We start from the raw sequence: 57,290 nt of genomic DNA on the forward strand, positions 1-57,290 counted from the left end.
CGATGACGCTGACCTTGACCGGCATCGGGCTCCTGGCCCCCTCTGTTCTTGCCGTGGTGCGGGCGCGTGGCCCGATGCTAACCCCGCGGAACGGGCCCCACCTGTTCTGTTCCGTGTCGGTCCCCGGACTTTGCCGAGCGTTCATGGTCGGGGGCCGCCGTACCCGTTCCGCCCGGCGGTCACGCCCGCCCGGCCGTCCGAATCGCCCGGTTCGCCCGGCCGGGCGAAGCACCGCGCGACGGGAGGCACGTACCCTGGCCGCGTGCGCCTGCTCCTCATGTCCGACACCCATCTTCCCCGGCGTGCCAAGGCCCTGCCGGCCCCGCTGCTCGACGAGATCCCGCACGCCGACGTCGTGTTCCACGCCGGGGACTGGGTCGACACCGCCACCCTCGACCTGCTGGAGAGCCGCAGCCGCAGGCTGGTCGCCGTGTACGGCAACAACGACGGCCCCGAGCTGCGCGCCCGGCTGCCCGAGGTCGCGTACGCCGACCTCGGCGGGGTGCGCTTCGCCGTCGTCCACGACACCGGGCCCGCCCGGGGCCGGGAGGCCCGCTGCGCGGCGGACTTCCCCGGCGGCGGCGTCGACGTAGTCGTCTTCGGCCACAGCCACATCCCCTGGGACACCACGGCCCCCGGCGGTCCGCGCCTGCTGAACCCGGGCTCCCCGACGGACCGCCGTCGCCAGCCGCACTGCACCTACCTGACGGCCACCGTCGCCGACGGCGCCCTCACGGACGTGGTCCTGCACCGGCTGCCGCCCCGGACCTGATCCGGCCGCCGTGCGGCGGTCACCGGGCCGCCGGCGGCCGGACCACGTCCGGGGCGGGGCGTCACCGGGCCGCCGGCGGCCGGCCGTGGATCGCCCCCGCAGTCGCCGTCAGCGGCTCGCCGCTGCCGCCCCAGCGCAGGGCGACGATCTCGGCGGCCACGGAGACGGCGACCTCCTCGGGCGTACGGGCGCCCAGGTCGAGGCCGACCGGTGAGCGCAGCCGGGCCAGTTCCCGTTCGGTGAGCCCGGCCTCGACGAGCCGGGCGCGCCGGTCGTCGTGGGTGCGGCGGCTGCCCATCGCGCCGATGTAGGCGGCCGGCCGGCGCAGCGCCTCCTCCAGCAGCGGCACATCGAATTTGGGGTCGTGGGTGAGGACGCAGATCACCGTCCGGTCGTCGGTGTCCGTGCCGCGCAGATAGCGGTGCGGCCAGTCGACGACGACCTCCACGCCGTCCGGGAAGCGGCGCGGCGTGGCGAAGACCGGGCGGGCGTCGCACACCGTGACCCGGTAGCCGAGGAAGGCGCCGATGCCGGCCACGGCGGCCGCGTAGTCGATCGCCCCGAACACCAGCATCCGCGGCGGCGGCGCGAAGGAGTGCAGGAACACCGCGACCGCGTCCTCCCGGCGCTGCCCGTGCGGCCCGTAGTGGCGCAGGCCGGTCGCGCCGAGGGCGAGTTCACCGCGCGCGTCGGCGGTGACCGCCGCGTCCAGGCCCTCCGCGCCCAGGGTGCCGCGGACCCGGTCCGGCCAGACGGCGAGCGTGGCGCCGCGCGGCGCGGGCCCGTCGGCCACCGTGGCCACGGTCACCGGCTCGTGCGCGGCGACGGCGTCGGCGACCGCCCCGAAGGCGGTGTCGTGCGCGGGGGAGACGGGCCGCACCAGGACGGTGATCTCGCCGCCGCAGGTCAGCCCGACCGCGAAGGCGTCCGTGTCGCTGTACCCGAAGGTCTCCAGCCGGGCCTGTCCGCTCGCCACGACCTGTCGGGCCAGCTCGAACACCGCGCCCTCCACACAGCCCCCGGACACACTGCCCACGACCTCGTCCCCCGGCCCCACGGCCATGGCCGCCCCCGGATCGCGCGGCGCGCTGCGACTCACGGCGACCACGGTCGCGAGCCCGAACGGCGCACCGGCCGCGTACCACCCGTTCAGGACCGGGAGGATCTCACGCACGCTCCGCTCCTCTCCTCGGCCTGCTCGCACGTTAATCCGTTGCCGCGCCGCTCGCCGTTCCGGTGCACCGCGGAGCCGGAGCCGGGCGCGCTGCCGTACGCGTTCTCCCGGAGAAGGTGAACAAGGTTCAACCTTACTCGTGAGTCAGATGGTATTGACGGTGTCCTGAAATCACCGGACTGTAGTGGACATGCCGAATATCCGGGCACGTCTGCTCGCTGTTCTGGTTGTCCTCTGCGGATTCCTGACGATGGCGGGGACCCCCACCGCCACCGCCGCCACCATCCCCGACTCCCTCTCCTTCGACGGCTCCGCCCTCACCGTGTCCGGCGGCCGTTTCGTCGACGCCGGCGGCCGCGAGGTCGTGCTGCGCGGCTACAACGTCTCCGGCGAGACCAAGCTGGACGAGAACAAGGGCCTGCCCTTCGCCTCGGTGGCCGACGCCAAGAAGTCGGCGACCGCCCTGCGCGCCCTCGGCGGCGGCAACTCCGTCCGCTTCCTGCTCTCCTGGGCCTACGCGGAACCCGTGCGCGGCCAGGTCGACACCACCTACCTGGCCGCCGCCACCGCCCAGATCCGCGCCTTCCTCGACGCCGGGATCCGGGTCTATCCCGACTTCCACCAGGACCTGTACTCCCGCCACCTCTTCAACACGGGCAGCTGGTACACCGGCGACGGGGCGCCCGCGTGGGCGGTGGACCTCGGCGACTACCCCACCGAGTCCTGCGGCATCTGCTTCCTGTGGGGGCAGAACATCACCCAGAACGGCGCGGTGAAGGCCGCCCAGTACGACTTCTGGCACAACGCCCACGGGCTCCAGGACTCCTTCCTGTCCATGGCCCAGCAGACCATGACGTACCTCAGGCAGAACCTCAGCACCGAGCAGTTCGCGGGCATCGTCGGCTTCGACCCGTACAACGAGCCCTACGCCGGCACCTACGACTCCGGCCAGGCCAGCCGCGCCTGGGAACGCGACCTGCTGTGGCCCTTCTACGTGAAGTTCCGGGCCCGGATGGACGCGGCGGGCTGGACCGACAAGCCCGCGTTCGTCGAGCCGAACCTCTTCTGGAACGGCAATGTCAGCAAGGAGGAGGGCGGCCTCCTCGACGCCGGCACGCTGGGCTCCCGCTATGTCTTCAACACCCACTTCTACGACCAGAAGGCCATCTCCGGCGTCCTGATGTGGGGCAACGCGGCGGACGGCCAGTACGTGACCGACTTCGGCACCGTCCGCGACCGCGCCTCGGCGCTCGGGACCACCGCGATCGTCAGCGAGTTCGGCCATCCCCTGAACGGCACGACGGCCGGCAAGGCCCCGACCGTCCTCAAGGCGATGTACCAGGCGCTCGACTCCCGGGTGAAGGGCGCCAATTGGTGGTCCACCCCCGTCAACTCCGGCCCGGTCCTGTCCGGTTCGCAGTGGCAGTGGGACATCTACAACGGCCGCCACCACGAGCTGATGAACGGCAACCCCGACAAGCTCCTCACCGCCGCCGACGCCTGGAACGACGAGGACCTGTCCGCCGTACGCCTCGACGACAGCGCCACGGTGACGCTCCGTCAGGACGCCCGGCTCGTCGACCGCGTCTACCCGAGCGCCACCTCCGGCACGAGCATCGCCTTCACCTACGAGGACCGCTCCCGCGACGGCTCCACCACCCTCACCTGGAACCCCGTGCCCAGCTCCCTGCCGAACGTGGCGTCACTGGTCGGCTCCGGCCAGTACGGGCTGCTGGTCTGGCGGTCGGGCGGCGGCGCGGCACCCACCGAGCTGCATCTGCCCGCGTCCTTCCCGACCGCGTCCACCACGGTCGTCTCCGACCTCGGCGCGGTGTACGGCCCGCCCGTGTACAGCTCCACCACCAAGATCGCCGCGGCGGCGGAGCCCGGCGGCACGGGCAGCCGGCGTCTGCTGCTCAGCACCACCGACTCGGGCACCGTGCACTACGCCCTCGTCACCAACGGGGCGGCCGCGCCGTCCGCGACCCTGCTGGCCGCGGCCCGCGGGGAGCTTTCGGCCTGGGTCGCTCAGAAGATCGGATAGTCCCGGCGCACGCACGGGGGTGGGTGGCGGGCGCCCGCCACCCACCCCCGTGGTTCGGTCAGCCGGTGGGTCCGGTCCAGCCCGGGGCGACATGGCCGAGGCGCACCCGCTGCGGATGGTCCCCGACCGGGACCGAGACGATCTTTCGGCCGGTGGCGAAGTCGATCGCCGTGACCTGGTCGGCGCCGCTCTCGGAGATCACACAGCTGAGGCCGTCGCCGCTGACCGTGGCCCAGTACGGCTTGGACGCGGTGATCAGCGGGCCTTCCTGGAGGGTGGCGCGGTCGACGACCGTCGCGTAGTCGTCCATGGTGCCCGCGACGCACAGCTTGGTGCCGTCCGGCTTCATCGAGATGCCGTGGTGGCGCGAGTCGTTGACGAAGGTGGTGCGGTCGTCGCTGGTCGCCGGGTTCTTCGGCAGGGTCTTCGTGCGGGTGATGCGGTCGGTGGCCAGGTCGTACTCGAAGAAGCCGTTGAAGAACGACACCTGGAAGTACAGCTTCGACTCGTCCGGCGAGAACACGGCCGGGCGCACCGCGTCCGAGTAGTCCGTGAGACCGATCGCGTCCAGCTTTGCCCGCATGTCGATGACCCTGACCTGCTGGTACGTGGTGGCGTCGACGACGGTGATGCGCCGGTCGCCCTTGGTGAAGTCCTGCCACGGGGCGTCCTGCGAGGTGTTCACGTCGCCGATCGACATGTTGTAGATGTACGCGCCGTCCTTGGTGAAGATGTTCTCGTGCGGCTTGTCGCCGGTCTTGAACGAGCCCAGCTGTCTGCCGGTGCCGATGTCCAGGACGTGCACGGTGTTCGAGATCGACGCGGAGACGGCGACCCGGGTGCCGTCGGGGGAGACGGCCATGTGGTCGGAGCGGTAACCGGACACCGGGAAGCGCCAGTTGATGTTCCCGGTGGCCAGGTCGATCGAGACGACATCGGCGAAGCTGGGCCGGGAGACGACCACCGAGGTGCCGTCCGGCGTGGTGTACATGTCGTCGACGAACTGGTCGTGGCCCTCGCCGACACCGTTGCGGATGGCCTGGAAGTAGATCCACTTGATCGGGTTGGCGTTGATCTCGGCCATCCGGGCGTTCTTGTCGGGGATCACATTGATCCGGCCGATCTTCGCGAAGTCACCGGTGGACCCGATGACGTCCGCGGTGCCCTCCCAGTTGTTGCCGACGAACATCACCTCGCGCAGCGCGGCGGCCGAGTCGGCCTCCGACGCGGTGGCGGTGGCGGCGGTCGCGGGAGCGGTGACGGTCAGGACGAGGGCGGCGGCTACGGAGCAAAGGTGCCTGGTTCTGAAGGCAGCCATGACTGCTCTTTCTCCTCGGGGGTGGCGGAAGGAGCGGGGCGCCCGAATCTGAACACGGCTGCGTTCAGAGTGGACTTACTGGAAAGTAAGGAAGGGGCGCCCTTCGCCACAAGACTCCGTACACGACAAAATCGACGGCGGGGGAGCACGGAGCGACGAGGGAGGGTCAGTGACGGGCAGGCTCAGGGCGCCGACGGGACGCTACGGCGGACGGTCCGCCGAGGAGCGGCAGGCCGAGCGGCGCGCGCGGTTCCTGGCCGCGGCACTGCGGCTGTTCGGCGAGACGCCCGGCTACCGCGGCACGACCGTGGCGGCGCTCAGCGAGGCGGCCGGCCTGTCGACCCGTCAGTTCTACGAGGAGTTCCGCACCCTGGAGGACGTCCTGGCGGTGCTGCACCTCCAGGTCAACGACTGGGCCGAGGAGGCGGTGGTGGCCGCGTTCGCCGCCGCGGAGGGCCTGCCGCTCGCCGAGCGGGTCACCGCGATCTTCCGCGCCTACGCCGGCGACGTCACCGCCGACCCGCGCCGGATCCGCATCACCTTCGTCGAGATCGTCGGCGTCAGCCCGCGGCTGGAGGAGCAGCGCCTGGAGCGCCGCGCCCGCTGGGTCGAGCTGATCTGCGCCGAGGCGACGGCCGCCGCCGACCGGGGGGAGGCCGTGCCCCGCGACTACCGGCTCGCCGCGACGGCCTTCATCGGCAGCGTCAACGGCCTGCTCCACGACTGGAGCGCGGGACGGGTGGCCGCGACCCTGGACGAGGTGGTCGACGAGCTGGTGCGGCAACTGCTGGGGATCCTGCGGCCGTCGGGGTGGGAGCCCGGGAGGCCTTAGGGGGCGGCGGTCTGGAGGGTCACCTCAGCCGGGCCACCGCCTCCACCACCCGCCGTGTCCCGTCCTCCTCGCGCACCCGGGCGCCCAGCTCCCTGGCCCGCTCGCCGAAGCCCGGCTCCCGGGTCGCCCGGACGAGGGCCGCGGCCAGGCGTTCGGCGGTGAGGCGGCGCAGCGGGAGCGCGGCCGGTGCCACCCCGAGCGTGACCAGCCGGCCGGCCCAGAAGCTCTCGTCGAACTGGACCGGCACCGGTACGGCGGGCACCCCCGCCCGCACCCCGGCGGCCGTCGTCCCCGCCCCGCAGTGGTGGACCACCGCCGCCGTCTCGGGGAACAGCAGGGAGTGCGGCACCTCGTCGACGGTCAGCATGTCGTCGCCGTCGGCCGCCAGCCCGCCCCAGCCGCGCTGGATCACCCCGCGCAGTCCGGCCCGCCGCAGCGCCCGGACGACCTGTGCGCTCAGCCTGGCCGGATCGGGCACGGTCGCGCTGCCCAGGCCCACGAAGACCGGCGGCGGCCCCGCGTCCAGGAAGTCCCGCACGGCCGCCGGAAGGCGCCGCTCACGGTCGTACGGCCACCAGTAGCCGGTGACGTCCAGCGCCGGGGGCCAGTCCCCGGGCCGGGGGACGACCAGGGGGCTGAAGCCGTGCAGCACCGGTGCGGCGGACGGCGGCCGGGTGCGGCCGGGCGGCAGTCCCAGCCGGGACCGGACCTCGGGCAGCACGGGAGCGAAGACGCGGTCGACGGCCCATTCCACCCCGTGGCCCGCGAGCCGGTTGCCGAGCCCGCCGAAGGACCCGCCGCCGAGGATGGGCGGCGCGAACTCCCGTGTGGGCGCGATCGGTTGGAGCGGGAGATCGAGGGCCGGCAGCCCCAGTCCCTCGGCGACCGTGTGGCCGAGCGGTGCCACGGACGCCGACAGCAGCAGGACATCGCTCCCGCGGGCCGCCGTCAGGACGTCGTCGGCCATCCGGCCGACCAGCGCCCGTGCCATCCGCACCACCCGCAGCAGCTTGCCGGCGCCGGTCGCGCTGCGGTGCAGCCCCCGGCCGCGCGCCGACTCCAGTTCGGCGCGCGGGTCGACCGGGAGCGGGTGGAAGCCCACCCCCGAGCCGTCCACCAGTGGCGCGAACCTCTCGTGCGTGACCAGGGTGACCTCGTGGCCCGCGCGCACGAGCGCGTGCCCCAGCCCGGTGAAGGGGGCGACATCGCCCCGGGAGCCCGCCGTCATGATCGCCACTCGCACGACGGACAGTATGGCGGCGACCGGCCTCCGTGGGGGCGAACGGCCGTGACATCACGGCCACTTCACTCGTCAGGCGCTGTCGCGCCACTTCTGTCGCAGCCGTTGACTTCGCCCCCGGCCGGCTCTACTTTCGGCGCGCAACCGTTCGGTTTGCCGACACTCGTTCGATATATCGAATTTCGGAGCCGCCGCATGTTTCCCCCACCGTGCCCGAGCCTCGTCCGGCGCCTGAGAACCGCCGCCGTGCGCGCCCTCGCCCTGGTGCTGACCGCGACCGCCGCCCTGCTCTTCGTCCAGCCCGGCACCGCCCAGGCCGCGACGAGCCGTCAGATACCGGTCCCCGAGGCGCCCATGGGCTGGGCGTCCTGGAACAGCTTCGCCGCCGTCATCGACTACGCCGTGATCAAGCAGCAGGTCGACGCGTTCGTCGCCGCCGGACTGCCGGAGGCGGGCTACGAGTACATCAACATCGACGAGGGCTGGTGGCAGGGCACCCGAGACGGTGACGGCAACATCACCGTCGACGAGTCCGAGTGGCCCGGCGGGATGAGCGCCATCGCCGACTACATCCACAGCAAGGGCCTCAAGGCCGGCATCTACACCGACGCCGGCAAGGACGGCTGCGGCTACTACTACCCGACCGGCCGTCCCGCCGCCCCGGGCAGCGGCAGCGAGGGCCACTACGAGCAGGACATGCTCCAGTTCTCGAAGTGGGGCTTCGACTTCGTCAAGGTCGACTGGTGCGGCGGTGACGCCGAGGGCCTCGACGCGCCGACGACGTACACCGCGATCAGCGCGGCGGTCGCCGAGGCGACGGCCGCCACCGGCCGCCCGCTGACGCTCTCCCTGTGCAACTGGGGCTACCAGAACACCTGGAACTGGGCCCCCGGCCTCGCCCCGATGTTCCGGACCAGCACCGACATCGTCTACTGGGGCAACAAGCCCTCGATGACGAACCTGCTGTCCAACTTCGACCAGGGCCTGCACCCGACCGCGCAGCACACCGGCTACTACAACGACCCCGACATGCTGATGGTCGGCATGGACGGCTTCACCGCCGCCCAGAACCGCACCCACATGAACCTGTGGGCCGTCTCCGGGGCGCCGCTCCTCGCCGGGAACAACCTCGCCACCATGACCACCGAGACCGCGAACATCCTCAAGAACCCCGAGGTCGTCGCCGTCGACCAGGACCCGCGCGGGCTCCAGGGCGTCAAGGTCGCCGAGGACACCACCGGGGCGCAGGTGTACGGCAAGGTCCTCGCCGGCACCGGCAAGCGCGCCGTCGTCCTGCTGAACCGCACCTCCGCCGCCAAGGACATCACCGTCCGCTGGTCCGACCTCGGTCTGACCGGCGCCTCCGCGACCGTCCGCGACCTGTGGGCCCGCGCCGACGTGGGCTCGTACGGCACGAGTTACACCGCGAACGTCCCGGCGGGCGGCTCGGTCATGCTCACCGTCACCGGCGGCACCGAGGCCTCGGGCAGCACCTACACCGGCACCTCGGGCTTCTCCGGCGTGGTGGCCGGCGCCACCGGCCTGAAGGTCGTCGACGTCGCCTACACCAACACCTCCGCCACGGCCCGCACCGCGACCCTCAAGGTCAACGGCCAGACCACCACCGCCGTCTCCTTCCCGCCGACGGGCTCCGGCCAGGGCACGATCACCCTCCAGGTCGCCCTGTCCAAGGGCTCCGCCAACAGCCTGACCTTCACGGGCGCCCCGACCCTCGCCGACATCACGGTCAGACCGCTGCCCGGCACGAACGGCACCCTGGTCGTCGGCAAGCAGTCCGGCCGCTGCCTGGACCTCTACAACAACACGATCACCAATGGCACCCAGGCCGAGATCTGGGACTGCAACGGCGGCTCCAACCAGGCCTGGACGTACACCTCCCGCAAGGAACTCGTGGTGTACGGCAACAAGTGCCTGGACGCCTACAACCTCGGCACGACCAACGGCACCAAGGTCGTGATCTGGGACTGCAACGGCCAGAACAACCAGAAGTGGAACGTCAACGCCGACGGCACCCTCACCAACGTCAACGCGGGTCTGTGCCTCGACGCCTCCGGGGCGGGCACGGCCAACCGCACCCCGATGGTGCTGTGGTCGTGCGGGACCGGCGACAACCAGAAGTGGACGCTGACCTGACGCACCGGGCGTCGTGCAACCGCCGTCCGGCGTACGGCGTGTGATCGTGCGGGGCAGGCTTTCCGCCCGCCCCGCACGGGACACGAGGGGGCCGGGCCATGACGGAGACGACCGGTGACACGACGACAGGGCGCGCACCGGACACGCGGCGGACGGCAGGCCCGCGCCGCCGGGCGGCACTCGTGGCCTTCCGGATCGCCATGGCCGCCCTGATCCTGCTGCTCTCCTGGCGCACCTACGAGGAGACGGGCATCGCGCTCGCCCGGTCGAACGGCACCCTGCGCACGGCCGGGGCCACCGTCACGGAGATGACCTCCCACACGGAGTCCGGGACCACCGGCGGCGGCCAGGACGGCGGCGGCGCCTCCTACCACTACACCGAGTACACGATCGAACTGCGCCTGGCCGACGGTACGAAGACGCTCCACGGCGTCCCCGAGGAGTCCGTGCACGGCCTCCGGGAAGGCCGGCGGGCCACCGTGGGCCTGTGGCACGGCCGGGTCGTGGAGATCGACGGGCGTGACGTGTGGCGGGGCTGGCACCCGCAGGCGACGGACATCACGCTGTTCGTGCTCTACCCGCTGATCATGGGCTATCTGATCGCCCTGGCCGTGTCCGCCGCCGCGTTCCTGGCGGGCCTGGGCGGCCGCGGCCGGGTGGCACCGGACGTGCGGGGTCCGGCCGGTGTGTTCGGGTTCTTCACCGGGGTCGCCGCGATCCTCGGCCTCGTCGTCCTCGGCGCCCTCGGCGAAGGCCCCGTGTTCTGGCCGCTGGTCCCCGTCGCCGCCGGAACGGCGGTCGCGCTGGCCCGGCTTCGCGCGGACGTCCGGCGGGCCCGGCGCGCCGCTGCGGCCGCCTGACGATCCGCGAGGGCGGGCGGTCACCGCCGCCGCAGGGGCCGTGGTGGCCGTGGCCGCCGTCGGCGAGCGCCCTGCGTCGGCGGGGCGAGCGGGCGGGGCCGCGCCGCCTCCAGCGCCGTCCGCAGCACCGCGACGGACACCCGTCGGCCCGCCGCGGAAACCGGCGCCGGCAGCAGGGTCCGGGCCGGACGTTCCCGCCCCAGCCCGGCCCGGACCGAGAAGCTCCAGGTCAGCCGGGAGGTGAACCGGACCCTGGCGAACCGCCTCCCTATTCGTCCCATGCCTGGATCATCGTCTGCTCGACGATCTTGCCGTCGCGCAGCGTGATCATCGACTCGGCGAGGACACGCACCCCGTCCGCGTAGAGGCAGGACTCGCTGAACGCGGCGCGGTCGCCCTGGATGATGCACTCCTCCAGCTTGTGCGACATGTCCCGGCTGTAGACGTCCTCGAGGAGGGCGCCGATCTCGTCCCGGCCCCGCAGCACCCGGGGGTTGCTGGGCTGGGCGGTGTGGTCGATGACGCGCAGTTCCGCGTTGTCCGCGTACAGCGACAACAGTGGGGCCGCGGACTGCCCCTCCACACCCCTGCGCAGGGTCTCCGTGTCGAAGGCGGAGCGTGATGCGGTGCCCATGGTGACCTCCCTGGAGAATCGCGAACCTGGGGAGCCGGGGCGCCCGGTATCCCATCTTCGAGACTCCTCCGCCGCACCGGGCTCGGCAAGCGCAGCCGGACCGTCGTCCTCACGGGTGAGCCGGACGCCGTACCCGTGTCCGCCGGGGCGCGGCGGCCGTTGCCGATGTCATGATCTCCCCTCGACGCATCGTCGCCGCCGCCGCGCTCGCCGCCGGGTTCACCGGCCTCGCAGCCCCCCTGGCGAACGCGGCCGAAGCCCCGGACGCCGGCAAGCTGAACCCGATCGCCGCCCTGGACGCGCTCGCCGCGAGCCAGCTTCCGCAGGAGAGCCGGGGCGAGCTGCCGAAGATCTCCCGGCAGCTGTCCGAAGTGAAGAACGTGCACCAGCTGAGCAAGCTGAACGAGCTGCACCAGCTCACCGACCTCGCCGCGCCCGTCACGGGGCTGCTGCCCGCCATCGAGACCTGATCGCCGGTCCGCCCCCGTGGGGCCGCCGCCCGGACCGTCGGGCGGCGGCCCCACGGGTGTGCCGGCCGGTGGCGCCCGGCAGCCTCACTCCTCCGTCGCGAGGAACTCCGCCGACGCGAGGAACTGGGTCGCCGCCAGCTCCGCGTAGAGCGGGTCGCCCGCCACCAGTTCACGGTGCGTGCCCACCGCGCGGACCCGGCCCCCGTCCATGACGACGATCCGGTCGGCCGTCGTCACCGTCGACAGCCGGTGCGCCACCACCAGCACGGTGGTGGTCCGGGCGACGTCCGCGACCGTGTCGCGCAGCGCCGCCTCGTTCACCGCGTCCAGCTGTGAGGTCGCCTCGTCGAGCAGCAGCAGCCGGGGCCGCCGCAGCAGGGCGCGGGCGATCGCCACCCGCTGGCGTTCACCGCCGGACAGCTTGGTCCCCCGGTGCCCGACGAGCGTCTCGAGACCCTGGGGCAGCCGGGCGGTCAGCCCGTCCAGCCGGGTCGTCTTCAGCACCCGCCGCACCGCGTCGTCGTCCGCCTCCGGATTGCCCAGCAGCAGGTTGTCGCGCAGCGAGCCCGACAGCACCGGAGCGTCCTGCTCCACGTACCCGATGGAGGACCGCAGCAGGGGCAGTTCCCACGCGCCGAGGTCGCGTCCGTCGAGGGTGATCGTGCCGGACTCGGGGTCGTAGAACCGCTCGATGAGCGAGAACACCGTGGTCTTGCCCGCGCCCGACGGTCCCACGAACGCCGTCATGCCCCGCGCCGGGACGTCGAACGTCACCCCGTGGTGCACGTACGGCAGATCGTCGGCGTACCGGAAGCGCACGTCGGTGAAGGCCAGCGCGGCCGGTTCCTCGGCGGGGGAGGGGAGCGGGGCGGGCCGGGCCGCGGGCTCCGCGGGCAGCCGCAGCGCCTCCTGGATCCGGCTCAGGGCCGCCGAACCCGTCTGGTACTGGGTGATCGCGCCGACGACCTGCTGGATCGGGGACATCAGATAGAAGACGTACAGCAGGAACGCCACCAGCGTGGCGACATCGATCGCGCCGGTCGCGACCCGGGCCCCGCCCACCGCCAGCACGGTGATGAACGCGGTCTGCATGGCCAGCCCGGCCGTGTTCCCGGCCGCCGCCGACCACTTCGCGGCCCGCACGCTCTGCCGCCAGGACTCCTCGGCCGCCGTGTGCAGCGTCTCCTCCTCGCGGTGCTCGGCACCCGAGGCCTTCACGGTGCGCAGCGCGCCCAGCACCCGCTCCAGCGACGCTCCCATGACGCCCACCGCGTCCTGCGCCCGCCGGCTCGCGCGGTTGATGCGGGGCACGATCACGCCCAGCACCGTGCCCGCGCCCACGACGACCGCGAGCGTCACGCCCAGCAGCACCGGATCCACCAGACCCATCATCACCACCGTCGCGAGGAGCGTGAGTCCGCCGGTGCCGAGGCCCACCAGCGAGTCGGTGGTCACCTCGCGCAGCAGGGTCGTGTCCGAGGTGATCCGGGCCATCAGATCGCCCGGCTCACTGCGGTCCACGGCCGTGATCCGCAGCCGCAGCAGGTACGACGAAAGCGCCCGCCGCGCACCGAGCACCACCGACTCCGCCGTGCGGCGCAGCACGTACGAACCCAGCGCCCCCACCGCCGCGTTGGTGACGACCAGACCGGACAGCGCCAGCAGCGCGCCGGTTATCGCCCGGTCGTGGGACAGGTCGTCGATCAGTCCCCTGGCCACGAGCGGCAGCAGCAGCCCGGTGGCGCCGGTGACCAGCGAGAGCACCGCGCCCAGGAGCAGGGACCAGCGATGCGGCCGGACGTAGTCGAGCAGGAGCCGCCACGGGGGCCGTTCGTCGGTCGTCTCTGCGATGCTCACGGCGCTCCTCGGCGGTCGGACGGAGCCTTCAGGCTACGGCGGCGGCCCCGTGACGTGGCCGGAAGGAGGGGTTCGGCGGCTGGTCGGCCACGTCCCTACCGATCAGTCACGCGTAGGGTCGGCAGTGGGACGGATGACCGCCGACGAAAGGGGCAGCACCATGCCGCAGGAAGTACGCGGAGTGATCGCACCGGGCAGGAACGAGCCGGTGCGGGTGGAGACGATCGTGATCCCCGATCCCGGCCCCGGCGAAGCCGTGGTGAAGATCCAGGCCTGCGGGGTCTGTCACACCGACCTGCACTACAAGCAGGGCGGGATCAACGACGAGTTCCCGTTCCTGCTCGGGCACGAGGCGGCGGGTGTCGTGGAGGCGGTCGGCGAGGGTGTCACCGATGTCGCCCCCGGTGACTTCGTGATCCTCAACTGGCGGGCCGTGTGCGGCCAGTGCCGTGCGTGTCTGCGGGGGCGGCCCTGGTACTGCTTCGACACGCACAACGCGAAGCAGAGGATGACCCTCCTCGACGGTACCGAGCTCTCCCCGGCCCTCGGTATCGGCGCCTTCGCCGAGAAGACGCTGGTGGCCGCCGGTCAGTGCACCAAGGTCGACCCGTCGGTGTCGGCGGCGGTGGCCGGGCTGCTGGGCTGTGGCGTGATGGCGGGCATCGGCGCCGCGATCAACACCGGCAACGTCGGGCGGGGCGACACGGTCGCGGTCATCGGCTGCGGCGGCGTGGGCGACGCGGCGATCGCCGGGTCGAACCTGGCCGGCGCGGCGAAGATCATCGCGGTCGACATCGACGACCGCAAGCTCGCCACCGCCAAGGCGATGGGCGCCACGCACACCGTCAACTCCAAGGAGACCGACCCGGTCGAGGCGATCCGCGAGCTGACCGGCGGCTTCGGCGCCGACGTCGTCATCGAGGCGGTCGGCCGCCCGGAGACGTACAAGCAGGCCTTCTACGCCCGTGACCTCGCCGGCACGGTCGTCCTGGTCGGCGTCCCCACCCCCGAGATGAAGCTCGAACTCCCCCTCCTCGACGTCTTCGGACGCGGCGGCGCGCTGAAGTCCTCCTGGTACGGAGACTGCCTGCCCTCCCGCGACTTCCCCATGCTGATCGACCTGCATCAGCAGGGCCGCCTGGATCTCGGCGCGTTCGTGACCGAGACCATCCAACTCGACGAGGTGGAGAAGGCGTTCGACCGGATGCACCACGGTGACGTCCTGCGTTCGGTGGTGGTGCTGTGATGGCCGCGCGCATCGAACGTCTCGTGACCTCCGGCCAGTTCAGCCTGGACGGCGGCACCTGGGACGTGGACAACAACGTGTGGATCGTCGGCGACGACCACGAGGCGATCGTCATCGACGCCGCCCACGACGCCGCGGCCATCGCCGAGGCCGTGGGCGACCGCCGGCTGACGGCCATCGTGTGCACCCACGCCCACAACGACCACGTCGGCGCGGCCCCCGCCCTGGCGGAGCTGACCGGCGCGACCATCTGGCTGCACCCCGACGACCTGCCGCTGTGGAAGCTCACCCACCCCGACCGCGAACCCGACGCCCATCTGGCCGACGGACAGGTCATCGAGGCCGCCGGCGCCGACCTGACCGTCCTGCACACCCCCGGGCACGCGCCCGGCGCGGTCTGCCTGTACGACCCGGGGCTCGGGGTGCTGTTCACCGGCGACACCCTGTTCCGGGGCGGGCCCGGCGCCACGGGCCGCTCCTACTCCCACTTCCCGACGATCATCACGTCCATCCGGGAGCGGCTGCTGTCCCTCCCGCCCGAGACGAAGGTGCTCACCGGCCACGGCGACGCCACGACCATCGGCGCCGAGGCACCGCACCTTCAGGAGTGGATCGCCCGGGGCCACTGACGGCGGCGCTCCGCACGAGCGGCACCGCGCCCGGCGCCGCCCGCCACCCGTCGCCGTAACCCGCCGCCCGCGGCCTGCGCCCGGCCGGGTGACCTGGCGGAGAAATCCGCGCCCCGCCCGCCAAAGCCGACAGAAGGTGTCCGGTTTTCCCGGGATCCTCTCGATGACACCACTCGCGAGGGAAAGGGAGGCCGGACATGCCGGGTCCGCTGGAAGGCAAGGTCGCACTGGTCGCGGGGGCGACCCGGGGCGCGGGACGGGGCATCGCCGTGGAACTCGGCGCGGCCGGCGCCACGGTCTACGTCACGGGACGCACCACCCGGGACCACCGCTCCGAGTACGACCGCCCCGAGACGATCGAGGACACCGCCGACCTGGTCACCGAGGCCGGCGGCCGGGGTGTCGCCGTCCCCACCGACCACCTCGACCCGGCGCAGGTGCGCACCCTGGTCGAGCGGATCGACGCCGAGCAGGGCCGCCTCGACGTCCTCGTCAACGACGTCTGGGGCGGCGAGCACCTCTTCGCCTGGGACACCCCGCTCTGGGAGCACGACCTCGACAACGGTCTGCGGCTGCTCCGCCTCGCCGTCGAGACCCATGCCGTCACCAGCCACCACGCCCTTCCGCTGCTGCTGCGCCGGCCGGGCGGACTGGTCGTCGAGATGACCGACGGAACCGCCGAGTACAACCGTGACACCTACCGAGTGAACTTCTTCTACGACCTCGCCAAGGCGTCCGTCCTGCGGATGGCCTTCGCCCTCGCCCATGAACTCGGCCCGCGCGGCGCCACCGCCGTCGCGCTCACCCCGGGCTGGCTGCGCTCGGAGATGATGCTCGACAACTTCGGCGTACGCGAGGAGAACTGGCGCGACGCCCTCGACCGCGTCCCGCACTTCGCCATCTCGGAGACCCCCCGCTATGTCGGCCGGGCCGTCGCCGCGCTGGCCGCCGACCCCGAGGTGGCCCGGCTCAACGGACAGTCCTTCTCCAGCGGCGGCCTCGCCCCGGTGTACGGCTTCACCGACCTCGACGGCAGCCGCCCGGACGCCTGGCGCTACATGGTCGAGGTCCAGGACCCGGGCAAGCCGGCGGACCCGACCGGCTACCGCTGAGCCCTCAGGCGTCGGCGACGGGCAGGGTCGGCCAGCGCGCCGGGTGCCCCGGCGGCAGCGCGAGATCCTCGCGTACGGCGGTGTAGTACCCCTCGCGGCCGGCTCGCTGCCGCTCCAGCAACGCCTGCCAGGCGGCGGGATCGCGGGTCCCCTCGCGCATGAACCGTTCCATGTCCATCACCGCCGTCACCCACACCCGCGCCCGCTCCACCACATCGCGGCTGCCCAGCATGATCAGGGCCTCGCCGGCCGGGTCGCGTCCGTCGGTCGCCGCCGCCAGCAGCGGCTCCGCCTCCTGTGGGGACAGGGGGTGCGGGTGCGGGTCGTTGCCCAGATGGGAGGCGACCCGGTAGGTCAGGTTCACCGACTTCTTCAGTGCCCGCGCGTACTCGCCGTACACCGTCAGCCGGCGCTCCTCCCATCGCGCCGCCGTCTCGCGCCGGAACCTCGCCCCGTCGCTGCGCACGATCGCCAGATACGAGCCGAGGGCACCGATCACGACCCCGATGAGCGCGGGAAGCTGCTGTATGAACGCCGACATGCCCGCACGATATCGGCCGAGTCGATCAGTCCCGGGCCGAGAGCGCCGCGAGCACGCGGGCCACATCCGCCTTTGACGTCCGCCAGTTGCTGAACGCCGCCCGCAGCCCCGGCACCCCGTCGTACACCGTCGGGGTCAGGAAGGCCTCCCCGGAGGCGGCGACCGCGTCCGCCAGCGCGGCCACCCGCTTCGGGGTGGGGTCCTCGGAGAGGGTGAAGCAGACCACGTTGAGGCGGACCGGGGCCAGCAGCCGCAGTCCGTCGAGCGCGGCCACCCCCTCGCCGAGGCGCGCGGCCAGGGCCACGTTGCGCTCGACGATCTCGCGGTGCCCGGACCGTCCGTACGCCACCAGGGAGAACCACGCGGGCAGGGCGCGCAGCCGGCGGGAGTTCTCCGGGGTCAGATGGAGGAAGTCGGGCTCGCCGGTGGGCAGGCCGAGGTAGGGCGAGGCGTTGTGGAAGACCCGCACCTGGAGGTCGCGGCGCCGGGTGAACTGGACGGCCGCGTCGTAGGGCACGTTCAGCCACTTGTGCAGGTCGACACAGACCGAGTCGGCCGCGTCGAGCCCGTCGACGAGGGCCGCGTACGCGGGGGAGAGGGCGGCGAAACCGCCGAAGGCTGCGTCCACGTGCAGCCAGAAGTCGTACCGCTCGCGCAGCGCCGCGATGCTCCGCAGGTCGTCGAAGTCGACCGTGTTCACCGTGCCCGCGTTGGCGACGACGATCGCGGGCCGGCCGTCCAGCGCGGCGAGGGCCCGCTCCAGCGCGTCGACGTCGACGGCCTCACGGTTCCCGGGCAGCACCGGTACCCGCCGCAGCCGGTCGCGGCCGATGCCGAGGACGGACAGTGCCTTGCCGACACTGGAGTGCGGGCTGCCGGAGAGCACGTCGACCGGGCCCAGCGCCGCGACGCCGTCCCGGGACACGTCCACCCCCAGCCGCTCGCCGAGCCACTCCCGTGCGACGGCGAGCCCCACCGTGTTCGACACGGTCGCGCCGGTCACGAACGCCCCGGAGTGCGCCTCGCCGAGTCCGAACAGCTCCCGCAGCCAGGCCACCGCCTCCCGCTCCAGCGCGGCCGCCCAGGAGCCGGCCGCTCCCGAGCCGTTCTGGTCGTACGCGCCGGTCAGCCAGTCCCCGGCGACCGAGGCGGGGGTTGCGCCGCCCGTGACGAAGCCGAGATAGCGCGGTCCGGCGGAGGCGGAGAAGCCCGGGGCCCAGCGCTCGGCGAACCGTGCCAGGGCGCCCTCGGCCCCGGCGCCCCCGTCCGGGAGGACGTCGGCGCCGGGTGCCCGGTCGAGGCGGGCCACCGGCCGGTCGTCGAGCCCGTCCAGCTCGCGGACGGCGAAGTCACGGGCGGACTGGAGGAGTTCGGGGAACCGGGCGAGGTCGTCGGCAAGCGTCGGATGCATACGAGGACCCTAGGGCGGGGGTGCCGGTCGATGCCCGGTCCACTTGAGGGAAACTGGACCGGACGGACGAGGGCCGTGTCCGCGGGAACGCCCGCCGGCGGTCCGTCGGAAGTTCACCGTTTCGTCACAGCCCGGGCGGGCCTACAACCGATGCGCGAGCACGGTGGTCTACCAGGGGGAGATCGCCACAATCGCGCCGGAAAGAGGGCAGGGCCATGGGGGACATACGCAGACGAGGAGCCGTCGTACTCGGGGTCACGGGGCTGCTGGCACCGCTGACGCTCGCCATGGGCGCCGCGCCGGCCCAGGCCGCGAGCTGCACCACCCAGGCCGGCCCCTATCAGAAGCAGGTCGAGAAGTTCCTCGGCCGGCCGGTGGACGGCAGGCAGTCGACCACCGACTGCAAGGCCATCCAGGCCTTCCAGACCAAGCACGGCATCACCCCGAACATCGGCTACGCCGGGTCCGTCACCTGGGGTGTGATGGATCTCATGAACAAGCAGAAGGCGGTGGGCAGCAATCCCAACCGGGACCGCAAGTGCCCGACCAACAAGGGCCGCATCGCCTGTGTGAACCTCACCCTCCAGATCAGCTGGATCCAGGACGGCAGCCGGCTCGTCTACGGGCCCGTCCCCGTCCGCACCGGCCGTGACGGGTACGAGACCCGCACCGGCCTGAAGAAGATCTACTGGCGGCACATCGACCATGTGTCGAGCATCTACAACGTGCCCATGCCGTACAGCCAGTTCTTCGACGGCGGGCAGGCCTTCCACTCGGTGGGCGTCAGCATGTGGAACCCGCCGGGCTCGCACGGCTGCGTCAACATGACCAAGACCACCGCCAAGAAGTACTGGTCCCTGCTGAAGACCGGCGACGACGTCTTCGTCTACGGCCGCAAGCCGGGTACCTGAGCGGCCCCGGGGGCACGTCGGGCGGCCGGTCGCCGAGGCGAATTCACCGGCCGCTCTTGACAGATGGACGTGATCAGTAACACGGTCCGTTATGTCCGCCTTGTTCCCGATTACTCACGGCGCCTTCACCTCCGACATCGTAAGATTCACACCATGTCCACCACTGTTGAACCCCTCTCCGAGCGATCGGCCGCGGAGGTCAACGAGGAGATCCGGGCCCTGTGGTTCCGGTCGGGCGGGACACTGAGCGTCGAGCAGCGTGCGGAGTATCAGCGGCTCGTCCTGGAGTGGGCCGCAGCGGCCCCCCAGAAGGCGAACGCGGCCTGACGCTCCCCGAGGACCGCCGTTCCTCTCCAGCCGAAGCGGGCACCCGGACCGGGTGCCCTTTTCGCTGTCCGGCTCATCCCCAGGTCGCCGAGTAGTAGTCCCGGTACGCCTTGCGGTCCTGCTCCGCCCGGATGTACCGGGTCGCGACCAGGGCGACCATGCTGCCGGCGATGACCAGCAGACCGGGGCCGATGTTCCGGGGGTCGGTGAGCCGGGACGCCAGGGTCGCGCCACCGCCGCCGGTCACGGGAGTGGTCGAGCCCGGCGAGGTGGTACCCGGGGCGCTCGCGGCCTGGGTGGGCGAGAGGGACGGCTCGGGGGCGCCGGAGGCCGCGGCCCCACCGCCCTGCCCGGCGTTGTCCGACGGCGCGGCCACGATCAGCTGCACGTTGAGCTGCGCCAGCGCGCGCGTCACCGGCTGGAAGAACGTCGTCCCGCCCGTCGTGCAGTCGCCGCTGCCGCCCGAGGTGATGCCCAGGGCGATGCCCTCGGAGAACATCGGGCCGCCGCTGTCGCCCGGTTCGGCGCACACGTTCGTCTCGATGAGCCCGCTGACCGTGCCCTCCGGGTAGTTGACCGTCGCGTCCAGTCCGGTGACCTCGCCGTCACGCAGTCCGCTGGTGCTGCCGCTGCGGAACACCCGCTGGCCGACGGCCGCGTCACCGGTGCCCGTGATGCGCACCCCGTTGCCGCCGCCGACGGCCACGATGTCGGCCCCGTCGCCGGCCTCGCCGTCGGCGTACTGGACGAGGGAGAAGTCACTGACCGGGAAGGTGGAGACGACCGTGGTGCCCACCTCCTGCTTGCCCTGGTTGTCGGCGAACCACGTCGACTCGTTGGGCCCGCAGTGTCCGGCGGTGAGGATGAAGTCGCTCGTCCCGTTGGTCACGTTGAAGCCGGCCGAGCAGCGCCCTGCGGTCGACAGGATCGGCAGCGCCCCGTTGAGACGGGTGGTGAACGTGCCCTCGGTGCGCTCCATCCGGACGAAGCTGCCGATGCCCGCCGCGGTCCGGGTCATCCCCGACCAGTCGGAGGCCGACACCGTGCTGTCGCCCTGCACGACGACCTGGTTGGTCTTGTAGTCCAGCACCCACGCCGTTCCCGGCACCTTCGGGGCGGATTTCAGTGTCTTCGTGGCGGTCCTCAACTCGTTCATGCTGTGCCCGACGACCTTCGCCGTCACGCCCGCCTCACGCACGGCGGCGGCCGTCTCCTCGTCGGTGACCGCGACGACCGGCTTCCCGTCGTCACCGATCCAGGTCCCGGCCGTGCGCGCGGTGCCGAGCTTCTCGACCAGGGCCGCCCCGGGGTTCGTCACCACCGCGTCGTCGGAGTCCGCACGTGTCGTCGCCCCCGCGGCGGGTGGTTCGCTCGCCATGGCGGCCTGCGTGACCATGACCCCTCCGAGGAGGAGTCCGCCGACGGCCGCCAGCCGTGTCACTCGCCTGACGATCCGTCGTCGTACATGCCTCATGTCATGGCTCCCGAACCCCGAACGCACGGCTCAACGCCGCAGGGCCCTCCGGTCGTCGAGTGCCCTCATCTCCATACGTGCCGGGACCCCGACGCGTTCAGTCCGGATGCGATCCCCTCGCCGCCCCCGCGGCCGGCTCAGCGCTTGCGCGCCACCGCGCCGAACATCGCGACCTCATCGGGCTCTTGGCCGGCCGGCGCCGGGCGCCAGCGCGAGCACGACACTACGCCGGGATCCAGCAGGTCCAGGCCGTCGAAGAAGCGGGCGACGTCCCCGGGAGCGCGCTGGGTCAGCTTCGGTGTGCCGTGCTCGTTCCAGAACCGCACGGCCTCGTCGACGTCCGGCATCGCCGGGCTGGTCACGGTGTGCGACAGCACCAGATGACTGCCCGACGGCAACCGCTCCATCAGCCGGCGCACCAGAGCGTAGGGGTCCTCGTCCTCGCCGATGAAGATGACCACGCCGAGCAGCATCAACGCCACCGGCTCGTCGAGGTCCAGCGTCTTCGCCGCGTGTTCGAGGATCGAGTCCACGTTGCGCAGATCCTCGTCGAGGTAGTCGGTACGGCCCTGCGGCGTGCTGCTGAGCAGGGCACGGGCGTGTGCCAGCACCAGCGGGTCGTTGTCGACGTACACGATCCGGGCGTCCGGGGCGAACCGCTGCGCCACCTCGTGCGTGTTGTCCGCGGTCGGCAGCCCGGTGCCGATGTCGAGGAACTGGCGTAACCCGGCCTCGGTCACCAGGTGTTCCACGGCGCGGCCCAGGAAGAGCCGGTCGGCGCGGGCGTACTCGCCGATGCCCGGGTGCAGTTGCCGGATCCGGTCGCCGGTCGCGCGGTCGACCTCGTAGTTGTCCTTGCCGCCCAGCCAGTAGTTCCAGATACGGGCGGTGTGCGGCTGGGTGGTGTCGATACGGCGGTTCGGATCCTGTGCGGCCGCGCGGACGGCCTGCGGGGTCTCGGTCACGGGTCGGCTCCTGAGGAAGGGGCGGAGGAAGGGGGCGGCCGGGAGGCTCGCTCAACGAGCAATCTAGAACGCCGAGTTGACCTCTGTGGAGCATCCCGCAGGGCCGGTGCCGACGTTGTCCGGTTCCGCCACCGCGCCGAGCCGAGCCCGGCTGCCCTCGTCGCCCCAGACGGCCGACTCGCCGGTGTACGGGCGCAGCAGCGCGGTCAGCGCCGGGTCGCCGCGGCCGTTCAGCTCGTCCGAGGCGAACCGGCGCGCGATCCCGGCGAGGAAGTCGGCGAGCTGCACCCGCGCGTCGGACCCCGCCACGACCAGCCGCAGCCCGGTGAGCCCGATGCCCCGCCGCCGTGCCGTGTCCTCGATCCAGGCGATCCGCTCCGGGGTGAGCATGTTCTGCCGGTCGTGCGCCAGCCGGACCGGACGTCCGCCGCCGCTCCAGTGCGCGGCCGTGCGCAGAATCGACGACGGCAAAGGATTGAGAACCGGAATGAGCGGAGCCCGGCCACCCAGGATGGCCGCCCGGTAGGAATGCGCCCGCTCCCGGCCCTGCGTGAATCGCTCCAGAAGGTCCGCCGCCGGCGTCCCGGAATACGCCCGCCGCAGCCTGTCGATGTGGTGGAAGAACGCCTCGACCGGTTCCCCCGCCGCCTCGTCGACGCGTATCCACAGCAGCCGGTTGGCCGCCGTGAGGAATTCCCGCCATTCCTCCGCCGAGAACGTCGCCCGTCTGCTGCGGTAGAGGGAAAGTGCCGTTCCCGGATCGTCGAGCAGCAGGTCGGCGGTCCGGTCCACCAAGAAGAACGCCTTCTCGACCAGATGCACATGAGCCTGCCCGTACAGCGGTCCGGACACGGAGAGCAGCCATTCCAGGACCGCCCGGTGTTTCTCCCGCAACAGATGGTTCGCCTTGTATTCCTCGGCGGGAGAACGGATCCGGTCGCGAATCTCCCGGATGTGCCCGGCCGCGGATTCCATCGGCAGCACCACACTGGCGTGCGCGAACACATCCGTGTTCCCGCGGGTGAGATTCTCGCCGTCCGATCCGGACTCGTCGCAGGCCGCTTCCACGGATGTCCCGTTCACGTGATCCCAGGTCACGCATCAGCCCCCTATCTTGTGCCCCATGACCAGGATCCCGCACGAGACGTCCGGTGAACCGAATCCGTTGCACGCCCTCACCCTCGACCGCCTCCGATGTCGTACGAGCATGAAATGGCGCACCTACCCGGACGACGTCCTTCCGCTGTGGGTCGCGGAGATGGACGTGCCGCTCGCCGAGCCCGTCGTCCGCGCGGTCACCGACGCGCTCGCGCTCGGCGACACCGGTTACCCGGCCGGAACCGGCTACGCGGAGGCACTGGCCGGGTTCGCCGCCAAGCGGTGGGGCCGGCACGGGATCGCGGTCGAGCGGACCGCGATCGTGCCCGATGTGATGCTGGGCGTCGTCGAGATGCTCAAGCTGGTGACCGGACCCGGGGACCCGGTGATCGTCAACCCGCCTGTGTACCCGCCGTTCTTCCCGTTCGTCACCCACCTGGACCGCCGGATCGCCGAGGCGCCGCTGGACACCGACGGGCGGCTCGACCTCGACGTGCTGGAGCGGGCCTACCGGCGTGCCGTCGCGGGCGGCGGACGCGCCGCGCATCTGCTGTGCAGCCCGCACAACCCGACCGGGACCGTGCACACCGCCGAGGAACTGTCGGCGGTCGCCGCGCTCGCGGAGCGGTACGGCGTCCGGGTCGTCGTCGACGAGATCCATGCCCCGCTCACCGCGGCCGGCGTTGACTTCGTGCCGTACCTGAGCGTGCCCGGCGCGGAGAACGGCCTGTCCCTGATGTCGGCGTCGAAGGCCTGGAACCTGGCCGGGCTCAAGGCCGCCCTGGCCGTCGCGGGCCCCGGGGCGGCCGCCGATCTGGCCCTGCTGCCGGAGGAGGTCTCGCACGGCCCGAGCCATGTCGGCGTCCTCGCCCACGCCGCCGCACTGCGCGACGGCACCGCCTGGCTGGACGCCCTGCTGGCCGGCCTCGACGCCAACCGCCGGCTGCTCGCCGACCTGCTGGCCGCGTCACTGCCCGAGGTCCGGTACCGGCCGGGCGGGGCCACGTATCTGGCCTGGCTGGACTGCCGTTCCCTCGGGCTCGGCGACGATCCGGCCGAGGTCTTCCTGGAGCGGGGGCGGGTGGCGCTCAGCTCGGGCCCGCTGTTCGGCACCGGCGGAGCCGGGCACGTACGGCTGAATCTGGCCACCTCGCCGGAGATCCTCACCGAGGGCGTGCGCAGGATGGCGGCCGCCCTGGACCGGCCGCCCCACGAGCCGGGTCCCCGCCCGGCCGCTGCCTAGACTGCGGACATGGATGAGAAGTCGCTCGACCGGCTGGCGGCAGGCAAGTACCTGCTGATCACGAGCTATCGGAAGAACGGAACGGGAGTCGCGACGCCCGTCTGGGTGGTGCGCGACGGGGACGCGCTCGGTGCCTGGTCGGCCGCCGACTCCTGGAAGGTGAAGCGGATCAGGGCCCGCGGGGACGTCCTCGTCGGACCCTGCGACGTCCGCGGCAACCCGACCGGCGAGCAGATCCCGGCCACCGCCGAGATCTGCGACGCGCAGACCACCGCCCGCTACCGCACGCTGATCGCCCGCAAGTACGGTCTCGTCGGCCGGCTCACCCTGCTGGGCAGCCGGATGCGCCGGGGCCTGGACGGGACCATCGGGATCCGCGTCACGCTGTGAGGACGCACAGGGGGCGTGGACCGGTCGGCCCACGCCCCCCTCGTGCCGTACGGACTACGGCGCGTCCACGACCGTCCCCGTCAGTACCGGGTGGTCCGGCAGCGGATCGCCGCTGTCGTCGGTGAGCGCGAGCCGCGTCGACTCGGCCGGCTCGGTCACCCGGTCCTTCACCGTCGGCACGGTGAAGTCGACGGTCGTGGCCCCGGCCGGGATGCTCATCCACACCCACAGGCTCGCCTCGGACAGCGGGCGCTCCGGGTCGGGCGAGACACCGGAGAGGTCCGCGAGCCACTGCGGATCCACGTCCTTGGTGGACAGCTCCGCGCCCTCGGCGGCCGGGAAGACCCTGACCGGCTGTGAGATCTCCACGTCGGCGGGCTCGGAGAGGGAGATCCGCCAGGTCAGCGACTCGCCCTCGGTCACCTTGTCGGCGACCGGCGTCAGGGCGACCTTCGGTGCCGGGTCGTCCTCCTCCGCCGTGACCCCGCCCTGGGCGGAGCCGACGACCGCGCCGCGCACGGCCTTCACCAGCAGGTCCTGCTGCTTGCCGTAGCCGAAGCGGGTGTCGCCCTTCACCTCGACCGGTACGTCGATCGGGGAGACGCCGGGCCGTACCCGGACCACTTTCTCCTTCGCCGTGCCGGTCTCCGGGTCGACGACGTAGAAGCGGACCGTGCCGCTGCCGTGCCCGGACACCGTGACCGGGACGTGGTAGGTGCGGGTGCCGGAGTCGCCCTCCTTGACCGTGAGCCGGCCGATGTCGACGCGCGGCAGCGTCGCGGCCCGCACCGCCGGGGTACCGGGGGACCAGCCCCAGGCGTCCATGAACCAGGCCCGCCCGGCCCCCGAACGCGGGGTCAGCTCAAGGGACTTCACGTGCCCGAGGTCGAGCCCGGCGCGGGTGGCGGCGGTCAGCGGGACGCGCAGCTCGCGGGCCCAGTAGGAGGCGGTGCGCTCCGAACCGGGCAGCCCGTCGGCCTCGACCCGGCCCAGCTTCGCGCGGCGGCCGGCGGAGTCGGTGACCGTCACGTCCAGCCCGGTGCCGGTGGTGTTCGGCGGCACGAACACGCGCAGTGCCAGGCTCTTGGCGCCGGACAGGGAGACGGGCGCGGTGGAAGTGATCTTCGTGGGGGTGCCGGGCGCGGACCACTGCATGGCGACCGCGCTGACGCCGGTGTCCCGCTCCAGGGCCCACCACCCGAAGTGCGGTGACCTTCCGCCGCTCTCGGTGTTCAGGCAGGCCTTCGCCGGGTCGGGGTCCGACCAGCACACCCGGCCGCCGGTCACCTTCACACCGCCGTCCGGCAGGAAGCCGCCCGTGCGGCGGGCGCCGACGGCGTGCGTCAGGACCCGGGCCGGGTCGGCGGAGCGGGCGCGCCTGCCGGTCCCGTCGAGCAGCGGGCGGACCCGGTCGTCACTGGCGACGAACAGCCGGGCCGCCGCGGCTATGTAGGTGGCGCCGGCCCTGTGCTGCTGATCGGCGGTCAGCCGGGTGGGGGCGCTCGTCGAGCACACCGGGTCCGGCCGGCTCTCGTCGTCCTCCCAGAAGTCGTCGAAGGAGGGGGCCACCGCCTTGCCGGGCGTCCACTCGGTGTTGAAGAAGTTGTGATTGGCGCCGACCACGTACACCGCGCTGTGCAGGGCGGTGCCCCGGCTGACACCGCGGGTGCCGTCGACGAACACCTCGCCCTCGAGGTCGGAGACGTCACCGTCGCAGCCCGGCAGGATCGCCGCGGACGGTACGTCGGCGACCGGATTGTGGCCGAAGATCGTCGGTCCGACGAGGACGGTGCCGCGGATCTTCCAGCGGACCGGTCCCCGGTAGCCGTCCTGCGCCGCGGGCGGCGGGTAGAGGCTGTCCAGGGCGGCGCGGTTGACGCCCTCGCCGCCGCGCGAGTGGCCCACGAGCAGGACCCGGGAGAGATCGGCCCTCGGCGCGTCGTGCACGACCGCCGGGGCCGTGGCCGGGTTCGCCGACCAGCCGGCCCACTGCGCGAGGTGCCGGCGCACCAGCGAGGAACGGGCCTGCGCGCCGCCGTCCTCGGCGGCCCAGTCCTGGCCGTTGATGCCGTTCGCGGAGATGGAGACCGTGACATAGCCCTGCGAGGCGAGGAGCTTCTGGTCCTGGAGGTAGCCGCGGTAGCTGGGGATCGACTTCATGTCGGCCGGGCAGGGCCAGTCGCCGGTGGCGTCGTCGGCGCCCGGCTTGTAGCAGGTGGTGTGCCGGCCGTGCAGGAACAGCGCGAGCGGCCGCTTGCCGGTGGCGCCCTCGGGCGCGACGACGACGGCCTGCATCTCGACCGGTGCGGGGAAGCCGGGCAGCTTCACCGGGTCGAGGTCGTACTCGCCGGTGACCGTGCGGTACGCGCCCGGCCTGCCGGGGTCCACGGGGTTCGCCGGGGGCCGGCCGGAAAGCGGGGCCGCGGTCAGCGCGTTCCGCGGTGCGCGGCCGGAGTCGACGGCGGGCGCGTCCAGCCGGCGTCCGCCCGCGAGGACCTGGAGGTCCGTCAGCGGTGCGGTCCGGTCCAGGGCGAGCCGGAACGTGCGACCGTCCGTGCCGGGCTCCGGCACACCGAGCAGCCGTCCCGCCGCGTGGAACTCGACCCGGGCGTCCCCCATGGGCACGGGGGTGTCCGACCGCCAGACCAGCTCACGCGCGGTGCCGTCGCCCGCCAGGCGCCAGCCCGGTGGCAGCCCGCTGTCGGAATCCGCCGCCGATACCGCTGCCGCGGGCGGCTGTTGGGCCTGAGCCGCTCCCGGTAATCCCACCAGTGCCGCGAGCACGGCCACGGCGGTGACACCTGTTCGCCGGGCATGGGTCAAGGGTCCCCTCCTCACGCTTGGAGCGCGGGGGTCCCGTCCGTACCGGGAGCCCCTCACTCCCCGGAGGAAGCGAAACGGCGGCTGTGGGTTGCCTGTGCCCGGGGACTCTGCCCGTTCGGGACAAGATTCCGGTCACCCGGGACGGCACCGCCGAACCGGGAGCGGAGTTCACCCCCGGCCCCTGGCCCACGGCTCTCCCGGTCTACGTGCCGGAGTGCCGATGCGCCGTCAGCGCCACGCCCGGTACGGCTCGTCGACCAGCTGGAAGACAGGCTCGCCCCGTACCGGGTCCTTGACCGTGGACAACCGGACGCGGTCGCCGCTGTGGATGCCGATGAGCGGGCCCATGACCCGGCCGCGCACCACGAACCCCTCGGCCATCTCGACCAGGGACACATTGCGCGCGGAGGGGGTGTTGCGGTGCACCACCGTGGCGTGCCGGACCGTGCCGGTGCCCTCGCTGCGCTCGGTGCGCAGATCGCTTCCCTGGCACACCGGACAGAGCAGCCGCTGGTACATGGCGGTGCCGCACCAGGTGCAGCGCTGGAAGACGATGGCGTCCGAGTCCGGGCCCTGGCGGTCGAGGACGCCCGCCAGGGAGCCGGCTGCCTGCACAACAGTGCTTCCTGAGTGGTGGTACACGCTGGTCAACTCCCTGCGCCGGGCCGGAATGCCACGTGCGCGGCTCACCCGTGCACGCACGTGCCCGGTTCGCCGTGCCACCGTGCACGCGCTCAGCGTATGGCACTCAGTGCCACGCGTAAAGGCACCGGGTACCCCTAAAAACTGGCGTGGGCTCAGATGTGCGGGTGCCCGCTCAGTCCTGCGCCAGGGTCGTCTCGATCTCCTGCACCACCCGCCACAGGGGCGCCCCCCGCCGGGCGACGACCACGACGACGTCCTCCGGCCGCTCGCCGATCGGCGCCGGTGCCGGCGCCGGCGGTTGCGCCGGCAGGGGCTGCGGGGCCGCCGGGGCCGAGTCGAACGCCGACCGCACATACCCGAGCGCGTGGTCCACCGCCACGCCCGCGTCGCCCTGCCCGTCGGACCGCAGCCAGGAGCGCAGGGCGTTGTTGTGCGCGGCGACCACGGCGGCGGCGATCACGTCGGCCCGGAGGTCGCCGTCGGGCCGGTCGGCGAAGCGGCCGCGCAGATACGCGGCGAGCGCCCGCTCGTAGCGCCACACCACCGACAGTTCGTACGCCCGCAGGCCCGGCACCTTCTTGGTGAGCCGGTAGCGCTGCACGGAGAAGGAGGGGTTCTCGGCGTACATCAGCAGCACGAGCCGGGCGGCGTCACAGACGCGCCGCACCGGCTCGTGGTCCTTCTCGCTCGCCGCCAGGAACGCGGTCATGTCGGCCAGGCACCGCTCGTGGTCGGGGAAGACCACGTCCTCCTTGGAGGGGAAGTAGCGGAAGAAGGAGCGCCGGCCGACGCCCGCGAGCGCCACGATGTCGTCGACCGTGGTCTGTTCGTATCCCCGCTCCAGGAACAGCTGGAAGGCCGCCGCGACCAGGGCGTCCCGCATCGGCGGTTTCGCGGCCTCGGGTCTGCTGCTGGAGCTGTTCATGGCAGCGAACGTAGCACGCACATGGCACTCAGTTCCCTGAGAGGGGAACTGAGTGCCCCCCGTGTCGGGCTCAGGCCAGGGTGACCTCGACGGGCAGCTTCTTGATGCCGTTGACGAAGTTGGAACGCACCCGCGGCACGTCCCCGACCAGGCGGATGTCCGCCAGCCGGGGGATCAGCTCCTCGAACATGATCCGGATCTCGGTACGGGCCAGCAGGTTGCCCAGGCACAGGTGCGGGCTGCCCTTGCCGAAGGTCACGTGGTCGTTGTGCTGCCGGGTGACGTCGAAGTCGTACGGGTTGCCGAAGACCTCCTCGTCGCGGTTGCCGGAGGCGTACCACATGACGACCTTGTCGCCCTCCCTGATCCGCTTGCCGCCCAGCTCCACGTCCCGGGTCGCGGTCCGGCGGAAGTGGTAGACGGGGGAGGCCCAGCGCAGGAACTCCTCCACCGCCGTCGGGATCAGGGTCGGGTCGTCCCTCAGCCGGGCGAGCTGCTCGGGGTGCTGGAGGAGGGCCAGCATGGAGTGGGTGATGGTGTGCCGGGTGGTCTCGTTGCCGGCCACCACCAGGAGCAGGAAGTAGTTGTCGAAGTCCTGCGCGGTGAGCGGCACCCCGTCGCGCGGGACGGTGTTGACGAGTGTCGACACCAGATCCGTGCCCGTGCCGCCGCGCCGCTTTCGGGCCAGGTCGCGGCCGTACTCGAAGACCTCCAGCGAGGCGGGGGAGCGGAAGGGCAGATCGCGGTACCGCTCGCTCTCCGCGCTGTGCAGCAGGACGTCGGCGTAGTCGGGGTCGGTGTTGCCGATGATCCGGTTGCCCCAGTCGATGAGCCGCTGGTTGTCCTCCGGCGGCACGTCCAGGAGCCGGGCCAGCACGTTGATGGGGAAGTCGGCGGAGACGTCGGCGACGAAGTCGAACCGTCCCTTGGCCAGTGCCGCGTCCAGGGTCTTGGCGGTCAGGCCGCGCAGGAAGTCGGTGTAGCTGTTGATGACACCGGCGCCGAACTGCCGCTGGATGACGCTGCGCAGGGCGCGGTGGCGGACGCCGTCCAGCTCCAGGATGGAGGCGCGCTTCTTGATCTGGTCGTCGTCGACCTCCTCCAGGTTGACGAACCGGGTGGAGGTGAAGGTCTCGGCGTCGCGGTCCACGCGGGCGATGTCGGCGTGCCGGGTCACCGCCCAGAAACCGGAGTTGGGCGCCTCCTCGGGCTGCCAGTGCACCGGGTCCTCGTGGCGCAGGGTGTGGAACATCCGCCAGGGGGTGACCCCGTCGGTGAAGCGGTCGAGGTCGGCGAGGTCGACGTCCGCGAGCGCCATCGGTTCGTTCGCCGCGGCGGCCTCGCCCACCGCGGGGGTCTCGGGTACGGCGGAGGTCTCGGGTGCGGCGGAGTTCACGGCGGGGTCGAGGATCTCGGTCATCGGGGGCTCCCGGGCATCAGGGGGAAACGGTCACAGGTGGTAGGCGTACTCGGTGAACTCCCAGTCGGTGACGTGCCGCCCGAAGCGTTCGAGCTCGTCCCGCTTGTAGGTCACGTAGGAGGTGATGAAGTCCTTGCCGAGCAGCTCGGCCAGGTCGGTGTCCGCCTCCAGGGCGTCCAGCGCGGCGGACAGGCCGGTCGGCAGGAGGGACGCCTTCGTGGTGTCGTAGCCGTAGCCCTCCAGCGGGGCCGGCGGTTCCTCGCCGGCCAGTACGCCGAGCAGGGCCGCGGCGGCGGTCGCGGCGATCGCCAGGTAGGGGTTGGCGCTCGCGTCCGCCAGCCGCAGTTCCAGCCGGGCGCCGGAGCCCCGCTCGGGCGGGATGCGGACCATGGCGCTGCGGTTGTCCAGCCCCCAGTCGATCAGCCAGGGGGCGAGGGTGTCCGGGCCGAAGCGTTTGTACGAGTTCACGGTCGGGTTGAGCAGCGCGGCGAGCGCCGGGGCGTGGGCGAGGACGCCGGCCACGGCGTGCCGGGCGGTCGCCGACAGGCCGTACGCGCCGCGGGGGTCGTCGAAGGCGTTGTGGACGCCCCGGTCGTCGGTGGTCTCGCACGACAGGTGCAGATGGAAGCCGGAGCCGCCCGCGTCGTTGAACGGCTTCGCCATGAAGGTGGCGAGCCGGCCCTCCTGCCGGGCCAGTTCCTTGATCGCGGACTTGAAGCGGAACGCCCGGTCGGCGGCCGGCAGCGCCGCGGAGTGCAGCAGGTTGATCTCGAACTGCCCGCCGTCGAACTCGTGGTTCCCGCTGAGCACGCCGATGTCAAGCCCGCGGACCTGCCGCAGGGTGCGCAGGAGGTGGTTGTCGGGGTCGGCGCGCAGCCCGGCGGTGTAGACGACGCCGGGGACCGCGCCGTAGCGGCGCCAGCCGCCGGCCGGGTCGGGCTCGCACAGGAAGTACTCCAGCTCCGGGCCGACGACCGGCCGCAGCCCGTGGTCGGCGCACCGGTCGAGGACGGACCGGAGCAGGTCGCGCGGCGACTCGGGGGCCGGTGCCCCGGTGGCCGGGTCGACGACCTCCGCGAGACAGGTGGCGACCCCGGGCTCCCAGGGCAGGGCGGCCAGCGTGCTCAGGTCCGGGCGGACGCAGATGTCGGGCAGGCCCGCGTCGAGGCCGCCGGCCACCGGCACCACGTCGCCCTGCGGGCTGGTGTGGTAGACGGCCCGGCAGAAGGCGAGCCCGTGCTCCACGGCCCGGGGGAGCTCCTCGAGCAGCACGTCACGGGCCCGCTCGGTGCCGATGAGGTCGGGGTACGTCACCCGGACGACGTCGATGCCGTCGGCGGCGAGTTGCTCCATGTGGCGGCGGACCTCTGCCGGGTCCTGCGCGGGGTTCTTGCCGGGATCTTGAGCGCTCACCGTTGTCTCCTCGGGGGACGGCGGGGCACCTCCGGGGCCGCCGGGGAGGGCGGCCGGGGAGGCGGGTGGCGTGAAGGTGTGAGAACGGCGGTGAGGCGGCCGGTGGGTCCGGGAGGGACGCGGCCGGGGCCGTTGTTTGACGCCAAACGGTAGGCAGGGGCAGTCCGGTCCGCAAGGGGTCCGGACCAATAATTTATCCATGTGGATAGCTATTGACCAGGGTCCGGTGCGTGCCTACGTTGTTTGAAGCCAAACGAGTTGGGTGTGCGGCCGCCGCGACACGGTCGCCGCACACCTTTGGCAGGGGCCCGGCCCTTTGCGGCCGGGCCCCGTTCCCCGCCCTTCTCCCTCATCCGCCCCTTCGCTCGCGTTCCCCCAGGAGGACCGGCCATGAAGGTCGTCGTCGACATGAACAAGTGCCAGGACCACGGCCAGTGCGTCTTCGCCGCCCCCGACGTCTTCTCGATGGACGACGCCGGCCGGCTGCTGTACGTCGCCGACCCCGACGACGCCCTGCGCGACGACGTCGAGGAAGCCGCCGACGTCTGCCCGCTCCAGGCCATCCGGATCGAGGACTGACCCCCATGACCGGACGCATCCTCGTGGCCGGCGCCTCCATGGCCGGTCTGCGCGCCGCCGAACAACTGCGCGCGGCGGGCTGGACCGGGGCGCTCACCCTCGTCGGGGACGAACCCCACATGCCCTACAACCGGCCACCCCTGTCCAAGGAGGTACTCGCCGGCCAGGCCCCCTTCGACTCGCTCGCCTTCCGGCCCCGCGCCAGTGTCCACGACGCGCAGTGGCTGCTCGGCCGCACGGCGGTCGCCGCCCGGCTCGCCGAACGCACCGTCGTCCTCGACGACGGCTCGGTCCTCGCCTACGACGGACTCGTCGTCGCCACCGGCATGCGTCCCCGCCGCCTGACCTGCCCCGGACCGCGGGCCGGCCGGCACACCGTCCGCACCCTCGACGACGCCCGGGGCCTGCGCGAGGCGCTCACCCGGCCCGGCGCCCGGGTGGTCGTGGTGGGCGCCGGCTTCATCGGCTGCGAGGTCGCCGCGACCGCCGTCGGACTCGGCGCCGGCGAGGTCACCGTCGTCGACCCGCTGCCGCTGCCCATGATCGGCCCCCTCGGCGAGCTCCTCGGCCGTGCGCTGCTGCGCCGCCACGAGGAACGCGGCGTGCGCTTCGCCCTCGGCACCGGGGTCGCCGGATTCACCGGCGAGGACCGGGTCACCGGCGTCGAGCTGTCCGACGGCCGGGTCCTGCGCGCCGACGTGGTCGTCGAGTCGGTCGGCTCCGTCGCCAACACCGAATGGCTCGACGGCAACGGCCTCGACCTCACCGACGGCGTCCGCACGGACGAGCTGCTCCGCGCCGGCGGGCGCCCCGAGGTCGTCGCGGTCGGCGACGTGGCCCGCTTCCCCAACGCCCGCTACGACGGCGTACCCCGCCGGGTCGAACACTGGTCGATCCCCGGTGACACCGCCAAACACGCGGCGCGGGCGCTCGTCGCCCATCTCCACGGAACGCGGGACGAACCGGCGCCGTTCGCGCCGCTGCCCACCTTCTGGAGCGACCAGCACGACTTCCGCCTGCAGTCCTTCGGCGCGCCGGCGCTCGGCAGGGACGACGTCCGGGTCCTGGACGGCGACCCCGACGGCGACGTCCTGGTCGGCTACCACACCGGCGACCGTCTGGTGGGTGTCGTCGCGCTCGGCGGTCAGGCGGCCGTCATGGGCGCCGCCCGCTACCGCAACCAGCTGCTGAAGCAGCCGGCCCTCACCGCGTAAGGAACCCGCCATGCCCCGTGGTTACTTCCACCCCAAGACGGCGAGCGGTGCCTCGTCGCTGATCCCGTCCCCTCCGTGGCGCTACTCGGGCGACCTGCTCACCGTCGAGTACCGCACCGACCCGGCCCGGGTGCGTGAACTGCTGCCCGAGCCCCTGCAACTGGCCGACGAAGACCCCGGCGCGGTGGCGCTGATCTGGGCCGACTGGCAGTCCTGCTCGGCGTCGGGGGACGAACTGCTCGACCCCGTGCTCTCCCAGTACAAGGAGGCCTTCGCGGTCGTCCGCTGCCAGTACCGGGGGCGGACGTACTCCCGCTGTGTGTACATCTGGGTCGACAAGGACTTCGCCATCGCCCGGGGCCTGCACCAGGGCTACCCGAAGAAGCTCGGCTCGATCCACCAGACCCGGCCGCACCCCTATGGTCCCGCCCCGCGCATCGAGGCGGGCGCCCGCTTCGGCGCGACGCTGGCCGCCGCCGACCGCCGGCTGGCCCAGGCCGTGGTCACCCTCCGGGAGCCGTCCGAGACCAACGGCTTCGTCAACGCCCACCCCATGGCCCACCACCGGTGGCTGCCGTCGATCGAGAAGGGCAAGGGCCTGGCGCTCGACGAGCTGATCGAGACCGGCGCCGCGTCCTTCGAGGCCGGCCGGGCGTGGGCCGGCGACGCCGAGCTGGAGCTGTTCGAGGCCCCCACCGAGGAACTGGCCCGCCTGGAGATCCGCGAGCCCATCGCCGCGTACCACCGGCAGGTCGGCGTCGTCTGGGACGGCGGCCGGCTGCTGGAGTCCGGTACGTCCGGCGCCGAGTGACGCCCGCACCGCTGAAAGGACTTGGAGACCGGACATGACCGACCACCTCACCACCGTCGCCGGGGTCGCCGTCGACACCCGGCACTGGATCGGCGGCCGACGCGTCGCATCCACCGACACCTTCACCGACGTCTCGCCGATCGACGGCAGCACCCTCGGTGAGATCTCCCGGGGCACCGGGACGGAGGCGGCGCAGGCGGTGGCCGCCGCGAAGGCCGCGTTTCCCGCCTGGGCCGCCACCTCCCGCGCCGAACGCGCCCGCATCCTGCACGCCATCGCCGACGGCGTCGAGAAGCGGCTCGAAGACCTCGCCGTCGTCGAGACCCACGACAACGGCGCGCTCCTGCGGTCCCATCGCCGGGGCGTGATGCCCCGCGTGGCGCACAACTTCCGGTTCTTCGCCGACCGGCTGCTGACGCTGGACCACGAGGACTTCGAGACGCGCGGCCACACCAACCGGGTCGGCTGGGACCCGGCGGGCCCCTGCGTGCTGATCACCCCGTGGAACGCGCCGCTGATGCTGGCCACCTGGAAAGTCGCCCCCGCCCTCGCCGCCGGCAACACGGTGGTGCTCAAGCCCGCCGAGTGGTCCCCGCTGACCGCCTCCCTGCTGGCCGACATCGCGGCCGCGGCCGGGCTGCCCGCCGGGGTGCTGAACGTCGTCCAGGGGTACGGTGCGGAGATCGGGGACGCCCTCACCTCGCACCCGGACGTGCGCCGGATCAGCTTCACCGGCTCCGTGCCGACGGCGAAGCGGATCGCGGCGTCGGCGGCCGCGAATCTGACCCCGCTCAGCCTGGAACTCGGCGGCAAGTCACCGCTGCTGGTCTTCGCGGACGCCGACCTCGATCTCGCCGTCGACCTGGCCGTGGAGCAGTACGACAACGCCGGGCAGGTGTGCCTCGCCGCCACCCGCCTCCTCGTCGAGGAGCCGATCGCCGAGGAGTTCACCCGCCGGTTCGTCGAGAAGGCCTCCGGACTGCGCCAGGGCGACCCGCGGGACGAGGCCACGGACATCGGGCCCACCATCCACCCCCGCCAGCTGGAGAAGATCGACGGCTTCGTGCGGCGGGCGATCGCGGCCGGTGCCCGCGCGGTCGTCGGCGGCCACCGCGAGGGCGACCGGTACTACGCGCCGACCCTGCTCACCGAGGTCGCCCAGGACTCGGAGATCGTGCAGGAGGAGGTCTTCGGGCCGGTCCTCACCCTCCAGACCTTCACCACCGAGGAGGAGGCCGTCCGGCTCGCCGACGACACCCGCTTCGGACTCGCCGCCACCCTCGCCACCGGCGACCGCGAGCGCGCCGAACGGGTCACCGCCCGGCTCGTCGCGGGGACCGTCTGGGTCAACTGCTTCTTCGTCCGCGACCTGCGGGCACCCTTCGGCGGCTCCCGCCACTCCGGTGTCGGCCGCGAGGGCGGGACCTGGAGCTTCGACTTCTACTGCGACCTGAAGAACACCGTCACCGCGCCGAAGGGATGGAAGGACCATGGGTGAGATCGTCGGGGCGGGCCTGCTCGCCCACGTCCCCACCATCGTGCTGCCCGAGGAGACACGCCGGGAGCTGAACGAGGGCAAGGAGATCACCCTCGTCACCGGCCTGCGCCAGCTGCGCGAGGAGGTCTTCGCGCGCGGTGCCGCCAACGAGTACGACACCGTCGTCGTCCTCGACTCCCACTGGGCGACCACCGTCGAGTTCGTCGTGGCCGCCCAGCACCGCCGGGCCGGTCTGTTCACCTCCGAGGAACTGCCCCGCGGCATGTGCCGGATGCCGTACGACTTCCCCGGCGACCCCGAACTCGCGCACAACGTGGCGCGGTTCGCCGACAAGCACGGCACCTGGATCACCGCGATCGAGGACGACTTCCTGCCGATCTACTACGCGACGGTCAACCTCTGGAAGTTCCTCGGCGAGGGGCTGCCCGACAAGCGGTGGGTGACCATCGGGGTCTGCCAGACCGGCGACATGGAGGACCATCTGCGCCTCGGGCGCGCCCTCGCGGACGGCATCGCCGCCACCCCCGGACGGCGGGTGCTGCTGATCGCCTCGGGCGCCCTGTCGCACAGCTTCTGGCCGCTGCGCGAGATCCGCGACCACGAGTCCAGCGACCCGGCGCACATCCGCACCCCCGAGGCCCGCGAGGCCGACCTGGAGCGGATCTCCTGGTTCAAGGAGGGCCGTCACGACAAGGTCCTCGACACGATGGACGCGTTCTGGAAGCACAAGCCCGAGGCGAAGTTCTTCCACTACCTGATGATGGCGGGCGCCCTCGGCGAACAGGCCTGCACCGCGCGGGCCCGCCAGTACGGGGAGTACGAGAACTCCGTCGGCACCGGCCAGGTCCACCTCTGGTTCGACCGGCCCGCCGACGGCTGGACCGGCGCCGGCCTGCCCGCACCCCACCACCCCCACCGCCGCTTCTAGGAAGGCCCGCCATGCCCGAAATCCGCCGCATCCTCCTCGACGGCGCGGTCGTCGAGACCGTCCGGGACGGCGAGGAACTCGTCGCCGGGGACGGCCGTCGCGTGAAGATCGAGGACGCGCACCACCTGCCGCCCGTGGTGCCCTCCAAGGTGATCGCGGTCCACCTCAACCACCGCAGCAGGGTGGACGAGTTCCGGATCGGTCTCCCGGACACCCCGACCTACTTCCACAAGCCGACCTCGTCCCTCAACTCCCACCGGGGCGCCGTCGTGCGGCCCGAGGGCTGCAAGTGGCTCAACTACGAGGGCGAGGTGGCCATCGTCATCGGCCGGACCGCGCGGAACATCTCCCCGGCCGAGGCGGGGGACCACATCGCCGGCTACACCGTCGCCAACGACTACGGCCTGCACGACTTCCGGGACACCGACGCCGGCTCCATGCTCCGCGTCAAGGGCTCCGACACCCTCTGCCCGCTCGGCCCCGGCCTGGTCACCGACTGGGACTTCCACGGCAAGCGGCTGCGGACGTACGTCAACGGGGAGGTCGTGCAGGACGGCTCCACCGACGAGATGACCTGGGACATGCACTACCTCGTCGCCGACATCGCCCGCACCATCACCCTGTACCCGGGCGACGTGCTGCTCTCCGGCACCCCGGCCAACTCCCGGCCCGTACGGCCCGGCGACGTCGTCGAGGTCGAGGTGGAGGGACTGGGCCGGCTCACCAACCACATCGTGACCGGCCCGACGGCGATCCGCGCGGACGTCGGCGCCCAGCCCACCGAGTCCGAGGAGGTGCTGTCCACCGCGCTCGGCGGCGACTGGGAGTTCCGTGGCGTCCGCCCGCCCCGCCGGGACTGACCTGGGACGGCGCCCCGCAGCGGTCCGGCCGGCGGCGGGTAGGGTCGCGGCCATGAGCGAACCCGCCGAGACCCCGCCGGCCCCGCGCCCCCGCGCCCGCAAGCGGCTGGGGTACGGGGAGGGCCGCGAGGCGCTGCTCCGGGCCGCCGTACGGGTGGTGGCGCGGCGCGGGCTGCGTCACCTCACCTACCGGGCCGTGGCGGAGGAGGCCGGGGTCACCCACGGCCTCGTCGTCCACCACTTCGGCTCCCGGGACGCGCTGATCGAGGAGTCGCTCGCATACGCGGTGCGCACCAGCCTCAGCAGCAGTCTCCTGGAGTCCGGCACCGGCCGGCCCGAGGACTTCGTGGCGGGCCTCGCGGACATGGTGGAGGACGACCCCGACGGCCAGGCCTACCAGTACGAACTGCTGCTGGAGGCGCGCCGCAGGCCCGAGCTGCTGGCGCAGGTGCGTGAGCTGTACGACGAGTACTTCGGCGCCGCCCAGCGGGAGCTGAACCGGATCCTGCCCCAGGGCGCGAGCCCGGCCTTCAACCGGCTCGTCTTCGCCGCGCTGGACGGGCTGGTCCTGCACCAGCTGACCGGCATCGGCGACCGCGCGGACACCGAGGCCGCCCTCGCCGAGCTGCACACCCTCCTGCGGGACCTGGGCGGACGCCCGCCCGGGGAGCGCGACTGAGCGTGCCCGATCCGCAGCCCCCCGTCGCGCCCGCGGCGGGGGGTTCTCCGTGACGCCCCGGGCCGGCGCCGTCCACGGTTTCCCGGGCGTAAATTCCCCGCCCCACCCCCTTGCCAGATGGATAGTTCCAGCCCACCATGAGGCAACTCGTTTGGCTCTAAACGAAAACCCTCCCTTCCCCTCAGCAGGTGATCCGAGTGGACAGTCAGACGGTCGGCACAGCTCCTCAGACCGGAGAGGCCCCCCGCTCCGCGGCGACCCTCAAACGCAACGCCCTGGGTGTCCTGGGCATCCTCTTCTTCGTCCTGTCCGCCCAGGCGCCGCTCACCGGCATCGCGGGCGCCGTCCCGATCGCGGTCGCCGTGGGCAACGGCCCCGGCGCCCCCGCCGCCTACGCCGTCGCCGGCGCGGTGATCCTGCTGTTCTCGGTGGGATTCGTGGCCATGGGCCGCCACGTCGTGAACGCGGGCGCCTTCTACACCTACATCGGCAAAGGCCTCGGCCGCACCACCGGCAGCGGCAGCGCCGCCGTCGCGCTCTTCGCCTACTGCACGGTCCAGGCCGCGATGTACGGCCTGTACGGCTTCACCGTCGCCGGCCTGGTCGAGCACTACGCCGGCGTCCACATCGCCTGGTGGGTGTGGTCCCTGGGCACCATGGTCGTCGTCCAGGTCCTCGGTGCCGCGGGCATCGAGCTGGGCGCCAAGGTGCTCGCGGTGTTCGTCCTCGCCGAGTTCAGCATCCTGCTCGTCTTCGCCCTGGTCACCCTGGTCAAGGGCGGCGGCCCCGAGGGCCTCGGCTTCACCCACACCTTCTCCCCGGGCGCCGTCCTCCAGGGCGCGCCGGGCGTGGCCCTGATGTTCGCCGTGGCGTCGATGTTCGGCTTCGAGGCCACCGCCATCTACGGCGAGGAGGCCCGCGACCCGCACCGGACCGTCCCACGCGCCACCTATCTCTCGGTCGCGGTCGTCACCGGCTTCTTCGCCTTCACCTCCTGGATGCTGATCTCCGCGTACGGCCCCTCGAAGGCCACCGCGGCGGCCGGTGAGGCGCTGGCCGGCGGGGACTCCACCGTCTTCGTCTTCGCACCGATCGCGGACCAGTTCGGCGGCTGGGTGAACGACGTGCTGCCGGTCCTGCTCGCCACCTCGCTCTTCGCCGGCATCCTCGCCTTCCACAACTCCGCCAACCGCTATCTGTTCTCCCTCAGCCGTGAGGGCCTGCTGCCCGCCCGGCTGCGCGCGGTCAACGACCACCACGCGCCCTGGGCGGCCGGGCTCGTCCAGACCGCGATCGCCGCCGTGCTGGTCGTGCCGTTCGCCCTGGCGGGCAAGGATCCGGTGCTCACCCTCTTCTCCTGGTTCAGCGGCGTCGGCGTCCTCGCCTGCATGCTGCTGTACTTCCTGACCTCGGTCTCCGTGATCGTCTTCTTCCGGCGCGAGCGCCTCGACACCCGGGCGTGGAACACCCTGGTCGCCCCCGCCCTGGGCGCCCTCGGCATCGCCGCCGTGATCTGGGTGGTCCTCGCCAACTTCACCACCCTGATCGGCGGCGACAGCACCACGGCCGTCTGTCTCGTGCTGGCCGTTCCGGCGGTCCTGCTGCTGGGCGCCGCGACCGCCCGCCTGGTCCGCGCCCGCTGAGAGCTCGTGTCACCTTCCCGGTCGCCCGGCCGGGGAGGTGACACCCGCTCCGACGCACCCCCGGCGGGGGCCCGCTCGCCGGCGGGCCCCCGCACACTCCCGAAGGACACCCATGTCGGCCCTCACCCACGACGAACTCCTGAGCCGCGCGAAGGCACTGGAGTTCCCCGCCCACCATCACATCGACGGCACCGACGAACCCGGCTCCGGCCCCTCCTTCGCCGTCGTCTCCCCACGCGACGGACAGGTCCTCACCCGGGTCGCCGACGCGACCGACGCCGAGGTCGGCCACGCCGTCGCCGCCGCCCGCCGCGCCTTCGACACCGGCCCCTGGCCGCGCCTGGCCCCCGCCGACCGCGGCCGCGTCCTGCTCCGCATCGCCGACCTGCTGGAAGAGCAGCGGGAGCGGCTCGCCCTCACCGTCACCCTGGAGATGGGCAAGCCGTTCACCGACGCGTACGCCATCGAACTGCGCGCCGCGATCGCCACCTTCCGCTACTACGGGCAGCTCGCCGACAAGCTCACCGACGAGGCCCCGCACACCGCCCCCGACACCCTCGCCCTGGTCACCCGTGAACCGGCGGGGGTGGTCGGCGCCGTCGTGCCCTGGAACTTCCCGCTCACCCTGGCCGGCTGGAAGGTCGCCCCGGCGCTCGCGGCCGGCTGCACCGTCGTACTGAAGCCCTCCGAGTCCTCCCCGCTCTCCGCGCTCCTCCTCGGCCGGATCGGCACCGAGGCCGGGCTCCCGCCGGGCGTCCTCAACGTGGTCACCGGCGACGGACCGACCGCGGGCCGCGCGCTCGGCCTGCACCCGGACGTCGACGTCCTCGCCTTCACCGGCTCCACCGCCGTCGGCCGCCACTTCCTGCGCTACGCGGCCGACTCCAACCTCAAGCGGGTCTGGCTCGAACTCGGCGGCAAGTCCCCCAACATCGTCCTCCCGGACGCCCCCGACCTGGACCGGGCGGCGGCGACCGCGGCCTGGGGGATCTTCTTCAACCAGGGCGAGATGTGCACCGCCCCCTCCCGGCTCCTCGTGCACTCCTCCGTCGCGGAACGGGTCACCGAGGCCGTCGTACGGCGGGCGCGCGAGGTCCGGGTCGGGGACCCGCTCGACCCCGCCACCGAGATGGGCGCCCTGGTCGGCGAGGGACACCTGGAGCGGGTGCAGGACCACATCGGCACGGGCCTGGCCGAGGGCGCGCGGCTGCTCACCGGCGGCTCCCGCACGCTCGCCGGCACCGGCGGCACCTATCTGGAGCCGACGGTCTTCGACCGGGTGGGCCCCGGCACACGGCTGGCCCGCGAGGAGATCTTCGGCCCGGTCCTGTCCGTCCTCGCCTTCGACGACGTGGCGGAGGCGGTCCGGCTCGCCAACGCCACGGAGTACGGCCTGGCGGCGGGGCTGTGGACCGCCGACCTGTCCACCGCGCACACGGTGTCGCGCGCGCTGCGGGCCGGCACGGTCTGGGTCAACTGCTACGAGGAGGGCGATCTCACCGTGCCCTTCGGCGGGATGAAGCAGTCCGGCAACGGACGCGACAAGTCCGCCCACGCCCTGGAGAAGTACACCGAACTGAAGACCACCTGGATCCAGCTGTGACGACGTCCCCGCGGCCGCTCATTGCGATTCCCGCCCGGTTCTCCGCCACCACCTCGGCGCTGCGCTTCGCCGCCGAGGTCAACGCCCGCGCGCTGGTGGAGGCGGTGTGGCGGGCCGGCGGCGAACCGGTCACCGTCCACCCCGCCGACCCGGCCGGCGCACCCGCCCGCCTCGCCCGTTTCGACGGTCTGCTGCTGCCCGGCGGCGGCGATCTCGCCCCGCACCGGTACGGCGCCGCCGGCACCCATGCCGCCGTCTACGACGTCGACGACCTCCAGGACGACTTCGACCTCGCCGCCGCCCACGCCGCCCTGGCCGCGGGCCTGCCGCTGCTGGCCGTCTGCCGCGGTCTCCAGGTCGTCAACGTGGCCCTCGGCGGCACCCTGGAGCAGGACATGGGCGGCCCGGACCTCGACCACCGCCACCGGGTGCATCCGGTGCGGGTCGCGCCGGGCACGGCGCTGGCGGCGGCGGTCGGCCAGAAGAAGGCGGACGTCTCCTGCTACCACCACCAGCGCGTCGACCGGGTGGGCGCCGGCCTCACGGTCACCGCCACCGCCGCCGACGGCACGGTGGAGGCGCTCGGACTGCCGGGCGCCCGGGGCTGGTTCACGGCCGTGCAGTGGCACCCGGAGGACACCGCGCACCAGGACCCCGCCCAGCAAGGGGTGTTCGACGCCCTGGTGGGCGCGGCCGCCGCGCGGCGGACCTGACGTCAGAGCCGCTCGGCGGCCTCGACCACGTTGGTCAGCAGCATGGCCCGGGTCATCGGACCCACCCCGCCGATCGGCGGCGCGAAGGACCCGGCCACGTCACCGACGTCCGGGTGCACATCGCCGAGGACCCCCTCGACCGTGCGGGTCAGGCCCACCGAGAGCACGGTGGCGCCGGGCTTTATCCAGTCCGGGCGGACCAGGTGCGCCACACCGGCCGCGGCCACCACCACGTCCGCCTCGCGGGCGTGCGCGGCCGTGTCCTGGGTCGCCTCGTGGCACAGCGTGACCGTGGCGTGCTCGGTGGCCCGGGTCAGCATCAGGCCCAGCGGACGGCCCACCGTGACACCGCAGCCGATGACGCAGAACTGCTGACCGGTGATCGGCACCAGGTTGCGGCGCAGCAGGTCGATGATGCCGCGCGGGGTGCAGGGCAGCGGCGCCGGAATGCCCAGCACCAGACGGCCCAGGTTCGTCGGGTGCAGTCCGTCGGCGTCCTTGACCGGGTCGATCAGCTCCAGCACCGCGTGCGTGTCGATGTGGGCGGGCAGCGGAAGCTGCACGATGAAGCCCGTGCAGGCCGGGTCGGCGTTGAGCCGCAGCACGGCCGCCTCGACATCGGCCTGGGAGGCGTCGGCGGGCAGTTCCACCCGGATCGAGGCGATGCCGACCTGTGCGCAGTCCCGGTGCTTGCCGCCGACGTAGGAGAGGCTGCCCGGGTCGTCGCCGACGAGGATCGTGCCCAGTCCCGGGTGGATGCCGCGCTCCTTGAGCGCCTGGACCCGGAGGGCGAGTTCGTTCTTGATGTCGGCCGCGGCGGCCTTGCCGTCGAGAAGTGTTGCGGTGGTCACGGGTGAACGAGCCCTTCGGGAGAGAACGACGGTCCTGCCATCGTACGACCCGGCCGGACCCCGCGATCTCCGGGCGATCTCCGGGCGATCTCAGGCCCTGGGCCGCCGGCCGCTGCGCCGGGGCGCCGGTTCCGCGCCGTCGAGCAGGGTGTGCCGGCGCTCCTCGCCGTGTTCCTCGACCTGGAGCACCACCTGCCGCAGCGCCTGGGCGAGCCCGCGGCACTCCTCGTCGTCGAGCCGGCCGGTGACGAACGCCTCCTCCTCGTTGAACTGCGGGAACAGCCGTCGCATCAGCTCCTCGCCCTCGTCGGTGAGGCTGAGCAGCACGAGCCGGCCGTCGCTCGGATGGGCCGCCCGGTGCAGCAGCCCCCGGGCCTGAAGGGTGCGCGCCACCCCGGTCAGCGTGCCCTTGGAGATCCCCGCTTCCTCCGCCACGTGCCGGGTCTCCGACTCGCCCCACACCCAGACGACCCAGAGCACCACGAACGCCGTCCAGGTGAGGTCGGACCCGCGCAGCACCGAGTTCTCCAGGTGCTGGCGCACCGCCGAGGCGGCCCGGTAGATGTTCGCCACCGCCGCCATCTGCTCCCGGCGGATCGGGATCCCGCCGAGCTTCGCCGACGCGAGCCCCTCTGCTTCGGTGATGGAACGCTGGCCGGGCACGGGCGGCTCCTTCGGATCGCGCTCCGGGGCACGGCACCCCGGTGGTCGTACGGACTCAAATTGTACGGAGGTCCGGCCCCCGACCGGCACGCCCGCCGCCCCGACGTAACCTTTCCGCACCGCACCGCACCCGCACCCCTCCCCACCCCGCGAGGAGCCCCGCATGTCCGCCGCCGCCCGCCCCCGCCTCCTGTACGTCACCGACCTGGCGTACCCGGCCCGCGGGCGCCGCTACTGCGACGAGGACATCCACCTCACCTCCCGGCTGCGGGCCCACTTCGACCTGGCCCTGTGCCATCCGCTCGACGCGGCCCGGCTGATGGACGGCTTCGACGCCGTCGTCGTCCGCAACAGCGGCCCCGTCCTGGGGTACGCCGCCCAGTACCGGGCGTTCCGCGAGCACGCGACCCGTACCGGGGCGCGCGTCTACAACCCGCTCACCGGCAAGGCCGACATGGCCGGCAAGCAGTACCTCCTGGAGCTCACCGAGGCCGGCTTCCCGGTCATCCCCACCGTCGACCGCGCGGACGATCTGCACCGCCTCCCGGCGGCGGACCGTTACGCCGTGAAGCCCAAGCTCGGCGCCGACTCCATAGGCCTGGAGTTCGTCACCGCCGACCTGCTGCCCGCGCTCACCTACGGGTCGATCCTGGTCCAGCCCCGGGTGGAGTTCTCCTACGAGGTCTCCTTCTATTTCGTCGACCACGACCTCCAGTACGCGCTGTACGCCCCGGACCCGGCCCGCCGCTGGGACCTCCAGCCGTACGCGCCGACCGCGGAGGACCGGGAGTTCGCCCGCCGCTTCATCGAGTGGAACGGTCTCGCGCACGGCATCCAGCGGGTCGACGCCTGCCGGGCCCCCGGGGGCGAGCTGCTGCTGGTGGAGCTGGAGGACCTCAACCCGTACCTGTCCCTGGACGTCCTCGACGACGCCGGACGGGACGCCTTCGTCGCCGCGACCACCCGTTCCCTGCACCGCTTCCTCGCCGGCTGAACCCCGCCGCCCGCGCGCCCGTATCTCTCCCCGGGGACACGGACGGAGGGAGACCAGCGTGCCGACACCGGCCGAACCGGGGCAGGAGCCCCACGAACGACCGGTCCTGGAGCCCATCCGGGTCCTGCGGCCACGCAACACCGACGCTCTCGCGGAACTGTTCCGCGAGATGACCGAGGACACCGGCACCGAGGCCTACGAGGCCGTACCGCTGCCGGAGCCCTCGGCGGCCGTGGAGGACCCGACCGAGGAACTTCCCCAGGTGCCGGCCGGCGGGACGGACTTCTTCGGCGCGGGCACCGCCGCCCCGACCGTCGGCGGGCGCCATCTCAGGACGGGATCGACGTTCCGGCGTGCCGACGGCAGACGCACCCGGGGCGGCGCCGCGCCCGCGCGGTCCCCCGGAGCCGGATCCCCGCTCACGGCGCCCGGCGCCCGGGAGACGGCGCGGCCGGGCACCCGGGCCGCTCACCCGCGGGAGCCGGACGGCCGCAGGCGCCCCGGATCCGGCGTCGGCCTGCGCCGCGCCGCCGTGACCGTCGCCGTCGCCGCGGCGGCACTCGTCGGCTTCGCCTGCGCCCTGCTGCTGCCCGGCCGGGGCGGCGAGGCGGCGGCCGCGCAGACACCCCCGTCGGCCACCCCGAGCCCCGCGGCCACGGCACCCTCGCCCACCGCCGACCCCGACGGCGGGGGCACCCTGCGCGAGGGCGACAGCGGAACCGAGGTCACCGACCTCCAGCAACGGCTGCTGCGCATCCCGAACGTGTACGACAACGGCGCCACCGACGGACGCTACGACGCCGTCCTCACCGAGGCCGTGGCCCGCTTCCAGGTCTGGTACGGCATCCGCGGCGACGAGGACGGGGTCTACGGCGACGACACCCGCGAGGCGCTGGAGTCGCGCACCGGCGGGTGAGGCGCTGACCCCGCGGAAACGACGACGACGGCAATGTGGCGCGTGTCACAATGCTCGCGGGGTCGGCGCGCGTTCGGCACGTCGGCCCGTCGAGCCGAAAGCCGTCCGAATGAACGTCTCCCGCATCCCGGGTCTGGTGCTGCCCGTCGCCTTCCTGCTGGCCCTCGTCGTCGGGGCGGTCTGGTACTGGCGCCACCGCGACGACTGAGCCGTCCGCCCTCCCTACTCCTCCGTGTCCTCGGGCACCCGGATGTCCAGGACGCACACGTCGTCCCGTCCCTCGGGATCCAGCAGCGTGCCGAGCAGCCGCCCCAGCGGCGCGGGTTCGGCCGCGGCCGCGCGGGCGAGCCGCTCAAGGCCCCGGTCGATGCTCTCCGCGGGCCGCTCCACCAGGCCGTCGGTGTAGAGCAGCAGCCGGTCGCCGGGGGCGAGCCGGACGTCCGCCTCCGTGTAGTGCGGGGTCTCGCTCGCGCCGAGCAGGATCCCGGCGGGCCGCCGAAGATAGGCCGCCTCCCCGGCCCGCACCAGCAGCGGCGGGGGATGTCCGGCCTGTGCCCACTCCAGCCGCCGGTCGCCGCGGCGGTAGCGGGCCAGCACCATGGTCGCCGTGCCGTGCGGGTCCCGGGAGTGCAGCAGCAGGGCGTTGAGCCGGGTGAGCGCCCCCGTCAACGACGAGCCCGTGATGACCATCCCCTTGGCGGTGAATCGCAGCAGCGCCATCGCGGCGACCGCGTCCATGCCGTGCCCGGCGACGTCGCCCACCACGAACAGGGCGTCGCCGTCGGGGAGTTCGATCGCGCTGAACCAGTCGCCGCCCACGTTCAGCCCCGACTGCGCGGGCAGATAGGCGATGTCGACGCGCAGCCCGGCCAGCCGGAGCGGCCGCTTGGGCAGCGGCAGCAGCGCGTCCTGGAGCCGGGCGGCCACCGTGCGTTCGGCCTGGAGCATCCCGTGCTGGGTGAGGATCGCCCGCTCGGTGGCGACCAGGGCGAGTTCGGCGCTGCGCAGCGCGGTGACGTCCTGGACGAAGCCGTGCACCTCGACGGGGGTGCCCTGAGCGTTCGTCACCGCCTCGGCGACCGCCCGCAGATGCCGTACGCCGTCCCGCGCGGCGATCCGGAACGGCACGTCGCACGCCTGCCCGTCCCGCAGCAGCGTCCCGACGGCCCGCGCCAGCGCCGGACCGTCCTCGGGCACGGTGAGCCGGGTCAGCCGGGTGAGCGGCAGGGCGCCTCGCGCCGGGTCCCGGTCGAGGACGGCGAACGCCTGGGAGGACCAGGCCGCCTCTCCGGTGACCAGGTTCCAGTGGGCCCAGCCGAGGTTGCCCAGCCGCTGCACGTCCGCGAGCCGCTGTTCCTGCCGGTCGGAGGGGTCGTGCCGGACCCAGCTGACGACCAGCCCGTCGCCCAGCCGCGCGGCCCGCGCCGAGTAGGTGGACAGCTCACTGACGCCCTCCACCCTCTGCTGCCGGGCGAACGGCTCGCTCTCGTAGGCTTCCGTACCGGCCAGCGCCTCCAGGCAGCCCTGCCACAGCGGCTCGCCCGCCACGGCGGGCCAGCACTCCAGGAAGCGCAGGCCGACGAGTTCCCGGCCGCTCCGGCCGGTCGCGTCGAAGGTGCCGGCGGTCGCCGCGTCGACCCGGAAGTCCTCGACCCGGCCCGCCGGGCGGCGCAGCGGGGTGAGCAGCACCGCGGCGACCGGCATCCGGTCGAACACCGTCTGCACGGCGTCCGCGGCGGTGCCCTGGGCGGGCTCCCGTCGGACGCCGAAGCCGTGCAGCGGGCCGGCGCACAGCCGGGCCGCGGCCAGCAGCAACTCCCGGACGGGCGGCGGGAACGGGCCCTCGCGCCGGCGCAGGATCCCGAGGACGGCCTGCGCCGACTCCCCGACGGCCACCGGCAGCCAGGCGTGCGAGCGCCACTGCGTCCGGGTGTCGCCGGCCGCCGCGTGGTCGAGCAGGTCCGCGGCGGGGTCCTCCGGCCAGCACGGCCGCCCGGTGTCGAGGGCCTCCAGCGCGGCGTTCCGGGCCGACGGCGGCAGCCGGCTCCACCGGTCGGCCGGTGTGTCGTCGGTCCCGGCGTGCCCGAGGGGTTCCAGTCCGCCGGCGGGCGGCCGGGTGTAGAGCAGCACCGCGTCGGCGCCGGTGTCGGGGGCGAGCCGCTCCAGCAGAGTGCGGGCGAGGTCCTGCGGGCCGCCGACCCGGGCCAGGGCCCTGGCCAGCCGGCCGAGGGGGTCGTCGGACTCCTCGGCGGGCACGGGCTGCGGCGCGGGAACGCCGGCGCGCGGCGGCCTGGGGGCGGTGCGGTCAAGGAGGGCGAGTCCGCCGAGGGTGATCCAGCACTCCTCCAGCAGGGTGCGCCCGCCGGTCGACGCCCGGCTGCGCAGTTCCTCCTGCGCCGCCTCCGGGGAGCAGCCGAGCCGGGCCATCACCGCGCCCGTGGCCCGCTCCAGGACGGCCGAGGTGGCCGCCAGGTCCTGCAACCGGTCCAGTTCGGCGCGCTGGTGGGCCACGACCCGGGCGAGCGCGGCCAGATCGGGCGCGGCGCCGGAGCCCGCGGGCGGGGCGGGTTCTGTCGTCACGCCCCGAGCATGGCACAGGAGCGGCGTGCTGATCAGGGCCTTGGGGCAGCCGTCCCGCCAGGGGCGACGCCCGGAGCGGAGCGTGCCGTTCAGCGCGTGGTGCCGTGCTCCACGAGGGCCTGGGTCACGGCGCGGACGCTGCGGGCGATGTGCTGGAGCTGCATGACCTCGGCGGCGTACAGCTTGATCGTGTGTTCGATGACCGACTCGGGCATGCCCAGTCGGGGCAGGTCGGCGCGGGCGGTCTGGAGGGCGGTGCGGGCCACCCGGACCTCCTGCTGGACCTGGAGCTGCGCGTGACGGGCGAGCAGCACCGGGTGGCGCAGCAGGGCGGGGTAGCTCGCGTAGCGCGCGGGCACCAGCTCGCGCAGCCACTTCGCGGCGGATCGCTCCCAGTCGTAGCTGCCGGGGGTCTTGACCTGGCACGGCCAGTCCGGGCTGATCCGCGTCGTCGTCGTCAGGGTCATGATCATCGCTTCCGGGAGGGTGGCGTCGTGACGGGTGGTCCGACGTTCGGGGCGGCCCCGGTCCAGGGGATGACCGGGGCCGCCGCGGGCGCTCTCTCGAGGAGAGGCCCCGAGCGCCCTGGGCGCCGACGTGGGTAGGGGACGGCGGCCTCGGGTGCCCGTTCAGGTGCCCTTCGTGGGCGGTGCGGCCGTGAGCAGTATTTATATATGCCGACCTCTTTGCAAGACGTATGAAAACATTCATGCGTGAAATGGCCGCAATGATCCCTCTGTCGTTTTTCAAGGGAGGGGGGTCGGTCAGTCGCGCAGGAAGAACTGGTGCTGCTCGGCGATCTGCTCGTACTCCTCGAGCCTCGCCTGGGTGCGTTCCGGGCCGGCGTCGGTCATGGCCTGGAGCACCGCGGCGGCCACCACCCCCGGGGCCGCGTAGGAGTCGAAGACCAGCCGGGACCCGGTGCCGGTGGCGAAGGTGACGTCGGCCTCGTCGGCCACCGGCCCCAGCGACAGGTCGGTGATCAGCGCGACCTTCAGCCCGGCGCTGCGGGCCACCCGTACGGCCGTCAGCGTCTCCGTCGCGTGCCGGGGCATCGAGAACGCCAGCACCCAGGTCCCGCCCGCCTCCCGGGACTGGAGCAGCGCGTCGTAGGCGACGCTGCCGCCCCGGGTCACGAGCCGGACGTCCGGATGGACCCGGCGGGCCGCGTAGGCGAAGTACTCGGCGAGCGAGGCCGAGATCCGCAGTCCCAGGATGGTCAGCGGTGTCGACTGCGACAGCTTGCGGCCGATGTCGATGACCTGGTCGGGGTCGCCGAAGTCGCGGCGCAGGTTCTCCAGGTTCTCGATCTCCGCGTCGACCGCCGCCTGGAGCTCGTTGCTCCGGTTCACCTCGGCCGCCGCGGGCCCGCCCGCCAGGGTGCCGAGCGCGATCGACTGGAGCCTCTCCCGCAGCGCGGGATAGCCGCTGAAGCCGACCGCCGCGGCGAACCGGGTCACCGAGGGCTGGCTCACCCCCACGCGTTCGGCGAGGTCGGTGATCGACAGGAACGCCGCCTCGGTGATGTTCTCGATCAGATACTGGGCGATGCGCCGCTGGCCCGGGGACAGATGAGGTCCGTCGAAGAGGGCCCGCAACCGGGAGGTCGGGGACACCTCCGTCTCCGGCGCGGTCTTTCCCGAGGTGATGGCGGATGCCTGTGCGCGTGCCTGCTGGGGCGATGGCACCGGTGCGCCTCCTTTGTCTCCCACGCAGCTCAACATAGCTCACGGACTGTGCCGGACAGGGTGCCCGAGAGCGCTCCCTCGCGCATCCCACTTGCGGTTACCGTCGGTAGAGCGTGATCGAACCGCCCCTCGCGCGGGGCGCGCCCGACCGGGCCGACGGGGTCTGTCGTGCCGGGCGAGGCCGTGCCGGTCGGACGGGTCGGCGGGGGTCCGTCGTCCTGGTCGGAAGGGCCGGACAGGTCGGCCGGGGTCCGCCGCCGGTCTCCGGCGCGCGCCGGGCCGGGCCGGCCGGGGCTTGCCGGGCCTGGTGACGGGGGCGGGTCGGCCCGTGGTGGCGGGACCGCTCGGGTCGCTTGTGCATGCGGGGGGGGGGGGTCGGTCCGCCGATGCCGGCCTGCGCCGGCCGGCGGCTTCCGGGGCCTCCCGTCGGCACCGCCGACGTCCCCGGATGCCACCGGATGCCACCGCGGCGAGGGCCGAACGGCCGGCAGGCGCCGGACGCCGTGTCCGCGGCGGAGCGGTGGGCCGCTGGGCCGCCATGGCCGCGGCCCGGCGGCAGGCGCCGGCCGTCGTCGCTCCGGCGATGCCGCGCGCGCCGGGTGCCGTTGCTTCGGTGGAGCCGCAGGCGCCGGACGCTGCCGCCCCGGCGGTGCCGAGCTGCTGGCTGCCGTGGTCCCGGCGGAGCCGAGTCCACCGGCGGCCGTAGCCGCCGCACGAACGAAGAACGGCCCGCCCCGGCCCCGAGGGGCCGTGCGGACCGTCCGTCCTGTGGCGCGGAAGCCGTTACCGCTTCAGGATCCGTACCGACAGACCGTCCGCCGTGTACACGGGGACGGCGCGCAGCGTGTCCGAGTCCAGCTCCACCCGGTCGAACTGGCCGCGCAGGGCCGAGGCCTCGATCACCGGGACGACGGTGCCGGCGACCGGCGGCCGCTCGGGGTCCGGGCGCAGCGACAGCACGGCGCCCCGCTCCAGCCGGACCCGGCCCGACACGGTGAGCACGGCGCCGTGCCCACGGCGCACCGTCAGGTCCAGCACCGCGCCGGACTCCTGGACCCACGTGCCGCGCACCCGCACCGGCAGACCCGCGCGCAGGGTGCCGCCGGTCAGCCGCACATCGCCCTGGCCGAGCGCGTCGGCGTGCCCGGCGACCAGGGTGCCCGCCTCCAGCAGGGTGCCGCCGTGGTAGCGGTTGTGCCCGGTCAGGGTCAGCGTGCCCGAGCCGCGCTTGGTCAGCCCGCCGTCGCCCTCGATGTCGTTGCGCCACGCGTCGGCGGTGTGGAACCCGCCCTTCGACGCCTCCAGCGTGACCGTCACGTCCGAGTCGAAGGAGCCGTAGCCGTCGGCGGCGGTGAACAGGTCGAGCCGGCCCCACTGCTCGAAGCCGTCCAGCAGCACGTATCCGGAGGGCAGCGCGGTGCTGCGCAGCACCTCGCGGCGCTGGGCGGCGGTCAGGTACGGCTGGCGGGTCTCCAGCAGCACCTCGGCGCCCTTGGGCACGGTGAGGGGCTCCTTGCGGCCCTGCCGTTCCAGGACGTAGGTCAGCCGCGGTCGGTTGGCGCGGGCGTTGGCCTTGCGGTCGGCGTACGCGTCGTTCGCGTCGGAGTGCGCGTGGGCGAACAGCGTGTCGGCCGTGGTGCCGGTCCGCTCGGTGAACCAGGCCAGGGCCTGGGCGCGCGCGGCGGCCTTCAGTTCGGCGTTGGCCGGGTCGGCGAGGGCGGCCGCGGCCAGGGCGGTGGCCATCACGCGGCCGCCGAGGACGTCGACCGTGGAGTGCATGCCGGACACGATCCGGGTGTGGCTCAGCTCCAGCGCGCGGGTCACCAGCTCCTGGAACCGCTCGGGCACCGCGTACGCGAACGCCAGCGACGCCAGGTGGAAGGCGTTGGTGTGGCCGCTGGGGAAGCCGCCGTCGTCGGCGGGGGAGGTGCCGCGCTGGCGCAGCAGCTGCGGGACCACGACCACCTTCGAGTCGTACACCGGGTAGCCGAGCGCGTCGGTCCGCCCGGTGTCGACGACCTCGCTGTTCTCGTTCATGCGCCACGGACGCGGGTACTGGAAGGCGTACTTGCCCGGGTTGCCGGAGGCGAACGGGCCGCGCACGGTGTCGACCAGTTTGGCGACCAGGCCCAGGTCCGAGGTGTACGAGCCCGCGCCGATCGCGGAACCGGCGGGCGCGTCGGCGGGCACGGCGTCACTGACGGTCGTCGCGGGGGTGGTGTCGGGCGCGGCGGTGATCGACGTGACCGCCTTGGCGCCCTGCCTGTACAGGCCGGCCAGCGGGCCGAGGCCGCCGATCATCGCGTAGCTCTGGTGCTGGCGGTCGTACACGAACGCCTCCCGGCCCTGCGCCTCGGTGCGGGCCGTGGTGACCGCTGCGCAGTACCGCACGTTGGCGCGCAGGATCTCGGGCCGCAGCGGTGTGCCGGTGTTCCAGGCGCCGCCGGTCTTCCATATCCGCGCGAAGCCGCCGAGGATCCGCACCACGGCGTTGGTCTCGGGCGTGAGGTTCGTCGTCAGGTTCGTCCGGTAGTCGTCGACGAACGGCAGCGGGTTCGTGGCGGCCTTGGCGTCGGCCGCCCCCAGCCAGGAGACCAGCGTCGGGGCGGCGACCAGCGCCGCCGAGCCACCGAGGGAGGTCTTCAGGAAGCGCCTTCTGTTCACGGCCGAGGGGGTGTCGGTCCCGGCGGGTGACGGCATGGGTGTGCCTCTCTCGAGTTCTGTGGCCTGCGGCCAGAGGGAAGAGGTGCGATCGTGTGCGACTCGTCGGTCTTCTGGTGACTTCCGAGCCGGATGATGCGTCCGAGCGAAGATCTACGGCCGGGTCGTGTCCCGTCCGCGAGGATGCGGCGGCCGGTGCGTGTCCTGAGGGTGAACGGGCGGTGGTCGCCTCACAGAAGCGAACGTGCCAGCGCCACGGCGCCCTCGACCGGCGGGCCGGTCAGCCGCCGCGGGCGGGCCCCGGAAAGCGCTTGGGCGAGCGCGGCGGTGAAGGCCTCGTACAGCGCGGGCTGGCCGAGGACCGTGCCGCCCGCCACCACCACGTCGTCGACCGCGACCCCGCGGGCGGCGAGCCGGACGACGAGCGCGGCGAGGTCCGCGCCGGCCCGTGCGATCACGGCGTGGGCGAGCGGTGAGCCCTCGGCGGCGGCCGCGAAGACGGCGGGGGCACGGCGGCCCCACTCGGCGGAGACGTCCGAGACGCCCTCCAGCGCCGCGCCGAGCGCCGGGATCTCCGGCACGTCGAACGCGGCGACGAGGGCACGGGCGAGGGCGTCGGGTTCCTCGCCGCGGTCGTGCGCGGCCCATACGGCGCGGGCCGCCTCCCGGACGAGACCGGCGGCGCCGCCCTCGTCGCCGAGGACCGCGCCCCAGCCGCCGACCTGGACCGGGCCGCCGTCGGGCAGCCGGCCCACCGCGACCGAACCGGTGCCGGCGACCAGGCCGACCCCCTTGTCGAGGCCGGCGGCGGGGACGAGCAGTTCGGCGTCGCCGACGACCCGTGCGGGCACGCCGAGCAGGTCGTGGAGGGCGGTACGGATCTCCGCGCACTGGCGCGGTGTCTCACAGGCGTGCGCCCCCACGGCGAACGCGGCGGGGTGTGCGCCCGGGGGCAGTGCCTCGTGGACGACGGCGGCCAGCCAGCGCGCGGCGGCGGCCGGGTCGTGCGGCCGCCAGCCGGCGCTGGCGCGGACGTGGTCGGCCACGACGGCGTCGCCCGCCCGGGCGCGCAGATGCGTCTTGGTGCCGCCCACGTCGACGCCGACCACGAGGGGGCACGCGGGGGGAGAGTCCTGCACGGATCCTCTTTCGTCGTTGCGTGGAGCTGCTGCGACGGCGGGCGAGCCGGGACCGCGGGAAAAGCGATTCGGTGAACTAGGGAAGCCCCGGGACGGGCTTCTGGTGAGGCACGGCAGGCGAGTACCGTGAAGTTCGTTAGGAAGTTAACTAACGAAGTACAGTGCGTCAAGAGGAATCGCGCACGCGACCACCGAGGGGCCCGTCCGGGCCGCCGCGGGACGGGAAGGCGCGACGTCGGTGCATCCCATCGCCGCAGCCCCCCGAGACGTTCGGTCCGGGCGCGCGGCCCGTACCCGTGTGGGGGAAACTGTGGAACGCGACGTGGCGGAGGCCCCCCGCCTGACCGAGAGCTCGAGCGCGGTGTTCGCCGTGCTGGCCCAGGCGGGCAGCGCCACCCGGCCGCAGCTCGCGAGCCTGGCGGGGCTGTCCAAACCGACGGTGTCCGCGGCCGTGGCGGAGCTGGAGACCGCACGGCTCGCCGCGCACTCCGGCACCGCGTCCAGCGGCACCGGCCGCTCCGCCGCCGTCTACCGGCTCGGGCCGGCCGCCGGGGCCGTGCTCGCCGTCGATCTCGGCCCCGCCCTGACCCGGGTCCGGGGCTGCGCCCTGGACGGCAGCCCGCTCGCCGAGGTCACGGCCTCCCGCGAGGACGCCGCCGGCGCCGTGCGCGAGGCGCTCGACGCGCTGCCCGGCGGTGTCCCGCTGCGCACCATCGTCGTCGCCGTCGGTGATGTCGCCGCCCGCGACCGGCAGGGCAGCGGGATGCGTCCCGCGACCGCCAAGGCCGGACCGGTGTTCGACGCCATCACCGTCGCGCTGCCGCCGGGCGTGCCCGTCCACCTGGAGAACAACGTCAACTGCGCCGCGCTGGCGGAGCTGCACGAGGGCGCCGCCCGCGGCCGCCACACCTTCGGCTATCTGCGGATCGGCGTCGGTATCGGTCTCGGCATCGTCGTGGGCGGCCAGGTGCTGCGCGGATCGAACGGGGCCGCCGGAGAGCTGGCCCGGCTGCCCTATCCGTGGGACGACGAGCGCGAGCCGCACCGTGAGGCCCTGGAGGAGTACATCGGCGCCCGCTCCCTGCTGCGTCGGGCCGCCGCGGCCTGGCAGGACGGTGACGGCCCGTGCCCGCGCAGCACCGAGCGGCTCTTCGCCCTCGCCGGGGAGGGCCGCAGCGCGGCCTGCGCGGTCGTCGGCCGGCACGCCGTGGACGTGGGCCGGCTGGCCGCCGCCGTGACCGCGGTGCTGGACCCGGGCCTGATCGTGCTGGGGGGCAGCACCGGCGCGGATCCCCAGCTCCTGCCCGGTGTTCGGGCCGAGCTGGCGCGGCTGAGCTGGCCCACCGAGGTGGTCAGCAGCACGGTCGGCGATCTCGGCACGGTCGCCGGTGCGGCACGGCTCGCGGTCGCCCGGGGAGTCCAAACCGTGACCGAGGCCGCGCGGACCAAGGATTGACGGCCCGCGACTCGGTCTGCCAATGTCCGGACAAGCGCTTTCTAAGTCGGTCGGGACACCGGCTTGGGCGAGCGTCCCGCCCGTACTCGACGTACGGCAACCGCACCAGGGCGTGCTTGTGCGGCGACGGCCACAGCGGCCGGGGACCCTCTCCTGTCAGGATGACGCGGCCGGGCGAGGCCGCGCCCTCGGAAAGCGAACTCTCCTCCGAAATGCACCAGTGCCGCCTACGTCGGCGCCGTGCTCCGTCCCCTCTGACGAAATGGGATCGAAGATGACCACTGTGGGTGTGCGGCGCTCCCGCCGACTCGGCCGCGGCGGTATGCGCCGCCTGGTTCCCCTCGCTGCCGTGGCGACGGCAGGTGCCCTGCTGCTCTCCGCCTGCGGGTCGGGATCGGACTCGGGCGGTACCTCCAAGTCGCTGACGTTCTGGATCTCCACGGTTCCGGGGCAGGACGCGGGCTGGAAGAAGATGGTGGCCCAGTACGAGAAGGAGACCGGCGTCAAGGTCAAGCTGGTCAACATCCCCTACGACGGCTACGCGACGAAGCTGCGCAACTCCGCGCAGGCGAACTCGCTGCCCGACGTGGCGGCCGTGCCGGCGCTCGACCCGATCTGGTCGAACAAGCTGATCGACCTCGGCGACATCGCCGACAACAAGACGAACAAGATCAACGCCAACTTCGTCGCCAAGGACTCCTCCGGGAAGGTGCTGTCCATCCCCTCGGACGTCACCGCGTCCGGCATGTTCATCAACAAGTCGCTCTTCGAGAAGGCCGGCGTCGCCTACCCGACCTCGCCCGACAAGACCTGGACCTGGACCGACTTCATCGCGGCGGCCGACAAGGTCCGCGAGAAGACCGGCGCCAAGTACTCCCTCACCTTCGACCAGTCGCCCTCCCGGCTGCGCGCCATGGTGTACGAGACGGGCGGCAAGTACGTCCACGCCGACGACTCCGGCAAGTTCTCCGTGGACGAGGCGACCAAGAAGGCCGTGAAGACCTTCGTCGGATGGAACGACGACAAGACCATGCCGAAGTCGGTGTGGACCAGCGGCGCCGACCCGTCGGCCATGTTCCAGAGCGGTGACGTCGTCGCCTACTGGTCCGGCGTGTGGCAGGTCGCCGCCTACTCGGAGAGCATCACGAAGTTCGAGTGGGCGAGCGTCCCGACCCCCGCCGAGCCGGTGCAGGCCAGTGACGTCAACAGCGGTGGCATGACGGTCGGCTTCAACAACAACGCCGACGCGGCCGCTGCCGCGAAGAAGTTCCTGTCCTGGCTCTACGAGCCCGACCACTACAAGACGCTGTGCGAGACCTCCGGCTTCCTGCCGGTCGAGAGCGGTCTGAACCCGGAGTACCCCTTCAAGTCCGAGGCGGCGCAGGCGGCGTTCAAGCTCTACAACGAGTCCATCCCGCTCTACGACCCGATCTCCGGCTACTTCAACAGCGCGCAGACGAACTGGGTGCTGAAGGGCAAGAGCCTCGCCGACGACCCGACCAAGGCGGAGCTCGGCAAGGCGATCAACGGCGAGCAGTCGTCCGACAAGGCCCTTCAGAACATCGTCGACGGCTACAACCAGCAGGTCGGCGGCTGATCGCAGGCCGACAGGCCCGGGCGGCGGTGTCTCGACCCCGCCGCCCGGCCCGGCCGACCGGCCAAGGCCTCGCTCATGGCGTGAGCCCCAGGAATCCATTCCACCAGCACGGAGTCAGGAAGATGACAAAACGCGCCTCGGACGCTTCGGACGTGTCCGTGAGCCCGCCCAGGAGACGCAGCAAGTACACCCTCGCACCGCTCGTCCTCATCGCGGGCAATGTCGTGCTCTTCGCGCTGTTCTTCGTCTGGCCGGCGGTGATCGGGCTCGTCTACTCCTTCACGAACTA

General features: G+C 73.0%; 52 protein-coding genes (2 of these 52 running past the window's edge). 28 read left to right on the top strand and 24 right to left on the bottom strand.

Annotated elements, in window-relative coordinates:
• On the bottom strand, positions 1-25 hold the beginning of the coding sequence (locus IE275_RS01500; protein ID WP_189706587.1) for a glycosyltransferase family 2 protein. It extends 1,892 nt beyond the left edge of the window; the window shows 25 of its 1,917 coding nt (coding positions 1-25); its start codon is at positions 23-25; the stop codon falls past the left edge of the window.
• A gap of 237 nt (positions 26-262) precedes the next feature.
• Here IE275_RS01500 and IE275_RS01505 point away from each other — a divergent pair, with 237 nt between their 5' ends.
• Positions 263-772: a metallophosphoesterase family protein gene (locus IE275_RS01505; RefSeq protein WP_189706589.1), complete on the top strand. Its 510-nt coding sequence runs from the start codon at positions 263-265 to the stop codon at positions 770-772.
• Positions 773-833: 61 nt separating this feature from the next.
• Here IE275_RS01505 and IE275_RS01510 read toward each other — a convergent pair whose 3' ends face one another.
• Positions 834-1,946, bottom strand: a complete 1,113-nt coding sequence (locus tag IE275_RS01510) for an XdhC family protein (RefSeq protein ID WP_189706591.1) — start codon at positions 1,944-1,946, stop codon at positions 834-836.
• A 190-nt stretch (positions 1,947-2,136) separates the two neighbouring features.
• Between IE275_RS01510 and IE275_RS01515 the strand changes: the two genes are divergently transcribed.
• A complete protein-coding gene (locus IE275_RS01515; RefSeq protein WP_189706593.1) occupies positions 2,137-3,990 on the top strand; it encodes a cellulase family glycosylhydrolase in 1,854 nt (617 codons plus the stop codon).
• Between the two features lie 58 nt (positions 3,991-4,048).
• On the opposite strand, the gene IE275_RS01520 is transcribed toward IE275_RS01515, so the two are convergent.
• Positions 4,049-5,308 (bottom strand): YncE family protein, encoded by a 1,260-nt coding sequence (locus IE275_RS01520; protein WP_189706595.1) that lies wholly within the window; start codon positions 5,306-5,308, stop codon positions 4,049-4,051.
• Between the two features lie 169 nt (positions 5,309-5,477).
• Here IE275_RS01520 and IE275_RS01525 point away from each other — a divergent pair, with 169 nt between their 5' ends.
• Positions 5,478-6,140, top strand: a complete 663-nt coding sequence (locus IE275_RS01525; protein WP_189706597.1) for a TetR/AcrR family transcriptional regulator — start codon at positions 5,478-5,480, stop codon at positions 6,138-6,140.
• Between the two features lie 19 nt (positions 6,141-6,159).
• Here the strand turns inward: IE275_RS01525 and IE275_RS01530 are convergent, their stop codons facing one another.
• Complete coding sequence (locus tag IE275_RS01530; RefSeq protein ID WP_189707346.1) at positions 6,160-7,368, bottom strand: glycosyltransferase; 1,209 nt, start codon at positions 7,366-7,368, stop codon at positions 6,160-6,162.
• A 207-nt stretch (positions 7,369-7,575) separates the two neighbouring features.
• Here IE275_RS01530 and IE275_RS01535 point away from each other — a divergent pair, with 207 nt between their 5' ends.
• Both IE275_RS01535 and IE275_RS01540 read left to right on the top strand, forming a co-directional pair.
• The gene (locus IE275_RS01535) at positions 7,576-9,534 is read left to right on the top strand and encodes a ricin-type beta-trefoil lectin domain protein (protein ID WP_189706599.1); all 1,959 of its coding nucleotides are present in this window, start codon (positions 7,576-7,578) and stop codon (positions 9,532-9,534) included.
• Positions 9,535-9,632: 98 nt separating this feature from the next.
• Complete coding sequence (locus tag IE275_RS01540; protein WP_189706601.1) at positions 9,633-10,394, top strand: hypothetical protein; 762 nt, start codon at positions 9,633-9,635, stop codon at positions 10,392-10,394.
• Positions 10,395-10,414: 20 nt separating this feature from the next.
• Here IE275_RS01540 and IE275_RS01545 read toward each other — a convergent pair whose 3' ends face one another.
• Both IE275_RS01545 and IE275_RS01550 read right to left on the bottom strand, forming a co-directional pair.
• Positions 10,415-10,675, bottom strand: coding sequence for a hypothetical protein (locus IE275_RS01545; protein ID WP_189707403.1), 261 nt, complete (start codon positions 10,673-10,675; stop codon positions 10,415-10,417).
• Complete coding sequence (locus IE275_RS01550; RefSeq protein ID WP_189706603.1) at positions 10,663-11,028, bottom strand: nuclear transport factor 2 family protein; 366 nt, start codon at positions 11,026-11,028, stop codon at positions 10,663-10,665. Before IE275_RS01550 ends, IE275_RS01545 begins: the two co-directional genes overlap by 13 nt.
• 170 nt (positions 11,029-11,198) lie before the next feature.
• Between IE275_RS01550 and IE275_RS01555 the strand changes: the two genes are divergently transcribed.
• Entirely contained in the window at positions 11,199-11,498 is a 300-nt protein-coding gene (locus IE275_RS01555; protein ID WP_189706605.1) for a hypothetical protein, read from the top strand.
• 84 nt (positions 11,499-11,582) lie between these two features.
• Here the strand turns inward: IE275_RS01555 and IE275_RS01560 are convergent, their stop codons facing one another.
• A complete protein-coding gene (locus tag IE275_RS01560) occupies positions 11,583-13,355 on the bottom strand; it encodes an ABC transporter ATP-binding protein (RefSeq protein WP_189706606.1) in 1,773 nt (590 codons plus the stop codon).
• Positions 13,356-13,515: 160 nt separating this feature from the next.
• Here IE275_RS01560 and IE275_RS01565 point away from each other — a divergent pair, with 160 nt between their 5' ends.
• From IE275_RS01565 to IE275_RS01575, 3 genes are all read left to right on the top strand, one after another.
• The gene (locus IE275_RS01565) at positions 13,516-14,601 is read left to right on the top strand and encodes an S-(hydroxymethyl)mycothiol dehydrogenase (RefSeq protein ID WP_189706608.1); all 1,086 of its coding nucleotides are present in this window, start codon (positions 13,516-13,518) and stop codon (positions 14,599-14,601) included.
• Positions 14,601-15,230, top strand: coding sequence for an MBL fold metallo-hydrolase (locus IE275_RS01570; RefSeq protein WP_189706610.1), 630 nt, complete (start codon positions 14,601-14,603; stop codon positions 15,228-15,230). The genes IE275_RS01565 and IE275_RS01570 overlap by 1 nt, the downstream gene beginning before the upstream one ends.
• A 197-nt stretch (positions 15,231-15,427) precedes the next feature.
• On the top strand, positions 15,428-16,342 hold the full coding sequence (locus IE275_RS01575; protein ID WP_189706612.1) for an SDR family oxidoreductase: 915 nt from the start codon (positions 15,428-15,430) through the stop codon (positions 16,340-16,342).
• A gap of 4 nt (positions 16,343-16,346) precedes the next feature.
• Here IE275_RS01575 and IE275_RS01580 read toward each other — a convergent pair whose 3' ends face one another.
• Both IE275_RS01580 and IE275_RS01585 read right to left on the bottom strand, forming a co-directional pair.
• A complete protein-coding gene (locus IE275_RS01580; RefSeq protein WP_189706614.1) occupies positions 16,347-16,883 on the bottom strand; it encodes a hypothetical protein in 537 nt (178 codons plus the stop codon).
• Between the two features lie 25 nt (positions 16,884-16,908).
• Positions 16,909-18,294 carry a pyridoxal phosphate-dependent decarboxylase family protein gene (locus tag IE275_RS01585; RefSeq protein WP_189706616.1) on the bottom strand — a complete coding sequence of 462 codons (1,386 nt, stop codon included), beginning with the start codon at positions 18,292-18,294 and terminating at the stop codon, positions 16,909-16,911.
• A 215-nt stretch (positions 18,295-18,509) separates the two neighbouring features.
• Between IE275_RS01585 and IE275_RS01590 the strand changes: the two genes are divergently transcribed.
• Entirely contained in the window at positions 18,510-19,205 is a 696-nt protein-coding gene (locus IE275_RS01590) for a L,D-transpeptidase family protein (RefSeq protein WP_189706618.1), read from the top strand.
• Positions 19,206-19,358: 153 nt separating this feature from the next.
• A complete protein-coding gene (locus IE275_RS01595; RefSeq protein WP_189706620.1) occupies positions 19,359-19,532 on the top strand; it encodes a hypothetical protein in 174 nt (57 codons plus the stop codon).
• 73 nt (positions 19,533-19,605) lie between these two features.
• Here the strand turns inward: IE275_RS01595 and IE275_RS01600 are convergent, their stop codons facing one another.
• The 3 genes from IE275_RS01600 to IE275_RS01610 all read right to left on the bottom strand — a co-directional run bounded on the left by IE275_RS01600 (position 19,606) and on the right by IE275_RS01610 (position 23,069).
• Positions 19,606-21,006, bottom strand: a complete 1,401-nt coding sequence (locus IE275_RS01600) for a S1 family peptidase (protein ID WP_189706622.1) — start codon at positions 21,004-21,006, stop codon at positions 19,606-19,608.
• 137 nt (positions 21,007-21,143) lie between these two features.
• Entirely contained in the window at positions 21,144-21,971 is an 828-nt protein-coding gene (locus IE275_RS01605; protein WP_189706623.1) for an SAM-dependent methyltransferase, read from the bottom strand.
• Between the two features lie 63 nt (positions 21,972-22,034).
• Positions 22,035-23,069, bottom strand: coding sequence for a hypothetical protein (locus tag IE275_RS01610; RefSeq protein ID WP_189706625.1), 1,035 nt, complete (start codon positions 23,067-23,069; stop codon positions 22,035-22,037).
• A 25-nt stretch (positions 23,070-23,094) separates the two neighbouring features.
• On the opposite strand from IE275_RS01610, the gene IE275_RS01615 reads away from it, so the two are divergent.
• A complete protein-coding gene (locus IE275_RS01615; protein WP_189706627.1) occupies positions 23,095-24,312 on the top strand; it encodes a MalY/PatB family protein in 1,218 nt (405 codons plus the stop codon).
• Positions 24,313-24,321: 9 nt separating this feature from the next.
• Positions 24,322-24,702: a PPOX class F420-dependent oxidoreductase gene (locus tag IE275_RS01620; protein WP_189706629.1), complete on the top strand. Its 381-nt coding sequence runs from the start codon at positions 24,322-24,324 to the stop codon at positions 24,700-24,702.
• Between the two features lie 54 nt (positions 24,703-24,756).
• On the opposite strand, the gene IE275_RS01625 is transcribed toward IE275_RS01620, so the two are convergent.
• The 5 genes from IE275_RS01625 to IE275_RS01645 all read right to left on the bottom strand — a co-directional run bounded on the left by IE275_RS01625 (position 24,757) and on the right by IE275_RS01645 (position 31,868).
• A complete protein-coding gene (locus tag IE275_RS01625; RefSeq protein WP_189706631.1) occupies positions 24,757-27,525 on the bottom strand; it encodes an alpha/beta hydrolase family protein in 2,769 nt (922 codons plus the stop codon).
• A gap of 228 nt (positions 27,526-27,753) precedes the next feature.
• A complete protein-coding gene (locus IE275_RS01630) occupies positions 27,754-28,167 on the bottom strand; it encodes a Zn-ribbon domain-containing OB-fold protein (protein ID WP_189706633.1) in 414 nt (137 codons plus the stop codon).
• A 175-nt stretch (positions 28,168-28,342) separates the two neighbouring features.
• The gene (locus IE275_RS01635; RefSeq protein WP_189707348.1) at positions 28,343-29,053 is read right to left on the bottom strand and encodes a TetR family transcriptional regulator; all 711 of its coding nucleotides are present in this window, start codon (positions 29,051-29,053) and stop codon (positions 28,343-28,345) included.
• A gap of 112 nt (positions 29,054-29,165) precedes the next feature.
• Entirely contained in the window at positions 29,166-30,413 is a 1,248-nt protein-coding gene (locus tag IE275_RS01640) for a cytochrome P450 (RefSeq protein WP_189707350.1), read from the bottom strand.
• A 132-nt stretch (positions 30,414-30,545) separates the two neighbouring features.
• Positions 30,546-31,868 carry a glutamine synthetase family protein gene (locus IE275_RS01645; protein ID WP_189707352.1) on the bottom strand — a complete coding sequence of 441 codons (1,323 nt, stop codon included), beginning with the start codon at positions 31,866-31,868 and terminating at the stop codon, positions 30,546-30,548.
• A 450-nt stretch (positions 31,869-32,318) separates the two neighbouring features.
• Between IE275_RS01645 and IE275_RS01650 the strand changes: the two genes are divergently transcribed.
• The 10 genes from IE275_RS01650 to IE275_RS01695 all read left to right on the top strand — a co-directional run bounded on the left by IE275_RS01650 (position 32,319) and on the right by IE275_RS01695 (position 42,456).
• Entirely contained in the window at positions 32,319-32,507 is a 189-nt protein-coding gene (locus tag IE275_RS01650) for a ferredoxin (RefSeq protein WP_189706635.1), read from the top strand.
• A gap of 5 nt (positions 32,508-32,512) precedes the next feature.
• Positions 32,513-33,721: an NAD(P)/FAD-dependent oxidoreductase gene (locus IE275_RS01655; RefSeq protein WP_189706637.1), complete on the top strand. Its 1,209-nt coding sequence runs from the start codon at positions 32,513-32,515 to the stop codon at positions 33,719-33,721.
• A 10-nt stretch (positions 33,722-33,731) separates the two neighbouring features.
• Entirely contained in the window at positions 33,732-34,532 is an 801-nt protein-coding gene (locus tag IE275_RS01660) for an acetoacetate decarboxylase family protein (protein WP_189706639.1), read from the top strand.
• 34 nt (positions 34,533-34,566) lie between these two features.
• Entirely contained in the window at positions 34,567-36,030 is a 1,464-nt protein-coding gene (locus tag IE275_RS01665) for an aldehyde dehydrogenase (RefSeq protein ID WP_189706641.1), read from the top strand.
• Positions 36,023-36,958: a 3,4-dihydroxyphenylacetate 2,3-dioxygenase gene (locus IE275_RS01670; RefSeq protein WP_189706643.1), complete on the top strand. Its 936-nt coding sequence runs from the start codon at positions 36,023-36,025 to the stop codon at positions 36,956-36,958. The genes IE275_RS01665 and IE275_RS01670 overlap by 8 nt, the downstream gene beginning before the upstream one ends.
• Positions 36,959-36,969: 11 nt before the next feature.
• Positions 36,970-37,818 (top strand): fumarylacetoacetate hydrolase family protein, encoded by an 849-nt coding sequence (locus IE275_RS01675; protein ID WP_189706646.1) that lies wholly within the window; start codon positions 36,970-36,972, stop codon positions 37,816-37,818.
• Positions 37,819-37,870: 52 nt separating this feature from the next.
• Complete coding sequence (locus IE275_RS01680) at positions 37,871-38,497, top strand: TetR/AcrR family transcriptional regulator (RefSeq protein ID WP_189706648.1); 627 nt, start codon at positions 37,871-37,873, stop codon at positions 38,495-38,497.
• A gap of 197 nt (positions 38,498-38,694) precedes the next feature.
• Entirely contained in the window at positions 38,695-40,140 is a 1,446-nt protein-coding gene (locus IE275_RS01685; protein WP_189706650.1) for an APC family permease, read from the top strand.
• A gap of 112 nt (positions 40,141-40,252) precedes the next feature.
• Positions 40,253-41,743, top strand: a complete 1,491-nt coding sequence (locus IE275_RS01690) for an aldehyde dehydrogenase (protein ID WP_189706652.1) — start codon at positions 40,253-40,255, stop codon at positions 41,741-41,743.
• Positions 41,740-42,456 carry a gamma-glutamyl-gamma-aminobutyrate hydrolase family protein gene (locus tag IE275_RS01695; protein WP_189706653.1) on the top strand — a complete coding sequence of 239 codons (717 nt, stop codon included), beginning with the start codon at positions 41,740-41,742 and terminating at the stop codon, positions 42,454-42,456. The genes IE275_RS01690 and IE275_RS01695 overlap by 4 nt, the downstream gene beginning before the upstream one ends.
• Positions 42,457-42,458: 2 nt before the next feature.
• Here the strand turns inward: IE275_RS01695 and IE275_RS01700 are convergent, their stop codons facing one another.
• A complete protein-coding gene (locus IE275_RS01700) occupies positions 42,459-43,307 on the bottom strand; it encodes a bifunctional methylenetetrahydrofolate dehydrogenase/methenyltetrahydrofolate cyclohydrolase (protein WP_189706655.1) in 849 nt (282 codons plus the stop codon).
• A 90-nt stretch (positions 43,308-43,397) separates the two neighbouring features.
• Positions 43,398-43,970 carry a MarR family winged helix-turn-helix transcriptional regulator gene (locus IE275_RS01705; RefSeq protein WP_189706657.1) on the bottom strand — a complete coding sequence of 191 codons (573 nt, stop codon included), beginning with the start codon at positions 43,968-43,970 and terminating at the stop codon, positions 43,398-43,400.
• A 163-nt stretch (positions 43,971-44,133) separates the two neighbouring features.
• Here IE275_RS01705 and IE275_RS01710 point away from each other — a divergent pair, with 163 nt between their 5' ends.
• Positions 44,134-44,964 carry an ATP-grasp domain-containing protein gene (locus tag IE275_RS01710; RefSeq protein WP_189706659.1) on the top strand — a complete coding sequence of 277 codons (831 nt, stop codon included), beginning with the start codon at positions 44,134-44,136 and terminating at the stop codon, positions 44,962-44,964.
• Positions 44,965-45,022: 58 nt separating this feature from the next.
• Positions 45,023-45,880 (top strand): peptidoglycan-binding domain-containing protein, encoded by an 858-nt coding sequence (locus IE275_RS01715; protein ID WP_229870044.1) that lies wholly within the window; start codon positions 45,023-45,025, stop codon positions 45,878-45,880.
• Between the two features lie 222 nt (positions 45,881-46,102).
• On the opposite strand, the gene IE275_RS01720 is transcribed toward IE275_RS01715, so the two are convergent.
• From IE275_RS01720 to IE275_RS01740, 5 genes are all read right to left on the bottom strand, one after another.
• Entirely contained in the window at positions 46,103-48,460 is a 2,358-nt protein-coding gene (locus tag IE275_RS01720; RefSeq protein WP_189706661.1) for a SpoIIE family protein phosphatase, read from the bottom strand.
• Between the two features lie 89 nt (positions 48,461-48,549).
• Positions 48,550-48,933 carry a hypothetical protein gene (locus IE275_RS01725; RefSeq protein WP_189706663.1) on the bottom strand — a complete coding sequence of 128 codons (384 nt, stop codon included), beginning with the start codon at positions 48,931-48,933 and terminating at the stop codon, positions 48,550-48,552.
• Positions 48,934-49,224: 291 nt separating this feature from the next.
• The gene (locus IE275_RS01730; protein ID WP_189706666.1) at positions 49,225-50,148 is read right to left on the bottom strand and encodes a MurR/RpiR family transcriptional regulator; all 924 of its coding nucleotides are present in this window, start codon (positions 50,146-50,148) and stop codon (positions 49,225-49,227) included.
• Between the two features lie 783 nt (positions 50,149-50,931).
• On the bottom strand, positions 50,932-52,848 hold the full coding sequence (locus IE275_RS01735) for a phosphatase PAP2 family protein (protein WP_189706668.1): 1,917 nt from the start codon (positions 52,846-52,848) through the stop codon (positions 50,932-50,934).
• A gap of 191 nt (positions 52,849-53,039) precedes the next feature.
• Positions 53,040-53,948, bottom strand: a complete 909-nt coding sequence (locus tag IE275_RS01740) for an N-acetylglucosamine kinase (RefSeq protein WP_189706670.1) — start codon at positions 53,946-53,948, stop codon at positions 53,040-53,042.
• Between the two features lie 322 nt (positions 53,949-54,270).
• On the opposite strand from IE275_RS01740, the gene IE275_RS01745 reads away from it, so the two are divergent.
• The 3 genes from IE275_RS01745 to IE275_RS01755 all read left to right on the top strand — a co-directional run.
• Complete coding sequence (locus IE275_RS01745; RefSeq protein WP_229870045.1) at positions 54,271-55,404, top strand: ROK family transcriptional regulator; 1,134 nt, start codon at positions 54,271-54,273, stop codon at positions 55,402-55,404.
• 274 nt (positions 55,405-55,678) lie between these two features.
• Positions 55,679-57,001 (top strand): extracellular solute-binding protein, encoded by a 1,323-nt coding sequence (locus IE275_RS01750; protein WP_189706674.1) that lies wholly within the window; start codon positions 55,679-55,681, stop codon positions 56,999-57,001.
• Positions 57,002-57,123: 122 nt separating this feature from the next.
• Positions 57,124-57,290 carry the 5' portion of a carbohydrate ABC transporter permease gene (locus IE275_RS01755; RefSeq protein ID WP_189706676.1) on the top strand. It continues 754 nt past the right edge of the window, so only the first 167 of its 921 coding nucleotides appear in the window; it begins with the start codon at positions 57,124-57,126; its stop codon lies off the right edge, out of view.

Origin of the sequence: Streptomyces phaeofaciens (genome assembly GCF_014648915.1) — a bacterium.
In the GTDB taxonomy this organism is placed as follows: domain Bacteria; phylum Actinomycetota; class Actinomycetes; order Streptomycetales; family Streptomycetaceae; genus Streptomyces; species Streptomyces phaeofaciens.

Coding starts and splice junctions, on each gene's coding strand:
- IE275_RS01540 (WP_189706601.1), top strand. CDS start 9,633: ATGACGGAGACGACCGGTGACACGACGACAGGGCGCGCACCGGACACG.
- IE275_RS01555 (WP_189706605.1), top strand. CDS start 11,199: ATGATCTCCCCTCGACGCATCGTCGCCGCCGCCGCGCTCGCCGCCGGG.
- IE275_RS01640 (WP_189707350.1), bottom strand. CDS start 30,413: ATGGCGCTCGCGGACGTCGACCTCGCCGACCTCGACCGCTTCACCGAC.
- IE275_RS01615 (WP_189706627.1), top strand. CDS start 23,095: ATGACCAGGATCCCGCACGAGACGTCCGGTGAACCGAATCCGTTGCAC.
- IE275_RS01515 (WP_189706593.1), top strand. CDS start 2,137: ATGCCGAATATCCGGGCACGTCTGCTCGCTGTTCTGGTTGTCCTCTGC.
- IE275_RS01585 (WP_189706616.1), bottom strand. CDS start 18,294: ATGCATCCGACGCTTGCCGACGACCTCGCCCGGTTCCCCGAACTCCTC.
- IE275_RS01670 (WP_189706643.1), top strand. CDS start 36,023: ATGGGTGAGATCGTCGGGGCGGGCCTGCTCGCCCACGTCCCCACCATC.
- IE275_RS01565 (WP_189706608.1), top strand. CDS start 13,516: ATGCCGCAGGAAGTACGCGGAGTGATCGCACCGGGCAGGAACGAGCCG.
- IE275_RS01650 (WP_189706635.1), top strand. CDS start 32,319: ATGAAGGTCGTCGTCGACATGAACAAGTGCCAGGACCACGGCCAGTGC.
- IE275_RS01725 (WP_189706663.1), bottom strand. CDS start 48,933: ATGATCATGACCCTGACGACGACGACGCGGATCAGCCCGGACTGGCCG.
- IE275_RS01645 (WP_189707352.1), bottom strand. CDS start 31,868: ATGGAGCAACTCGCCGCCGACGGCATCGACGTCGTCCGGGTGACGTAC.
- IE275_RS01735 (WP_189706668.1), bottom strand. CDS start 52,848: ATGCCGTCACCCGCCGGGACCGACACCCCCTCGGCCGTGAACAGAAGG.
- IE275_RS01595 (WP_189706620.1), top strand. CDS start 19,359: ATGTCCACCACTGTTGAACCCCTCTCCGAGCGATCGGCCGCGGAGGTC.
- IE275_RS01575 (WP_189706612.1), top strand. CDS start 15,428: ATGCCGGGTCCGCTGGAAGGCAAGGTCGCACTGGTCGCGGGGGCGACC.
- IE275_RS01545 (WP_189707403.1), bottom strand. CDS start 10,675: ATGGGACGAATAGGGAGGCGGTTCGCCAGGGTCCGGTTCACCTCCCGG.
- IE275_RS01680 (WP_189706648.1), top strand. CDS start 37,871: ATGAGCGAACCCGCCGAGACCCCGCCGGCCCCGCGCCCCCGCGCCCGC.
- IE275_RS01535 (WP_189706599.1), top strand. CDS start 7,576: ATGTTTCCCCCACCGTGCCCGAGCCTCGTCCGGCGCCTGAGAACCGCC.
- IE275_RS01620 (WP_189706629.1), top strand. CDS start 24,322: ATGGATGAGAAGTCGCTCGACCGGCTGGCGGCAGGCAAGTACCTGCTG.
- IE275_RS01710 (WP_189706659.1), top strand. CDS start 44,134: ATGTCCGCCGCCGCCCGCCCCCGCCTCCTGTACGTCACCGACCTGGCG.
- IE275_RS01590 (WP_189706618.1), top strand. CDS start 18,510: ATGGGGGACATACGCAGACGAGGAGCCGTCGTACTCGGGGTCACGGGG.
- IE275_RS01550 (WP_189706603.1), bottom strand. CDS start 11,028: ATGGGCACCGCATCACGCTCCGCCTTCGACACGGAGACCCTGCGCAGG.
- IE275_RS01675 (WP_189706646.1), top strand. CDS start 36,970: ATGCCCGAAATCCGCCGCATCCTCCTCGACGGCGCGGTCGTCGAGACC.
- IE275_RS01600 (WP_189706622.1), bottom strand. CDS start 21,006: ATGAGGCATGTACGACGACGGATCGTCAGGCGAGTGACACGGCTGGCG.
- IE275_RS01665 (WP_189706641.1), top strand. CDS start 34,567: ATGACCGACCACCTCACCACCGTCGCCGGGGTCGCCGTCGACACCCGG.
- IE275_RS01635 (WP_189707348.1), bottom strand. CDS start 29,053: ATGCGGGACGCCCTGGTCGCGGCGGCCTTCCAGCTGTTCCTGGAGCGG.
- IE275_RS01750 (WP_189706674.1), top strand. CDS start 55,679: ATGACCACTGTGGGTGTGCGGCGCTCCCGCCGACTCGGCCGCGGCGGT.
- IE275_RS01520 (WP_189706595.1), bottom strand. CDS start 5,308: ATGGCTGCCTTCAGAACCAGGCACCTTTGCTCCGTAGCCGCCGCCCTC.
- IE275_RS01660 (WP_189706639.1), top strand. CDS start 33,732: ATGCCCCGTGGTTACTTCCACCCCAAGACGGCGAGCGGTGCCTCGTCG.
- IE275_RS01655 (WP_189706637.1), top strand. CDS start 32,513: ATGACCGGACGCATCCTCGTGGCCGGCGCCTCCATGGCCGGTCTGCGC.
- IE275_RS01570 (WP_189706610.1), top strand. CDS start 14,601: ATGGCCGCGCGCATCGAACGTCTCGTGACCTCCGGCCAGTTCAGCCTG.
- IE275_RS01690 (WP_189706652.1), top strand. CDS start 40,253: ATGTCGGCCCTCACCCACGACGAACTCCTGAGCCGCGCGAAGGCACTG.
- IE275_RS01580 (WP_189706614.1), bottom strand. CDS start 16,883: ATGTCGGCGTTCATACAGCAGCTTCCCGCGCTCATCGGGGTCGTGATC.
- IE275_RS01530 (WP_189707346.1), bottom strand. CDS start 7,368: ATGACGGCGGGCTCCCGGGGCGATGTCGCCCCCTTCACCGGGCTGGGG.